The sequence below is a fragment of the Collinsella sp. TM06-3 genome, from assembly GCF_003436395.1.
In the GTDB taxonomy this organism is placed as follows: domain Bacteria; phylum Actinomycetota; class Coriobacteriia; order Coriobacteriales; family Coriobacteriaceae; genus Collinsella.
This window is the reverse complement of sequence record NZ_QSPG01000012.1, coordinates 1-57,436: the sequence shown is the minus strand read 5'-3', so window position 1 is coordinate 57,436 and position 57,436 is coordinate 1. Positions and strand designations below refer to the sequence as shown.

Below are 57,436 nucleotides of genomic sequence, written 5' to 3'. Positions count from 1 at the left end.
TTGTTCCGCGTGCGCCTGGACCTGGGCTTTAAGGTCAACCAGCGCATCAACGCCTATCTGCGTCAGATCGTTGGCGACTTGATGACATCGGGTGAGCTGCCACCGCAGCATCACACCTACTCCATCTACGAGACACGCGGCAACGTGGGCGACTTCCGTTTTTGCATGCTGCGCAAGATGCTTGCCCCCGAAACGGACATCAACCGCAACGACCACCGCGTGATGGCCATCAAGTACGCCGTCCGCCGCGCCTGCGGAAGCCCGGCACGCTGGTACGGTCTTGAGAACTCGGCGATCATCATCGAGTACGTGCCTCTCTTTGCCCGCATGCGTCCGGCGGTCAAACTCGTACGCACCCATGTGCCGCTCGAGGTCCAGATCGAAGAAGCCGAGGAAATGGAAGTCGATATCTTCTCGGACGACCTGGTCAACGGCAACGAGGCCGGTAGGGACATGAACGTCGATCCCACCGAATTGCTCGAGAGCGTCGCCGATACGCCCGAACAGCAACTGCTCGACGGCCTCGAGAGCGCCCAGCTCAACGACGCCAACTTCTAGCGACGTCGCGCATCAACGACAGCGCCCCTGCACCTCACAGGAGATGCAGGGGCGCTTTGCATTTCAGTAAAGCCCTCGGCTACGAACGACGCGGCTCGGGAACCACAAGCCTATCGGGGCTCGCGCCCTCGGCATCCATCAGGCTCACGTAGCGAATCGACGGATCCTCATACATCGCGTAGTAATAATTGCCTGTGCGCGCGCTAAAGCATCCGGTATAGATAGTCTTCTCGAACTTGCCATCGCCCATCCTGGACGCCCCCTCAATCATCACCACGCCCTCGAGTGAACGGAACATGCGGACGACGTTTTCGGTCTCGCTGTCTTTTTGCGGGTAATTGGCGTTGAGGTACGCTGCCTTTACAAAACGGCTCGGCGAATAGCAGTCGCCGGGAATGCCGCGCATGCCGGCACCGGCTCCATAGGGCTTAAGCTCGGCGCCACGCCACGTCGCCGTCTGCGGAAAATCGCTTGTGGCGGTGATATAAGTGCGTAGGTTTTCCATATGCCACGGGAAGGTGGGCTGATTGGCAAGGGTGTCGACCGGATCGTCGTATACATGCAGGCCGTCAGCCATCATCTCGACCACGATGCTACGCTGGCTGTCGCCGATAATCCAATGGAGCAGCGACACGCCCAGCCCCTCTCCGGCAGATTTGGCGACAATCACCGTGTCGCGCAGCGCGGCCTCGACCTCATCGACCGTCGAGAACGTCGCTGCCACCCACAGGGGAAACTCATAGGCCGCGATATTGGTCTTGCCGTCGACAGGGTCCTCGGCATACTCGGCATAACCCGGGAAATTGAGACCTGCCACGGCGAGGCCCGCATCGTTGCCGCAGTCGAAGAACATAGGGTAGTTCTTGTAATCGATGCACATACCGATCACCGCGTGTGCCGCTGTCGTGTCGTCGATAAACGAATACGGAATGTGAAACCCGCGCGGCATCACGCGAACCTGTTGGCCGTAGTCAAAGCTCCAGTCGAGGTTGCGGCCCAGATACATGTTGCCGGAATTATCGGTAAATCGAATGCTCGTACACATAGCGCCTCCTAGCTTTACGTTCTTGCTAAGTTCATTGTCACCAAACAAAAAGGCGCTAAACACAAAAGCCCGGACATGACAACAATGTCACGCCCGGACCAAAAACGACGAAGTGCGGTGCTGTGGTCGCCCTAGACAAGCTTGCCAAGACAGTGATCGATCATATGCTGGATCATCTGCGCCTCGAAGCCCACAAAGTCCTGCTTGCGCTCGCGCATCTTGCCATCGACGATCTGGTCAAAGGCAACCTTGCACTTGATATAGCGCGTGGACTTGGTGACCCCCTCGTGCGTCAGGCAGCTCTCCTCCATCTTGCTGGCGCCCAGGCCAAACACCAGACGGGGGTTGTAGAGCACGTGGGGCTCGCCGGCGTCGTCCAGGTAGACGCAGACCTTCTTGGTAACGCCAATCTGGTTAGCGGCAAGGCAGCCGGCATCGTCGAGCGACTTGATGGTATCGATCAGGTCCTGAGCAACCGACTCGTCCTCGACGGTCGCAACCTCGCAACGCTGGGACAGGATAGCCTCGTCGTGGCAAAGCTCTTTAATCATACGTTCCTCCATAGGGGTTGTTGTAACCGCTTAAGTATACGGTACCCACACATTTTCATGCGATAAATACCGTCCGTCTGTTACAAAGCGCCGAACATCAACATGCGAGGAACAGCAAGGTTGTAAAGACGATATAGTAAGTGAGTTCGTGTCAATCGGCCTAAACTCGGGGCCGAACAAGGAAAGGGTATGCATGGACGAACTTTTTCACGTCAGTGAGCGCAAGTCCACAATCGGGACCGAACTTCGCGCTGGACTGACAACATTCCTGGCGATGGCCTACATCATCGCCGTCAACCCCGCAGTGCTCTCGGGCGCTGGCATTGATGCGGGAGCGCTCGCCTGCGCCACCTGCCTGGGCGCCGGCATCATGACCATCTGCATGGGCATCTTCGCAAACCGCCCGCTCGCCTGCGCTTCAGGCCTGGGCATCAACGCCATGATCGCGGGCATCACCACCACCATGTGCGGCGGTGACTGGCACGTCGCCATGAGCGTTATCTTCCTCGAGGGTATCGTCATCTTGCTGCTCGTCCTTTGCGGCCTGCGCGAGGCCATCATGGACGCCATCCCCGTGGTCCTGCGCCACGCCATCTCGGTGGGTCTGGGCCTGTTTATCGCCATGATCGGCCTGTGCGACGCCGGCATCATCACCGCTGGCGCCGGTACGCTCGTCGGCCTGGGCGACATCGCCTCCCCCACCTTTATCGTCGGCATCATCTCCATCGTCGTGACGGTTGCCCTGGCTTCCCGCAACGTGCCGGGCTCGCTGCTCATCGGCATCATCGTCGCCGTTATCGCCGGAATCCCGCTGGGCGTCACCCATGCGCCCGAGGGCCTCATCGCACCGCTCGACTTCTCGACCTTCGGCGCCCCGTTTGCCAGCACTGCCGACGGCAACCTTGCCATCGTGAAGGTCCTGACCGACCCGATGCTGCTCGTCGTTGCCTTCTCGCTGCTCATGAGCGACTTCTTCGACACCATGGGCACCGCGATGGCCGTCGCCAAGCAGGGCGAGTTCTTGACCGAGGACGGCAATGTCGAGGACATCCGTCCCATCCTGGTCGTCGACTCCGTGGCCGCTGCTGCCGGTGGCTTTATGGGCGTCTCCTCCATCACCACCTTCGTCGAGTCCACCTCTGGCGCTGCCGACGGTGGCCGCACGGGCCTCACCTCCGTCACCACCGGCGTGCTGTTCATTCTCGCCGCGTTCTTCTCCCCCATCGTCACCATCGTTTCCAGCGCCGCCACCTGCGGTGCTCTGGTCTACGTCGGCTACCTCATGATGAGCGAGGCCTCCGAGATCGACTGGTCCGACGTGTCGCAGGGCTTCCCGGCGTTCATGATTGTCGCCGGCGTGCCCTTCACCTACTCCATCTCTGCCGGCATTGGTCTGGGCTTTATCGCCTACGTGGTCGTCGCGCTCTTTAAGGGCGAGGCATCCAAGATCAAGCCGCTCATGTGGATCGCAGCCCTTGCCTTCCTCGTCTACTTCTTTGTAGCGTAACGGCAAAGCTGCCAAAGCAGAACACCAAAGCGCGGAGTCGCATCGAGCGGCTCCGCGCTTTTCTTTTAAAGCCAGGCACCGCACGGACGCGCGATGTATTGCCTCCCAAGTTTTGGACATTTTGCCCTCCAAACGGCACTACCGCCGGCTACATCCTGCAGATATGCTGGGCGTAATCGCATAGGCCCTATGAGGATGGGAGTAACCATGGCCACCTTGTTCACGACCCCCAAGCGCAATGATAAAACCTCAGGAGCCCATTTTGTCGAGCCCGACGTGCACCGTCGCACGCTGCTCGCGCACGGCAGCTGGCGCCGCGTGACGCGCCGCATCGTCTGCGGCCTGGCCTGCGCGCTCACGGTAAGTTCGCTGCTCATGCCGAGCGTCTCGCTCGCGGCGGAGTGGGTGGACGTTGGCGGCGTCCGCCATGAAGCGGCCGCGGGGCCCACGGGAGACGCCGCCGGCACCTGGAGCTGGGACGGCGCCGACGATATGAAGCTCAACGGCTATGACGGCGGTGCGATCAAGGCTGCGGGCAAGCTCAACATTGCCTACGAGGGCAAGAACACCGTGAAAACCGAGCCCGATTACACCGGGGCCGCCATCAAGGCGCAGGATTGCACTAGCCAGAAAGCAGAGTTGAACATAACGAGCTCGAATAGCACGGATGAGCTCAATGTGACAGCCGAGGCCGATGCAATTAAATCAACAGGTGACCTTTCCATTTCTGGCCCAGGCACTGTGAACACCACAAGCACTAATTCCGACGGAATTGAGGCAAAGGGCGATCTCTCTATCACAGGCTCGGGCACCGTGAATGCAACGGGCGGTACCGAAGGCATCCAATCCAAGGGCAAGACCACCATCGATTCCTCTGGTACAGTGATCGCTAAAGGAGGCGAAGGTTACGGCGTCGCCGCGGGCAGTGACCTGATCATCAAAGGCGGTGGCAAGGTAGAAGCAAGCTCGATAGAAGAAGCGGCGATTTGGGCTGACGACAACATCGACATCTCGGGCGGCAGCCAGGTCAAGGCGAACTCCGAGGGAGATCTTGCCGTCAACGCTGAGGGCAGTCTCGCGGTCACGAACGCCTCCCTTGACGCAAGTGGTGTTAAATATGGCGTCTATGCTTGCAAGGGCGCTATACTCGATCACGCGACCGTAACGGTCCGCACAAGCGCGAGCGGCGGCCAGGCCATCGCCCTCATCACTGACGGGGACGACATCGTCATCAAGAATGGTTCCATCGTGGACGCGTTCGCGGAAGGCGAATTCTCGGTTGCAATCTCTACCAGAAACCACCAGCTCAACGACGCGGGCGGACACATCTACATCAGCGACTCCGTTGTTAAGGCTATAGCCCGCTATGTCGAGTCCGGTAGCGACGGCCCTGACCACTACAGCAACGACCAAAGCGGCGAGGTCATCCCTGAGCCTAGGGGTCTGAACATCGGTATCTTCGCCCAGACCAGCGAGGGCATCACGCCCGCGACTATTTCGATCGTCCGCAGCAAGGTCACTGCCGAAGGAGACACGGCGGCGATCTTCGCCCTTGCCATGAGCGCGGACGGCAAGGCAATCGGCACCATCGAAATCGAAGGCTCCACCATCCTGACGCCTGAAGGCGGCAAGGTCATTGACTATCGCAACAAAGAAGAGCTCAGCAACGGCGACATCTACGAAGCGGGTCAAACCATCGGCACGGGCGACGCTGTGATCGACTCCCCCTATAACGAAGCTGTCGCCAAGAGCACGGTCATCGTGCCTCCCGAGGAGATCAAACCCGAGGAGAAGCCAGGCGAGACCAAGCCCGAGGGTTCCAAGTCCGAGGGCACGAAGACAACCAAGACCGTTGCAGTTGCAGCCACGGGAGCCAAGACCACCGGCAAGCTCGCGGCAACCGGCGACGCCTCGAGCGTAGCCATCGTGGCAGCCGCCCTTGCGGGAACAGCCGCCATCGCCGCCGGCGCCGCGGTGAGTCGCAAGCGTGCATAGACGCCTCGATCTTTAACGCACGGGGCGGCACCCCCGAATACGCCTAGTCCGCACGCCGTTTAGCAACGCCACCGCCAAGCTCCCCTCCGGCGGTGGCGTTTCCTGTTTGCACTCGTATGGCGCACACGCGAGCGGAGTCGCAACAAGCGGCTCCGCGCTTTGTGATTAATGCCCGACAACGCGTAGGTGCGCAGCTTATTCCTCTTCCGGATTTTGGACATTTTGCCCTCCAAACGGCACTACCGCCGGCAACATCCAGCAGATACGCTGAATCTAGCCGTATAGGCCCTATGAGAACGGGAGCAACCATGGCAGCCTTGTTCACGACCCCCAAACGCAATGACACTACCGCCGGAACCCATGTTGCCGAACCCGACGTTCGCCGTCGCATAGGACTCGCGCACGGCAGCTGGCGCCGCGTGACGCGCCGCATCGTCGTAGGCGCCGTGTGCGCGCTCACGGTGAGCTCGCTGCTCATGCCGAGCGTCTCGCTCGCGGCGGAATGGGTCAAGGTCGGCGGCAACAAGTACAACACCGCGGCGAGCGACGAGGCCGGTACCTGGTCGTGGGACGGCGCCGACGACTTGAAGCTCAACAACTATAACGGCGGCGAGATCCAGGCCGCAGGCAAGCTCAACGTGAATTACTCGGGGACCAACATCGTCACTGCCGAATGGATCGAAGGCATCAACGTTTCTCATGGCACTAACGAGAACGCCGAGCTCAATATCCAAGGCGACGCGGGCAGCACGCTCAGCGTGACATCTACTGAGGACGCTATCCTCTCCACGGGTAATATCAACATCGACGGAGCCGGATCCGTCAACGCCACGAGCACTGGGTTTGACGCCATAAATGCCGGGGGTGATCTCGCTATCAAAGGTTCGGGCAACGTCAACGCCACGGGTGCATCGGATGGCATCAGGGCAAACGGTAATATCACGATTGACGACAGCGGAGCCGTCACCGCCAGGACTACCGAGGACAAGGGTATTGGAACCGACAAGAACCTCACCATCAAGGGTGGCGGGACGGTCGAGGCAAGCTCAGCTGATGGTGAGGCCCTTTGGAGCGGCGGCAATATCAACATCTCGGACGGCAGCCAGGTCAAGGCAAGCTCCGAGAAAGACGCTGCCGTCGAGGCCAAGGGCAGCCTCGCAGCCACAAACGCCTCCCTCAACGTAAACGGTGTTGAATATGGCGTCTATGCCCACAAGGGCATCACCCTCGATCATGCAAACGTGACAGTCCGCGCAAGTAAAGGCAGATACGGTAGCGCCATTGCCCTCTTCACCTACCCAGACGATATCGTCGTCAAGAACGGCTCCACCGTGGACGCGTTTGCGGAAGGCGAGGTTTCGGCTGCATTCTCCACCAGAAGCGATCGACCCAACGAGGAGGGTGGCCACATCTACATCAGCGACTCCGTTGTCAAGGCCATAGCCCGCTATGTCGAGAACGGCGACGGCCCCATCCCCTACAGCGAAAACCAAGATGGCGAGACGAGCCCCGAGCCCCAAGGCGAGAACATCGGCATCATCGCCCAGACCAGCGAGGGCGTCACACCCGCAGTCATCTCGATCATCCGCAGCAAGGTAACGGCCGAAGGAGATACAGCGGCAATCTTTGCCCGTGCCATGAGCGCTGACGGCAAGGCAATCGGCACCATCAAGATTGAGAACGCCGCCATCCAGACGCCCGAAGGCGGCAAGGTCATTGACTATCGCAAGCTCCGTGACGGCATCTACGAGGCAGGCCAAGCCATCGGCACGGGCGACGCTGTGATCGACTCCCCCTATAACGAAGCTGTCGCCAAGAGCATGGTCATCGCACCTCCCGAGGTAGCCAAGCCGGAAGACCCCAAGCCCGACGAGACCAAGCCCGCAGAAAGCAAGCCCGCGGAGTCCAAGCAGAACCCCAAGCCTGAGGGCTCAAAGCCGACCAAGGCCGTTGCGGCTTCAATCACGAAAGCCAAGACTACCGGCGTGCTCGCGGCAACCGGCGACACCTCGGGTGCGGCCATCGTGGCAACCGTCCTTGCGGGAACAGCCGCTATCGCCGCAGGCACCATGGCGAGCCGCAAGCGCTCTTAGACGCCTCTGCGCACATGGCAGCTCCCGCGAAGGCTCCGAGTCCCAGCACCGTTTAACAACGCCACCGCCGAGCTCCCCTCCGGCGGTGGCGTTTTCCATATGCGTCCGCAGGGTATGCACGAGATTGTCTTTGGTCTAGCCCAACCTGCATGAGCCGGCGTGCGACAATGGGGGCCGTCGATATCACAACGCCGAGAGAAGCCCGTCATGGAAGCGCATCAAAAGCAGATAACCGTTCATGCACAGCATGCCGAAAGCGCACCAGTCATCTATCTTCCCGTGGTCATGGGCGACGGCACGGAGGTTTATGAACGCTGCCGAGAGCTCGGCTGTCCACCGTTCACCCTTGTCGCCATTGGCGGGCTCGATTGGAATCGCGAGCTGAGTCCCTGGGAATGCGACGGGACCGTGCGCGATGCCGAGCCTTTCGGCGGCCAAGCTGCCGGTTTTCTTGATGAGTTACTGAACCGGATAATCCCAAAGGTCGAATTATCGCTCCCACAGCCACCTGCTTGGCGTGGCATTGCCGGTTATTCGCTGGCGGGTCTCTTTTCGCTTTGGGCCCTCTGGCAAACCGACGCCTTTAGCCGCGCCGCAAGCGCATCGGGGTCGTTGTGGTTTCCCGACTTTGTCGATCGCGCCAGCACGACCCCTTTTGCCGGCAACCCGCAGGCCGTCTATCTGTCACTCGGCAAAAAGGAAACCAAGACGCCCAACCGCATGATGCGGCACGTACTTGACGACACGCGCGCAATGGAAACGTTGCTCGTTGAGCGCGGCATCCTCACAACACTGGAACTCAACCCCGGCAACCACTTTGCCCAAACCGACCTGCGCATGGCGCGTGGCATCCACTGGGTTCTTGCGCACTAAAAAGCCGGCCATGCGCATCGGACGCATGGCCGGCTTTTTAACTGAGTTGGACACAGCTGCTATTCGGCAGACCCTTCGAGTTCCGAGACATCAAACTCAAAGTCATTACCCGGCAGAATCGCATTGAGCACGATACCCACCAGCGAACCCACGGCAAGACCCGAAAGCGAAATCGTCACGCCGCCCAGCTCCAACACGATGGCGCCGGCGGTGCTGTACGCGATGCCGAGCGAAAGCACGAGCACAAGAGCGGCCACCAGCACGTTGCGGTTGTTCTGGAAATCGACCTGGTTCTCAATGAGGTTGCGCACGCCTACGGCACTGATCATGCCGTAGAGTACGAGCGACACGCCGCCGATAACGCATGGCGGCATGGCGGCGATCACGGCAGCGAACTTGGGGCAGAAGGAAAGCACGATGGCGCAGCACGCGGCAATGCGAATCACGCGCGGGTCGAACACGCGCGTCAGAGCGAGCACGCCGGTGTTCTCGCCATACGTGGTGTTGGCCGGAGCGCCAAAGAGCGAAGCCAGGATCGTAGCGAGACCATCGCCGAGCAGCGTGCGATGCAGGCCGGGATCGGCAATGTAGTTACGCTCGCAGGTGGAGCCAATAGCGGAGATATCACCGATATGCTCGATCATGGTTGCAAAGGCCAACGGCATGATGGTGATGATGGCGGTCGTGGCAAGGCCGCTATCGAACTGCGGCCCAAAGAGTGCAAACACGGTGTTGTCCCACACGATGGGAAGACCGACCCACGGCGCGGCGGCAACGCCCGAAAAATCGACCTCACCCAACGCGGCGGCAACGGCATAGCTCACCACGACGCCCAGCAGGATCGGCACGATCTTAACCATGCCGCGACCCCAAATGTTGCAGATCACGATAACGGCAACGGCAATAACAGCCACAAGCCAGTTGGTCTGGCAGTTGGCAATAGCGGAGCTCGCCAGAATCAAGCCGATGGAAATGACGATGGGACCGGTCACCACCGGCGGGAAGAAGCGCATGACGCGCTTGGCGCCAAACGCGCGGAAGAGTGCCGCAAGTACCGGATAGAGTAGACCGGCGCAGGCAACGCCCAGGCAGGCGTAGGGCAAAAGCTCGGCCTCGCAGTTGGGCGCGATGGCGGCATAACCGGCAATAAAGGCAAACGATGAGCCCAAAAATGCCGGCACCTTACCGCGCGACAGGAAGTGGAACAGCAGCGTGCCCAAGCCGGCAAACAAAAGCGTTGCCGAAACCGAGAGACCGGTGAGCACGGGCACCAGCACCGTGGCACCAAACATGGCAAACAGGTGCTGTAGGCCGAGCAAAAACATGCGCGGGCGGCCGAGCGACGATGCGTCGTAGATGGCATCGGTGACGGCGGGCGTCGAAGACTGGGACATGGATGTCCTTTCGAATGGAAGGGCGATCGGGCATATCGGATAACCTGCCCGAACGATACGATCCGAACCATTGTACGCGATGCACCATGTCTCGCACGCGCCGTCACCTGCAAACGTTACCGCTATTTCCAAACGCGCTCGGCGATGCGTTTGACCAGGGCGATCTTTGCCCACTGCTCGTCCTCGGTCAGCTTGTTGCCAATCTCGCAGCTGGCAAAGCCGCACTGGGGAGACAGATACAGGTTCTCGAGCGGCACGTACTTTGCGGCTTCGCGGATGCGCTCGACGATAACATCCTCGTTCTCGAGCTCTGCGGCCTTGGTGGTCACCAAGCCCAGCACGACCTTCTTGCCCGGGGCAACGTAGCTGAGCGGCTCAAAACCGCCGGCGCGCGGCGTATCGAACTCCAGGTAGAATGCGTCGACATCCTCATGTGCAAACAGGTACGGCGCGATGGGGTCATAGCCGCCCTCGAAAGCATAGGTAGAGTGGTAGTTGCCGCGGCACACGTGCGTGTTAATGACGAGGTCGTCGGGCTTGTCCTCGATGGCGGCGTTGTTGAGCGCCACGCCCAGCTCGCTCACCCTTTGCAGGTCAACCGGGCTCATGCCAGTCTTGGACACAAAGTCGGTATCGCAGTAGATGCCCCAGGTGCAGTCATCAAACTGGATGTTGCGGCAGCCCGCGGCATACAGGTCAGCAATCACGGTGCGGTATGCTGCGGCAATGGCATCGACGAGTTCTTCGTCGGTCTTGTAGACGGCGTGCAGACTCTCCTGCTGGCCATCGCAGCGGTCGAGTGTGACTTCGGAGAACGTCTGGATCGGCGCCGGAATGGTCTGGCGCGCGACCTGGCCCTCTCCCTCGAGCGACTTGATAAATTTGAAGTGCTCGACGAACGGATGATTCTCACCGCTAATGGGACCGGTTACCACGGCGGTGTCGGCGGTAGTCTCCTCATCGTGGAACATGTAGCCCGTGCGCGAGGCGCGGCGCTCAATGCCGTTGAGGCCCCACATAAAATCGAGGTGCCAGTAGCTGCGGCGGAACTCGCCATCGGTAATCACCTGCAGGCCGGCAGCCTTCTGCTTGGCCACTAAGTCGCGGATGGCCTCGTCCTCGACGGCCTTAAGGCCGGAAGCGTCGAGTTTACCCGCGACATAGACGGCACGGGCGTCCTTTACAGCCTGCGGACGAAGAAAACTGCCGACGATATCGGCACGAAACGGCGCGTTCGGTTGAATCAAAGTGCTCATAGATATCTCCCTTTGCATTGGTTGCTTTACTGGGACAGAGTATGAGCGCTCATATGGACATCGTAAAATATGCGTTTATAACAGTTTGATATAGATGCTTCCTATATTAGTTGGGACTGCCATAAAGAGATTTGACCCGTGCAGAACGCAGCAGTCTAGATGTGCTGACGAATCGCTTCGATATAGGCCTGCCCGTAGCGCGTAAGCGTCGTGTTCTTGCGCGTGATGATGCCGATCTCCATGTACTCGTCTACATCGAGCGGAATGGAGATAATGCCGGGGCCGTTAAGTTCATGGCTGATCACGCCCGAACACACCGTGTAACCGTTAAGGCCCATAGCTAGGTTGAACAGCGTCGCACGGTCGCGCACGCGGATATTCTTGCGGCGCTCAAAGGTCGAGGTCAGCTCCTCGGAATAGTAAAACGAGTTGTAGCTGCCCTGCTCATAGGACAGGAACGGGTAGTCTTCCAAGTCCTCGAGCGTCACACTCGAGCGACCCGCCAGCGGATGGTCGGAGCACACAAAGACATGCGGCGTAGCGCAGAAGAGTCCTTCGAATACGAGCTCGTTGGCCGCCAGCATGCGCTCGATGACCTCGCGATTGTGCTCCGACAGATACAGGATGCCGAGCTCGCTTTTCATATGCGCGACGTCCTCGATAATCTCGTGGGTCTGCTCCTCGCGCAGGGTAAAGTCGTAGCGCGCGGCATCGAACTCGCGGATCACATCGACAAATGCATTAACGGCAAAGGAATAATGCTGGCAGCTCACACTAAAGTGCGGCACCTGCTCGGACGTGCCTTTGTACTTGCCCTCGAGCAGGTCGGCCTGGTCGAGCACCTGGCGCGCGTAGCCCAAGAAGGTCTCGCCTTCCTCGGACACAATGACGCCCTTGTTGGTGCGCTCAAAGATGTGTACACCCATCTCGTTTTCGAGATCGCGAATTGACGCGGTAATCGAAGGCTGCGACACAAAGAGCCGGCGCGAGGCCTCGGTGATGCTGCCGCATTCGGCAACTTTGACGACATATCTGAGCTGCTGGAGCTTCATGGCTTTCTCCCTAGACGTTCGTGACGTCGAAACCCGTCGCGTCCATCTGACGCATAAACGACGGCATCTCCCCCGTCGCGGCGCAGGCGGCAATCTGATGCAGAGCCCCGGCAACCGCATCATCTGCCGCAGCGCCGATATGCCAGCGCGCGGCAGCCGTGACGGCCTCGTTGGCATTGGCGACTGCAACGGAATTGGGAACGGCATCGATCATGGGCAAATCGTTATCGGAATCGCCGAATACGGCCACCTCGTCGGGCGTCAGGCCCAAAGCGCGCGCCAGCTCCAGCGCAGCACAGCCCTTGTCCCAGCCGGTCGGAAGAACGTCGAACAGGCGCACGCGGTTGTTGGGAAACACGAGCGAGAGCTCCGGCACCTCGGCGGCAACACGCTCGCGCAGCTCGGCGAGCTCCTCGCGCGAACGGGCACTCCAGATATTCGCCTTGTATACCGGGGCATCGTCAACGACAGGGCGACAGGGAGCCTCTTCGCCCTTGAGCCACGCGTTGCCGCCTGACTCCATGGCGCGACGCACACGCTCGGGATCGCTTGTCACGCAATAGGCGTCGTTGTCCCAAAAGTCATCACCCAGACGGTAGACCTTCAAATAGGTATCGTCGGTCTCTTGCTCCAGGTAGTCGGCCAGGCGTATAAGGGCATCGTTATCAGTTGCGCGCGAGGCAACCGCCTCGCCATCGACAAACATCACCTGGCCGTTGCAAAACGCACCGGTCGAGAAGCACTCGGAGCGATTGCGGAACATCCAGCTCATCGCGGACGGCTGGCGACCCGAAACCGGGCCAAAATGCAGGCCCGCCGCCTGCATGGCATGAATGCCCTCGATGGCGCAGTCGCTGGCGCCATCGTGTCCAGCAGGAATCAGCGTATCGTCCATATCGGTCAGAACAAGTTTGATCATAAGGTCCCCTCGGTCATTCTTTATCCCGTCTATTGTAACGACCTGCCAATAAGGGACAGGTTTATCTTGGCAGGTTTTATCTGGGAAAATGCAGCGCCCCTGTTGCCACCTGCCAAAATAAACCTGTCCCATATTGGCAGGTGCGCTAGTATAGGGAACAACAGATTCGATGCGGGAGTGCCGGCGGTGCAAACCACAAGGCTGAGAGGGCATAGGGCCCAATCCTTTGAACCTGTCAGTTAATGCTGGCGTAGGGAGCATGCCGCCTTTACAGGGGCGCTGTCTATGCACAGCGCCCCTTTTCTATGCCAAGGAGGCATGTGCAGTGATTGATTCGGAACAGCTTAAGCAACATATGGTCAAGGCCGTAGAGGAGATTCGAGCCACCAATCCGATGGCCGGCTCCATCACCAACACGGTGACGATCGACTTTGTCGCCAACGCGCAGCTCGCCGTGGGCGGTTCGGCCGCCATGGTCTATCTGCCCGACGAGGGCGAGGCGCTCGTTGCCGGCGGCGCCGCCATCTATCTCAACATGGGCACGCTCTTCCCCATCTACGAGCAGACGATTCCCCGCGCGGCCAAGGCGGCACACGACGCCGGCAAGCCCTGGGTGCTCGATCCGGTGGGTCTGGGCATCGGTAGCCTGCGCACCCAGCTGGTAAACGAGCTCAAGCAGTACAAGCCCGCCATCGTACGCGGCAACGCCTCCGAGATCATCGCACTCTCCGGCCTGTGGGGTCTTGAGGGCGAGTCGGCCGATCTGAGCCGCGTACGTGGTGTCGATACCACCGACACGGTCGACGCCGCCCGCGATGCCGCCGTGGCGCTCGCTCGCTACACCGGCGGCGCCGTTGTGGTCTCGGGCGAAGTCGACCTGATTACCGACGGCACGACCGTGGCCAAATCCCACGGCGGCAGCCCGCTCATGTCCAAGATTACCGGCTGCGGTTGCTCGCAGGGCGGCGTGCTGGCCGTGTACGCCTGCGCTGCCGATCCGTTTACGGCAGCCGTCTGCGGTACCGCCGTCTACAACGTCGCCGGCACGCGTGCCGCCGCCGTCGCCGATGCCCCGGCAAGCTTTAAGGTCGCCTTTATCGACGAGCTCTACCGCGCAACCGCCCAAGACATCGCCGATAACCAACTCGAGCTCGAGGAGGCATAAGCCATGTCCGAGCCCGCAACCAATGCCGGCATGAACACGCTCGTCGCTGTGGCCATCGCCCCGTGCGGCACCGGCGATGAACTGTCCGCCGAGGTCGCCGAGGTCGTGCGCGTCATTCGCGAGAGCGGCCTTCCCAACCGCACCACCTCGATGTTCACCGAGATCGAGGGCGACTGGGACGAGGTCATGCAGGTCGTGCGCGACGCGACCTTTGTGTTAGCGAACAAGGGCATCCGAACCGAAGTCGTGCTCAAAGCCGATATTCGACCTGGATTTACCGACACCATGACCGGCAAACTCGAGCGCATGGAAGCGCAGATCAAAAAGCAGGAGGAAGCACGATGAGCATCCGCGACAACCTTGATATCTCGGCCTATCTGGTGCTCGGCCCCGAAAACACCCTCGGACGCCCCGTGGGCGATGTGGTGGCCCAGGCGCTCGACGCCGGCTTTACCTGCATTCAGGTGCGCTCCAAGGTGGCAAGCGCCCGCGAGATCATTGCGCTGACCGGCGATGCCGCGCAGGCAATCGCACAGGCCGGCAAGACCGGTCAGGTCGCCTTGCTGATCGATGACCGCCTTGACTGCGTACTCGCCGCACGCGAGCAGGGCATTGCGGTCGACGGCGTGCACGTGGGCCAGAGCGATATTCCCGTCGAGGTCTGTCGCAAGCTGCTGGGCCCCGACGCCATCGTGGGCCTTTCGGCCCGTTGCGAGGAAATGCTCGAGTACGTCAAGACCGCCGACATGAGTCTGGTCGACTACCTGGGCATCGGCCCGCTCCACGAGACCGAGACCAAGCGCGACTGCGGACGCGCAGCCGATGGCTCCATCATCACCAAGAGCTTTGAGGACCTGGCCGCACTCCACGCGGCAAGCCCCGTGCCCATCGTGGTGGGCGGCGGCGTTAAGACGGCCGACTTGCCGCAGCTTAAGGCAACCGGCGTCGACGGCTTCTTTGTGGTGAGCGCCGTCTGCAGCGCCGACGATCCCTACGCCGCGGCCAAGGAGCTTGTCGACACCTGGCAGCAGGCATAGGCATAGGCCGAACAGCTGATTCGCAGCCTCATATCTTCAGCAATGGAAAGCGCATCCCAGTTTGGGCCTCCATTCCGGGATGCGCTTTCCGTATGCGACCCTTACCCCGCCAGATACGCTTCCAACGCCGGCAAAGTCGCCTCTGCATCGTGGCGGCCGACCTGGTAGATGCGCTCGAGCTCATCCGGTTCGCGGCACAGCGACGGCACCTTCACCGATTCGCTCGGCCGCACCACAAAGATTTCCCCGGCAGCCTCTCGACGTGCCAGGTCATCGAGCGTGGCATTGTAGACCTCATGCCGATGCTCAAGCGCTGCAACAAACTCCGGATAGTGACGGAACACGCGCCGCAGCATGGGCATCACGCTGTTGGGCTGCTTCACAAAGCCCGCCGGCTGCGTGAGTACCACGATATTGCGGTCATACCCCTGCGCAAACAGCCATGCGCTGGGAATAGAATCAGCCACGCCACCATCCAGATACTTATGCCCGTCAATAGCAACGGGACGCGTCGCCACAGGAATCGCCGACGATGCCCGGATCCACTCGATATCCCGCTCGTCGCCATAGGGCAGGTCGTGGTAGACGGCCTTGCCCGTCTCGATATCGGTGCACACGCACGTAAACCGCATGGGGCAGGCGCGATACGCCTCCAGGTCGATGGGATCGCGCTCGATGGGCACCTCGTGATAGGCAAAATCGGCATTGAACATATCGCCGGTTCGCAGCCAGCTGGTCACGCTCGCATAGCGTTTGTCGGCGCAATAGGCCTTGTTATAGCGAATGGCGCGGCCGATCTGGCGCGATTTAAAGTTGTAGCCAAATGCCGCGCCCGCCGAGACGCCCACCATATGGTCGCAGGTCAAACCGTGCTCCATCCAAACGTCGAGCACGCCCGCCGTATACATACCGCGGTAGCCGCCTCCCTCGAGCGCCAGCCCCACCGTGCGCGTCATATTTGACTGTGCCATGCGACCATCTCCGTTCCTGCGTTTTAAAACGGAACAAGTATACCCATCAACAAATATCGTCTCAGTCGCATTTTCATCGAACATCGTCGCGTTACCGTTTGGCGAATAATGGCCGCCCGCAACATGGGCGCCCCTACATAATTCCATACACTTGTTTATACTACTCAGTAGTTATCAGCCGAGAGCACGAACCGACAAATAAACCCAACGACGCAGCAAGGCGGGGGCTTGGAAACACGCAAGGCGTTGAGCAGCAACGCATGTGCACAACGAGCTCGCCCGACGCAATCCGCCCCGACCTCAGAAAGCCGCTTACAGTATGGATAACGCCAGCAATAATACCAAAACGCTCGAAAAGACCATCCGTGACCTTCTGGAGCGTCAGGACGATCTGATCAGGACCGCCTTTACCGACGAGCTCACCGGACTTGGCAACCGCGGCGGCTTTACCCGTTCCTTAGAGGAACTCTGGGAGCAGGAACTGCCCGTGACCATGGCGTTTATCGACATCGATAACCTTAAGCACTGCAACGACATCTTTGGACATGACGAGGGCAACCGCTATATCTTGCAGGTGAGCCTCTATCTCAAACTGTATATGAAGGTGGACGAGGCGGCATTTCGTCTGGGGGGCGACGAGTTCGCCATCCTATCTACGATTGCGACCGAGGACGACCTTGCCGAACGTCTGGAACACTGCCGAACGGTACTGCTCGAAAACAACGCTTCCAAGATGCCTCACTCGTTTAGCTACGGAGTGGCACACGCCGACCCCGCCCTGGGCGAAGCCCCCAATCGCTTGACGAACGATGCCGATCATCGCATGTACGACTACAAGCTACGTCATGCCGTGCACCTTGATCGACGCAATATCGCACAAGCCCACACCGACGACTTCGAAATAAGCGATCGCATTTTCGACGCCCTTTCGATGCTCAACGAAGGCCGATATTTCTTTATCGAGAACTTGGACAAACATCGAACCCTTTGGTCACAAGGCGCCTTGCGCGATCTTGGTCTTCCTTCGGAGCATATAGACAACTGCCACGATTACTGGAAAACGCGTGTCCATCCCGATGACCTTGAGGCCTATACCAACGACATCGACCAAATCTATGACGGCTCCAAACATCGTCACGTCATGCAGTACCGCGTGCGCAATGCCGCCGGCGATTACATCCTCGGCCGTGCTCGCGGGTTTCGTATCGACGGTGACGGAAATGTCCCCTCGCTCTATGTCGGCGAGCTCGTCAACCACTCGCTTGCCGAGACCGTCGACGCCGCCACGGGTCTCGGAACACAGCGCACGCTGATCAACGCTATCGATGCCTGCCGTCGCGACCGTTGCGAGACGGGGCTTATAGCAGTGCGCGTTCGCGGCACGGCAAAGCTCAACGAGCTCTACGGGGCCGAGGCCGTCGACAACATGCTCGCCGAATACGCAGGCCGCATGCTGTCGATTACTCGCGGCAGGAGTCGCGTCTTCCGTTCACGCAACGCCCAGTTCGTCGTGCTTAGCAACAATTTGGATCACGAAGCATTCGAGCAACTGATCCAACATCTCAAAGAGGCCGTTTTCGCTCCCGTTCGAATCGCGGGCGACACTATTACCCCCGTCTGTCTTGTCGTTCCGGCCTTTTACGAGCACCTGACCAATCAAACGGCCGCCGTTTTAGGCGAACTCGACCGTCGCATTCGCACGGCCGGCGGGCTTGTTCCCAACGACAGCCTCCCCATACCCGAGGTGGAGCGCAAAAGCGCCATCGCCGAACGCATCGATCCGCTCACGGGTCTCTATCGACCCAGCGAGTTTATGCGCCGCGCCAACGAATTTCTCGAGACAAGGCGCAACGGCGCCTGGTGTATCGCCACCGTCGATATGGGGCACATGCGACTGTTCAACGAATGGCACGGACAGGCCGAGGGCGACCGCGTACTCGCCGATGTGGGCACGGTTCTCAAGGACATCGAGAATGCCGCCATGGGCGTCGCAGGGTACTGGGGCCAAGACGATTTTTGCGTACTCATCCCCTTTGAACACGACACCGTCCATCAGATCTATAGCCGCATTCGCCAGGCCGTGGCCAAGCATGATGACGGCGTGGGCTTCTGGCCGTCCATGGGCGTCTACCCCATCGACTCCAACGAGGAAATCACCATCGATGCGCAGGCCAAGGCCATGTTTACCAATCGGCGCGCAAAAAACGACTTTAAGGAGCGCATTGCCATTTTCCGCCCCGAGGAATACGAACACGAAATCGCGTTCCACCGCACGCTGACCGAATTCCAGTATGCGCTCTCAAACGGCCGCATTACCTACTACTTGCAGCCCCAGGTCGACATGGAAACCGGCGAGATCGTTGGCGCCGAGGCGCTCACACGCTGGATTGACAAGGATGGCTCCCTCATTTCACCTACCACCTTTATCCCCGCTCTCGAGGAAAGCGGTTTTGTGGTGACGCTCGACAAATATGTTTGGCAGGGCGTCGCCTCGTGGCTGCGTGAGTGCATCGATCGAGGGCTGCGCGTAGTTCCGATCTCGCTCAATGTGTCGCGCGTGGATATCCTTGCCTGCGACGTCGCCGAGCATATGGGGGCGCTTGCCGCCCAATACAACCTACCGCCCGAGCTCATGCGCATTGAGATCACCGAGACGGCTTATACGGGAGAGTCCGAGGCCGTGGATAAGCTGACGGCCGACCTACACACTCGCGGTTTCTCGACCTACATGGACGATTTTGGCACCGGCCAGTCTACGCTCGCGATGCTCAAGAACGTCAACGTCGACGTCATCAAGCTTGATCGCACGTTTGTGCCCACCGACCGCGATCAAAGCCGTAGCGCGCAAATCGTTTCATCAACGCTCGAGATGGCGCAATCGCTCCATCTGCCCGTTGTAATCGAAGGCGTCGAGACAAACGAGCAGGCGAACATGCTGCTCCAAATGGGTGCCCACTACGCTCAGGGCTTCCTCTACTACCGCCCCATGCAGGCAAAGGATTTTGAGGCATTGCTCGATGGCGGTAACAAAAACTGATACGCTCGCGCGCAAAACGATACCGCCGAAGGGGCGCTTGTCCCCATTGGCTAACTTATGCCCCCAATCCAAACCGAATTGGGGATATGATGCAAACCACTGTTGTGCCCAAGGAGGTTATCCATCATGAACGAGTCGTATCGCCTGGGCGAGCAATCGATCATTGCTTATCTTCAGCGACTTGCGAACGGGGTCTCGACCGCCGAGCTCGATGTTGCCGCGCTGCCCACGGAGCTGTGCGCCATCGGCGAGCAGCTACAGAAGACATTTGCCATCCTGCAGCAAGAACGCGAGCTGCTTGAGCGCGGCGCCTATATCGATTCGCTCACCAATCTTGGCAACCGTGCTGGACTCCACCGTTATGCCGAGCTGCTTTGGCACAAAGGCACCCCCTTCACCTGCGCCTATATCGATATCGATCGCCTTAAGCATTGCAACGATACGTTTGGCCACACCGAGGGCAATCGCTACATCCTGAGCATCTGCCGTGCACTCACCGAGACAATGGAACCCAATGACCTGCTGTTCCGTATCGGTGGAGACGAATTTGTACTCGTATCCCCCACGACAGATGAAGCCGAACTCGAGCAGCGCCTGGAGCGGACGCGCACCAACCTTATCGAGGCAACATCGGGCGGCAAAGCGCCCATGATCGCTAGCTTTAGCTTTGGCTGCTCGCGCGTCGACCCACTCGCTGGCGATACGCGTCGCCAGATGACCATGGACGCCGACCGCAAAATGTATCGCTACAAGCTCATGCACCGTGTGCAGCAGCCGAAGGAAAACGACGCATCCATGCGCCCAATCGCCGATCAGCCTCCCTGCAACGACCGGGTGTTCCAAGCGATCTCCATGAGCTCCGAGACGCGCTATCCGTTTATCCTTAACCTCGATACCGGCGAATCGCAATGGTCGATTAATGCCGTGCGCGATTTTGACCTGCCCTCCCAGCATCCCTATAACTCGCTCGATATGTGGCTCGCCCGCGTTCACCCCGAGGACCGCGACAACGTGCGCAGCGAGCTCGATATGGTGGTAAACGGCGCGTGGCACTTCCATTACATGCAGTATCGCGTCATGAATACCGCTGGTAAATATGCGCTGTGCGAGTGTACGGGCTACCGCTTGGATAGCACCGAAACCGAGCCCAACATGTATGTGGGCATTATCATCAACCGAAGCTTGGCGGATACGACCGATTCCGTGACCGGCCTGGGCGATATCCACGCCCTGGTCAACGCCATTGGCGAAATGCGTCGCGTGGCGCGCAAGGCAGGCCTGGTCGCCATCAAAATCGACGACATCGCCAAGGTCAATGCCCGCTTTGGCTTTGATGCGGGCGACCGCGTTTTGGCAGAAAGTGCCGCCTGCCTCATGGACTGTTCGCGCGGCAAGGGCCGTCTGTTCCGCTCGACCGGACCGATGTTCGTGGCGCTTTTCGATGACCTTGATCCCGAAGAGACCGACGCGATCGCAGAAGAAATCGAGCGGTTCTTGGGGTCGCCCGTACTCTTTGGCTCATTTGAATATCAGCCGCCCATTCGTGTGGCCACACTTCATCTGGACGCCGTCGACCGACAGCCCGTTTCCATTTTGAACGAGCTCAAAGCGCTACTTGAAGAGGCACCACAAGTACCGGGCACCAAGCTGGACTAGCGTTATGGGGCGCATGATGGTTAATTTCCGATCTCGGGCGAACACATTGGGCAAATAGGCCGTACCCGCAGTTAGCCGAACGCCCCCCCCGCAGTCCCTAGCGGGCCCGGGGGCACCGTTTCGATACTCTTGGTTTACTTTGCCTGATGCAAATAAGTGCTCAACAAGATAGAACCTATCCCCCGCCACGGATATGCCCTCGAGTAAATCTGTTAAGCCAAGCCTATCAAATTCTATTGACAATTGGCTGCATTGGTCCATTTTGTCGTCCAGCCACTTCCGCTGGCTATCGCCTCATAAACACAAACCTAACGAGCCGCACGAACGACAAAGAGGCCAAGCTGAACAGAAGTAGAACCAAAACTTCAAAAACGCTGGTATTCCAATCGCGCACCCAGCCCTCTACCGCCCACAAGAAAAACAGCAGCCCCATCCATAACGTCACAGAAGAAATCAGCTTTGCGTAGGGGCGTATATCAATCTCGCTCTCCCTTTTTGTGACATCATATCCAGCAATTGAGCAGAGCCATCTTCCTCTTCGGTATTGGATTGAAAGGACAATCAAGGCAATCGAAGTCATCAAGCAAACAGCATCCTCTGTTTCCATAGAGTTTCCTTTGCTTTCCATCCTAGTTACGCATTCACAATCGAATCAAACCAAGTATGAATTACTCGATAGCAACCGCCTTAGTATAAACCATAGCCGCCGCAGCAGCCCGCCTTCCAAGGCCTCAAAGCTCGCCATCGAGGGCGACCCGCCCAGACCCCTTACAATCTGCTCGCACGAGGCCCCGCACTCCAACATCCTCTGGACCGTATCCCGCTCGTACCTGGTGAGCGTGCCTGTCGTGGGCCCTCGGGGCCGGCATCGCGCCCCACGCCATCTGCCCGCTCGTGCGATAATCCTCCGCAGAAGTCACCGACAGCAGAGGGAGTTTGTGATGAAGGTTCTTTTGGTCAATGGCAGCCCCAAGGCAAACGGCAACACCGACCGCGCACTCGCCGAGATTGCCGAGCAGCTCAACGCAGAGGGCATTGAGACGCAGGTGTTTCAGCTGGGCGCCAAGCCTATTCGCGATTGCATCGGGTGCGGCCAGTGCGGCAAGCTCGATTGCCGCTGCACCTTTGACGACGATATGGTCAACGAGCTGATTGCCGCTGCCGAGCAGGCAGACGGCTTTGTCTTTGGTTCGCCCGTCTACTACGCGCATCCCAGCGGACGCATCCTCTCTGCCCTCGACCGTGCATTCTATGCTGGCAGCAAGGCCTTTGCGCACAAGCCGGGCGCCGCTGTCGCCGTTGCCCGTCGCGGTGGCACGTCGACCACCTTCGATGTGCTCAACAAATACTTCACCATCAACCAGATGCCCGTGGTGGCATCCACCTACTGGAACAACGTCTTTGGCGCCATGCCGGGCGAGGCCGCCCAGGACGCCGAAGGCCTTGCCACCATGCGAAACATCGGCAAAAACATGGCCTGGCTCCTACGTTGCATCGAGGCGGGAAAGGCCGCCGGCATCGAAGCCCCCCAGGCCGATCGCGCTAGGACCAACTTCATCAGGTAGAACGGCGGAACATAGATATGAATATTCAAATTTTCGGGACTAAGAAGTCCTTCGATACCAAGAAGGCCCAGCGCTATTTTAAGGAGCGACGCATTAAGGTGCAGTTTATCGACCTTAAGGAAAGGGAGATGAGCAAGGGCGAGCTCACGAGCGTGATGCAGGCGGTCGACGGCATCGACAAGCTGCTCAACCCCAAAGCCAAGGACGAGGAGACGCTCGCACTCATCCAGCACCTCACCCCCAGCCAGCGCTTTGATAAGCTGCTCGAGAACCAGCAGGTTCTGGCCGAGCCCATCGTGCGCAACGGCAAGAAGGCCACCGTCGGTTATTGCCCCGATGTGTGGGGAGCCTGGGAGTAGCCTGTGTTATTTGCCGGCGCGTGGGTATAAGAGCAGGCGTTTGGCATAAGATTTAACTGTAAGCCATGTCTAACAAAGGAGGGCACATGCCCAACAGACCCGTGAAGATCATCATGCTTACCGGATACCTCGGTGCCGGCAAGACCACGCTGCTCAACCACATCCTCGCTAACGACGGCGGCATCCGCGCCGCCGTGATCGTCAACGATATCGGCGAGATCAACGTCGACGCCAGCCTTATCGCCGACGGCGGCCTTTCCGAGACCGACGACCTCATCCCGCTCACCAACGGCTGCATCTGCTGCACGCTTTCGGACGATCTGGCCAACCAGCTGCAGGGCATCGCCGATTCGGGCAAGTTCGACTACATCATCATCGAGGCCTCGGGTATTTGCGAGCCCATCCCCATCGCCTACACCATCTCGAGCTTCTGCGACGAGGCCAAGGTGGGCGGCGAGCCCAAGCTCGCGCTCGACAACATCGTGGCCGTGGTCGACTGCGCCCGCATGTACGACGAGTTCAACGGCGGTCGCGACCTGCTAGCCGAGGATATCGACGAGGACGACATCGAGAGCCTGCTCATCCAGCAGATCGAGTTTTGCTCCACGCTGATTCTTAATAAGACTGACACCGTCACCCCCGAGCAGATCGCAGAGCTTAAGGCCATCGTGCGCAGCCTGCAGAAGGACGCCGTGATTGTCGAGGCTCAAAACGGCGAGGTCCCCATGGAGGAGCTGCTCGACACCGGCCGCTTCGACTTTATGCGCGCCTACAACTCCGCCGCCTGGATCGAGGCCATGGAGCATCCCGAGGAGCACGACGACCCCGAGGTGCTCGAGTACGACATCGAGACCTTTGTGTACTCGCGCCGCAAGCCGTTTGACCTGCAGAAGTTCACCGATTTTGTTGAGCAAGAGTGGCCCGACGAGGTCATCCGCGTCAAGGGTCCGCTGTGGCAGACCGGCGATCCGGACATGTGCTACATGTTCGAGCAGGCCGGCCACCAGATGCGCCTGATGGAGAACGGTCTGTTTGTCGATTCGGCGCCCGAGGGCGAGAAGCAGAAGATCATCGACGAGAACCCCGAGATCATGCAGATTTGGGACGACGAGACGGGCGACCGCATGACGAGCCTGTGCATCATCGGCCGTCACATGGACAAGGACGCGCTCATCGCCTCCCTCGATGCCTGTCTGACCGACTGGCACCGCGCCTAGGCTATCGAAGCGAGCATTTTCTGCCACGTAACCGCCAAACCACCACGAAGGTGCCTGTCCCCTTCGTGGTGGTTTTTCGTTCTGAGCCAAGGAGATTCATGTTCAATATCGTGCTGTATGCGCCCGAGATTCCGGCCAATACGGGCAATATCGGCCGTACCTGCGTGGTCACCGGTACCCGCCTGCACCTGGTGGAGCCGCTGGGCTTTTCGCTCGACGACAAGACGGTGCGTCGCGCCGGCCTGGGCTACTGGCAAAACTTGGACGTGACGACCTATGCCGGCTGGGAGGATTTCCTTACGTGCAACGGCCTCTCCCCCGCCGATGAACGCCTGCATCTGCTGACCAAAAAGGCGCGCCGCACCTATGCGCAAAGCACCTACCGCGACGGTGACTATCTGGTCTTTGGCAGCGAGAGCTCGGGGATTCCCGAAGAGCTGCTCGCCGCAGAGCCTGCGCGCTGCGAGCGCATCCCCATGCTGCGCGACTGCGACTCGCTCGATAACGCCGAGGCCTGGGAAGCCCACGAGGAGGCGCTCGGGCATAGCGAGAGCGGCCACGAGGCCATCCTTCAGCAGGATATCTGCGGCAACTTTGTAGACCCGGACGACTACCGCATCAGCGCCCTCAACCTCTCCAACAGCGCCGCCATCGTCCTCTACGAGGCCCTCCGCCAGACAGGCTTCCCCGGCATGTGACAAAGGGACTGTCCCTTTGTCACATATTGCACCTACTGATTTAAATGGAATTAACCGGTTTTAAACGCTTTTAACTAGAAAAGATGCCAGTATATTACTAACTTTTACTGAGTTGCACCGTATGGGTTTCTATGCTTCTACCCCGTAAAGGACAGGAACCCCGCAGCAAATGGTCCCCACACATCAGAATTCAACTTCAAATACAAACGATTGCCGGAGTTCTCGCTTAGCTTGGCTTGTCAGGCTCGAATTCGCCCTTATGTTCAGTTTGCTGCATGCCTCGTCGATAGCCATAGCAAGTGATACAGACATGGTCATGGCCGTTTCACTTTTCAATTCGACCCGATAGCTCTTCGCCTTGTTTTTATCCTCTCCACCACATCTCGTCTCAATTAACAAGAGAACATCTGAGTCATGGGCATACCAATGGAGCTCAGGGCGCTGTGGAACCATGTCGCCCTCAAATTCCTGTGTAAACAGAATTTTCTTCTCGCTTCTCGTTGAATCGCTCAAGGAACCGTCGATTCGAACCGAGCCCTTCTTTCCCGCCTTGGCATTTCCCTTAACCTGGCGGCCTCGCCGAGTTTCCTCGTACTCCGTCACCTCCAGCTTGCAGCGCTTCGCGCCAAGCATGAACGCAATCCGTCTCAACTCGGCCATCTTGTCTTGTTGCATGGTTGCAAAATAAGAGTCAAGGTCAACAAAGCGAGACCGATCAAAAGCATCTATGTAATATGTGGAGTAAAGAGATGGTTTAGGATAGAAAGACAATTCGCTATCCCCGATTGCCTCGCGGTACAGATTGAAAATCTGCGTGCCCTTAACAGTATCCAGCCAACCAATAGCATCTCTACAGGCGTCGATGCCCCGGCGCTCATTTCCGTCAACAATTCGAATCATGTTCGGCAAATGGAATGAAGGACTCTGATAGGTCTCCTTGGTTACCGGCCTGTATCTATTAAGCTGCTGCTGGTATGCCCAATCGTTGACCGCGTCACCGATATCCGCAGCAGTACCTGCCGCACCATCGGCCGCATCAGCAATCGCTGCCAAGGCGTCATCGACCAGCGGAGTTGCAGCACGCATTGCACCATCGGCAACTTTCTGTACGGTTGCAACCGCGCCCGCCATCGCGCTTCCGGCGCCATCAACCAACCCGGCAGCGGCCTTACGGATATCAAAACTCTGCTTATGTCGCGGCGGCTCCTCCCTTTCGACAACAGCCAGATCGTCTTTATCCTCCATTGTGACCTCCTATTTCCGATAGTCGAAATCAACCGTATATTCATCGCCAAATGCCGAGTTGAAGGTAGTGTCGAGAAAGGTGGTGTAGTGCCCGATCAGAAGCGAGCCGGCCCCAGCGATCTGTTGCCGTTTATCCAACATGCTATTCACCCCTACTCAAACGCAACGTCAACATTGACGTCATCGCCGCATAAGGCTTTGACCTGTTTTTCGATAAGGGCGCAGGCTCTATCATCAGATTCTTGGAGCATATTGCTTTCCTTGACCTTCTTGGTCTGCTCTTTCTTTGCCTGTTTCAATAACGTGTTTAGATCATCCGTGCTTACTTGATTCCAGTTAAGAAAGCCATTGTCCTCAACATATTTCTTAAGCGTATTGGGGTCTGTCGAGAACGAGGTGATCTCCGAGTGAGGCAGTATAACCTTTACGCTCTTGACCTCTGAATTCTTATCGGCCATATTAGCCCGTACGATTGTAACCTTCATCTTATCGGCATCGATCCCGATGTCAGCTTTGCCGTCAATCGTTGCGACATATCGCTTAGACGTAAAGGGGTTTTCCCACCCAAGCGGATTGCCCGCCTCATCAATTGAAAGCAGCTGGGTGAAGTTGTACTCGTACGTCACGAGCTTAACGACTGGCGTGATCTCCTCGCGAATCGAATCATCGCTGATCGTTGTAGGATTACGCGTCAATGACATCCAGATACCCCAGGCAACCGCTAGAACCGTAACAACGACTAACCCGCCAAAGGCAACCTTTTGCGGTATCGTTGTAAGAATTTTTGTTTTTGCCATCCTGTTTCACCTTTCCTTTATTGCCCCGACGTTCCCATCATCTTCCAGCGCGAGCATGATGGCACGAATCATTCCGTCAACGGCTCAATGCAAAGCGCGACCGTTCAAAGAAAACGGCCGCGCTTTCTTTTCAATTCCCGCGAACTATTCCTTGACGCTGTAACCCGACACCGTCGGCGCAAGCCTCGAGGCGTCAACCTCGCTCATTACCTCAAACTTCACCTTCTCGCCAGGCGCCCAGGCAGATGTATCTGCGTAGCATTCTTCCGCCCTCACACCATCGGCATCGTAAAGGGCAACGTTTAGATAAACGTTTTCGAACGATATGTCAGAGGTATTTTCGACGATTGCGGTGTACGTATAGAGACCGTAGCCATCATCACTTTTCTCAAAATTCGCCGATGAGAGCAAACCGTTGATAACCTCATCGTTATGCGTCTTCTCCTCTACGGTCCTACCGTTCTTAATTAGCTCGTCAAACTCATCTTGATACTCGTCATCGACTGTTAAGTCATATCGATCGACCAGTTTCTTAAGCTGTGCGGATCGTGCGTCGTAGGCCTTTTCCCATTCCTCGTAGTACTTAGGATCAGATTCCGCATACTTCTTGGTAACATCAAGCTGATTGTCAAGCAGGTTGAGATAGGCGATGACATCTTCCTGCATCTTAGCGTCTTTAAAAGGCGCCTTTTTGAGTTCTTTGTCGTTATCGATCTCGGTTTTAATTATCTCTTTTCGCACTTTATTCGAGCTTAGATCAGCATCTTCTCCAAGCGATTCGATATAATCCGACCGCTTTTGATAACCTTGAGCAATCACAGCCATTGCACGGTCATCGGCATAATCAGGTTCATCATTTTTCTTCTCAGACTGCGAACAGCCGCTCAGCAGAAGCGCCCCACAAAACACCATCGCAAATAGCGCGGTCACCAGAGCCATTCCATAACGCCTTTTCATTTCGTCCTCCTTTAAATACAAAACAAAACACGATATATCGCCCTCGTCAAAAAGCAGACGAATTGGCAACGCGGTGGCACTATTTGGTTCAAGGGCGTGAACTGGATAAACATCGAGGGAAGGAGTGGGCTCTGTGCAATAAACTCCCCTCGTCAAAATGTCTAGTTAAAGAGGACGGACAGACGGCAAACGGTCATATCAGTTCGTGTCTGCCCGTCTCCAACGATCAAACGTCGATGCGCTAACGTTCAAAAGCATTGCGGCCTCTTGCCTCGTAACCTCACCTCCTTCGAATGATTTGATGACATCGCGGTAGCTATCCGGACGTTCGAGCGTCGGTCTCCCAAATCTCACACCCCGCAGACGCGCCGACGCGATACCCTCCGCCTGGCGCTGCTTTATGTTTTCGCGTTCCACCTGAGCCACGTAGCTCAAAACCTGAAGCACTAGGTCGGCAATAAAAGTCCCCGTAATTCCATTGGGTTGTTCGCGTGTATCAAGCAATGGCATATCGAGCACCACGATGGCAGCATTCCTATCCACCGTGATGCGTCGCCACTCATCGAGGACTTCACGATAATTGCGGCCCAAACGATCGATACTTTTGATCACGAGAACGTCGCCTTCGCGCAGCCTGCGAAGAAGACGCTGGTACTGGGGACGCTTAAAGTCCTTACCGCTTGCCTTGTCAGCATAAATCTGGCTCCGTTGCACGGGAAACCTTGCCAGCGCGTCTAATTGGCGGCCCAGGTTCTGGTCTGCGGAAGAGACACGCGCATACCCAAAGATTCGATTGTCCATAATTGCCCCTATCGGCTGCCTCTTGGCAGCATCAGCTCAAGCGAGAGCCCACTCACTATAGGGCGTGCAAATTTCGCGAATGGGTTGAGGCCATTTTGACCCTCACGCGAAAACTGTTCAAGCGCCATGCCGACAGATGCTGGCTTTAACGGGAATGTGACAAAGGGACAGTCCCTTTGTCACATTCGGTTAGAGGTAGCGGCCGGTGATGCTTGCGGAGCAGGCAGCGATGTCGCCCGGCGTGCCGACACAGACGATTTGTCCGCCTGCGTCGCCGCCGCCCGGGCCCATGTCGATCACGTAATCGGCATTACGGATAAGATCGAGGTCGTGTTCGATCACGATAACCGTGGCGCCCTTGGCAACGAGACCGTCGAACACGCTCAGCAGCACCTGAACATCGAGCGGGTGCAGGCCGATCGTGGGCTCGTCGAACACAAACACGGCATCATCCTGCACGCGGCCCATCTCGCTCGCGAGCTTAAGACGCTGCGCCTCGCCGCCCGAAAGCGCCGGTGTGGGCTCGCCAAGTGTGAGATAACCCAAGCCCAGGTCGTGCAAGGTCTGCAAGCGCGCCTGAACCTTCTTGAGTCCCACCGTGGCGTCGAGGGCCTCGTCCACACTCATGTCCATAAGCTGCGGCAACGTCAGCAAGCTCCCGTCCTTGCCCTCGCGATGGATATGCGAAGCCGCATCTGCATAACGTGAGCCGCGACATGCCGGGCAGACGATCTCGACGTCGGGCAAAAACTGCACGTCGAGCGATATCGAACCCGTGCCATCGCACGTAGGGCAGCGCAAAGCGCCAGTGTTGTAGCTAAATGCGCCTGCCTTGTAGCCGGCTGCCTTGGCCTCGGGCGTGCGGGCGAAGGCGCGACGCAGTTCATCATGGATGTCGGCATAAGTCGCTACCGTCGAACGCACGTTGGCACCGATGGGCGTGGCGTCTATCAGGTTGGCACGTGCAATGCCCTCGGCATCGACCCAACGCACGTGTTTTGGCAGGCGCTCGCCGGCTGCCTGCGCCTTAAGTGCCGGGATGAGTGTCTCGAGCACCAACGTCGTCTTACCCGAACCCGAAACGCCCGTCACCGCGACAAGGCGACCGCGCGGGATATCGACTTCGAGCGGTTTGACGGTATGGATGGCATCGGTCGCCATGCGGATATGGCCCCGGTCAAACATTTCGTCGTCAGGCACCTGCGGACGCAAGCGCTCAGGCTCCGAGCGCAAAAATGGGGCGATGCGGCTGCCCTGCGATTCTTCGACCTCGCCTACCGCGCCCGCGGCGATCACATTGCCGCCGCCTGCTCCGGCAACGGGGCCCATCTCGACCAGATAGTCGGCTTCCGCCAGTACGCGCGTGTCGTGGTCGACAACGACCACGGTGTTGCCGTCATCCACCAAATCGCGCATCACGCCTACCAGGCCGTCGACATTGGCAGGATGCAAGCCAATCGAGGGCTCGTCCAGCACATAGAGCACGCCCGTCGATCGGTTACGCACCACGCGGGCGAGCTGCACGCGCTGACGCTCGCCCGTGGAGAGCGTGGCACCGGCGCGGTCGAGCGAAAGGTAATCGAGGCCCAGATCGACCAGTCGACGGGCCGTGCTCAAAAACGAATCGCAGATATCCGTCGCCATGGGCTGCATCTCGGCCGGCAAGGATGCGGGCACCCCGCGCACCCACTCAATCGCCTCACCCAGCGTCATAGCCGCGGCCTGCGCCAGATTGATACCGCGCACCTGGGGATGGCGTGCGGCCTCGGAGAGACGCGTGCCGCCACAGTCACGGCATGGCCCCTCGCGCAAAAAGCGCGCCACGCGCTTGAGGCCCTTGTCGTCCTTAACCTTGGCGAGCGCATTCTCGACGGTATAGACAGCGTTGTAATAGGTAAAATCGAGCGGCGTGGCGCCCTCGCCGTTTTTGGGAACGTAGAGAATGTGCTTTTTAACCGCCGGACCGTGGAACACGATGTCGCGCTCTTGAGGCGTGAGCTGGTTAAACGGCACGTCGGTGCGCACGCCCATCTCGCCAGCCACCTGCTTCATCAGATCCCACATGAGTGTGCCCCAAGGAAGCACCGCGCCCTCGTTGATAGTCTTGGACTCGTCGGGCACCAGGCTCGCCTCGTCCACCTCGCGCATGACGCCGGTACCGCCACAGGTGGGACATGCACCGCCGCTATTGAAAGCCAAATCCTCGGCACTCGGCGCGTAGAACTCGCGGCCACATGTCGGACACGTGAGCGACAGGCCTGCAGCCACGTTAAGGCTCGGCTCCACGCGCGCCCCGCAATGTGGGCACACGTGATGGGCGCAACGGCTAAAGAGCAGACGCAGACTATTGTTGAGCTCGGTCATGGTACCAAAGGTCGAGCGCACGCCCGGCACGCTCGGACGCTGGTGCAGCGCGAGCGCCGCCGGCACGTGCAATACCTCATCCACCTGGGCGTGCTCGGCCTGTGTCAGACGACGTCGAGTATAGGTGCTGAGTGCTTCCAAGTAGCGACGCGAGCCCTCGGCATAAAGAACCCCCAGCGCCAGCGAGCTCTTGCCCGAGCCCGACACGCCGGCAATACCCACGAGCTTTCCCAGCGGAATATCGATATCGATGTCCTTAAGGTTATGGACGCGCGCACCACGCACCTCGATAGCCTGCGGGCTCATCTTCTGTTCCGTCACCTTTATCACCCTACTCATGCCATAAAATGCGATCGCGAATGTACTCGCCCAGCATGGGCACGGTAAACCGGACAAGGCCGTATCCGGCAGCCTCGACGACGCGCTCGCGAATCAGACTTGCACGATATTTACTCGCCCAGCTCTGGGTACGGTCACAGCGTTCAATGATATCCGCCGTGCGCGTCGGCTTGTCCTCGTCAACCGCCATAGCCTCGATAAAGAGGCGCTGAGGGCTGCGCAGACCGTAATACAGAGGTGCGTCAACCGCTTCGTAGAACTCGGAGACGGCATCCGCATGGCCATTCTCGACATCGCGCCTTTCGATGACCTGCGAGCCACGCCGGACAGCAGACCGCCACATGTAATAGCCCACCAGCTGAACCATATAGGGATGCCCCATGCTCTTGCGCGCCGCAAGGTCCGCCGTCTCCGCGTCAACGTAAAGACCAGCGTCTTTGACCGTCTGGATATACGAATCGCGCACTTTGGGCAAAGATATTGCCCCCAACGTACGCTGCTGGGCACGCCGCAAAAACGTCACGCTCGGCTCTTCGAGCAGATCGTCAACCATACTGGGCAAGCCGGCGAACGCCAGCGCAAGACCGCGCTGGTCGCTATCGGGCAAGCCCGTGGCATCCTGGTCTCCGAGCACCTGCTGATAGAGGACGGCAAGAGCCGCCAGTTCCTCGATAGACGCCGATTGTGCCTCGTCAATCGCAAACAAGACGCCCTTGCCCGGACCGAGCTTCTTGAGACGCTCGTTGACCAGCCCTCGCAATGTCTCGCCTTTTGCCCGCGCCGCCTCGACCGACATCCGGCCAAACGACGGCCCAAACTCCATTGACGTCACAACGGGTTTATTCGAGCGAAGCGCGTCGACCAAGCGGTCGCACAAACCAAGCGAAGCGGAATCGGAGACAACCGCCCATCCGCGCTCGCTGGCTAGACGTTGCAGCTCCCGCAGGAGAACCGTTTTGCCATAGCCGCGGTTTCCCGTAATGAGCATGAGCCTGCCCGGCGCTCCGGCGCCGTTGTCGAGCCCTTCCTCAAAATCTTCGATGACCGACTCGCGACCGATGAGTATCGGAGGCCGCTTACCAGCTGTGGGCTTAAAGGGATTTGGATTCATATCGGCCTCCTCGGATTGGCAAACCCTGGTAACAGTTATACCAACTTATACCGAGTTATACCAATAGCATGTGACAAAGGAACTGCCCCTTTGTCACATGTGGCCGAAAAACTCGGCGTCTGCTGCTCGCCAGGGGCGGAAGGTGGCGGGATCGACCTTTACGTGCGCCGCAGCGGGTGCGTCGTACCATTTGACCGTGTAGCCGGCGCCGTGGGCGCAAAAGACCGAGTCGGGCGTGTTGGGCAGATCGGCCTCGGGCTCGTAGGCGGCAGCCTCGATTACGCGCTCGCCATCATGGCAAGCCGCATAACCGGCGAACTCCAGGTACAGATGCCCGCGACCGCTCGTGTAGGCAGCCACCTCCAGCGCATAATCTTGCACCTCGGATGCCGGAACGCGACCCACAAGCTTCGCCCGGTCTCCCGCCATCGTCGGCGGCTCGTACTCGGCACTCATGCGCGTGGCATCCGAGAGCGCCCGGCCCACGCACTCCCCCGGCACCTCGAGCTCAAAGCGATACCACGGCTCCAACAACACCGCCGCGCCGGCCTCGCGCGCCTGCATCAAACCCTGGCGAATCGCGCGGTACGTGGCCTGGCGAAAATCGCCGCCCTCGGTGTGTTTGGCATGCGCGCGGCCGCCCGTGAGCGTAATGCGCACATCGGTGATGGGCGAGCCCGTCAGCACGCCCAGGTGGTCGCGCTCCATAGCGTTGGTGAGTGCCAAACGCTGCCAGTTAAGATCGAGCTCGTCGGTCGAGGTCACGGTGCCAAACTGCACACCCGAACCCGCCGGCAACGGCTCCAGGCGCAGATGCACCTCGGCATAGTGGCGCAGCGGCTCAAAGTGGCCCACGCCCTCGACCGGCCGCGAAATAGTCTCCTTATAGAGAATGCCGCCGGGCTCAAACGCAACCGAAAGGCCAAAGCGATCAGCCAACACCCGCTGCACGACCTCGAGTTGCACGGCGCCCATCAACTGCAAATGGATCTGCTCAAGATGCGTATTCCAGCTTACGCCGAGCATGGGATCTTCGTCCGCCAACTCACTCAGCGCTTTAAACACCGCATGAACGTCGTGTTCGCCCGGCAGCACCGTATAGGTGAGGACCGGAGCGATGACGGGCGCATCGCCCGCGGGCTCCGTGCCCAGGGCGTCCCCTGGGCGAACGTGCGCAAGACCCGTCACGGCGCAAATACCGCCAGCAGCAACTTCTTGGGCAAGCTCATACTTCTCGCCGTTATAGATGCGTACCTGATCGACCTTCTGTTCCCACGCCTCGGCACTGGAATGCCCGCTGATCATCTGTTTTGCGCGCAGCGTGCCGCCGGTCACTTTAACCCAAGCCAAGCGCTCGCCACGATCCCCGCGGCTGACACGATAGACGCGCGCGGCAAACTCCGGGAGCCACGCCTGTTCACGCATCAGCGCGCATATGCCATCCAGCAACTCGTCCACGCCTTGGTCCTTGAGCGCCGAGCCGGCAAAGCAGGGAAAGAGCTTGCGCTCGGCAACCATGCGCGACAGCGTTGCGACGGAAAGCTCACCCGCTTCAAGAAACTCCTCGAGTGCCGCCTCGTCCAACGCAGCAGCGTCCTCCTGAACGGCGCCGCCCGCCAGCAGTTCGCTGGCATCCAGGCAGCCTTCGGAAAGACGTTGCCCAAGTTGTGCCAGCAAAACCTCGCGGCCGGGATTCTCCAAATCGATTTTGTTGATATAGATGAACGTCGGGATGTCATAGCGCGCAAGCAGGCGCCACAGGGTTTCGGTGTGCCCTTGTACGCCGTCGTTGGCGCCCACAACCAAAATCGCGTAGTCGAGTGCGCGCAATGTGCGCTCCGCCTCGGCAGAAAAATCGACATGCCCCGGCGCATCAACGAGCATGACGTGGGTATCGCCATGGTCGAGCACGGCCTGCGACGAGAAGATCGTAATGCCGCGCTCGCGCTCGATCGCGTTAGTGTCCAGATGCGAATCGCCATCGTCCACGCGGCCGCGCTTGCGAATACGACCTGCGTTGAACAACATGGCCTCGGCCAGCGTGGTCTTGCCGGCATCGACATGCGCCAAGATTCCAACGACCGCTTGTTTCGACATGGCTCTCCTCTTATTGCAAGCCCATCGCACGCGGCAACGGGCGCTCTCGTTCCACACTGGATGATACAATTTACGGGCCGGCGGGCGAAGCGGGCCCTATCCCCCGACCGAGCTCATCGCCCCGCGTTGCCGCGCAGCGATTTTCGTAGGTTCGCGCCTTGCGAAAGCCGGCACCTCCCCTTTTTGTCTGCCCGGGTTCATCTGGAACGGCAGCGACGCGAGCCCCACAACAACGCGTTTTGCCAAAAAATGGCCCCACCCGGGGCCATTTTCATTTAGATGGAGTGTTGGTATGCGCCTGGGCGCTTATGCCTCGCGCAGCCAGTCAAACGCAACACGCGGTGTGCCGTCCGACACATACACGACGCCGGCGCGCTCGAACCCCGCCTTAACGATCGCACCCTGCATGGGAAGGTTGTCCTGATGCGTGTCGATGCGCAGGTGGTCGGCGCGCTCCTTGGCAAAGACAAACATCGCAGCCGCGATGCCGTGCACGGTGCCGTCGGATGCCACACGGTGCAGCACGGCGTATGGAGTGTCGCTACGCCATTGGCCGCCCTCAATCACGTCATAGCACTCGTCCGGACCCGGTAAAAAGGCAAACGTCGCCACCACGCGGCCGTCGACTTCGCACACGTAACTGCCACCAGCGGCAATATCGGCAGCCAGCTGCTCGGCCGAAGGCGTGCCCTCGGGCCACTGCATGGCGTTGCCATGCGCGCGCATAAAAGCGCGGGCCGCGTCATAGATAGCCATGACGGCGGGAATGTCGGTATCGAGGGTTTTTCTGATCATCACGCGGCGACCTCACGTTTATTGGTATCACTTTGATTGAGCAATGATACCAGCGTTTGAAGAGGGGCGCGAAGCAGATGGGGAGCAAAAAGCGAGCCGCCTGGTCAAAGGCAAAGAGCGAGTTTTTGGGCGCTGCCACCGGCGGCGATATGAGCGATCTGTTTGCGCGCGAAGACGAGCGCCGCGACGCCCTGGACGCCGAGCGCGATGAAGCCTGGCGCTACAAGTCGTGCGAACGCAAAAACCGTTACGACACGCGCGCCGAGGCCGAGGCAGTTATGGCCGACTGCGAAAACCGCGGGCGGCGCGGCCTTGCCTGCTACAAATGCGAATACTGCGGCGGATGGCATCTGACGTCGCACCCCTGGAAATAGGCCCCGCATCGGCACGGCGCTGGCGAAGCGCCGGCCATCGCACGCAAGCTACGGGCGCGGCGGCACCAAAACGTCGTAGCGAACGGCCTTGCCCGCGAGCTGATAGCTCGGCTTAACGCCGGCAAGCAGCGGCCCCTTCACCGGCCGTTTGATAACGACTTTGCGCGGATACACCGCAAGCGCTGCCTGGACCAGCGTCTCCTCGTCGGCGCACGGCTGCTCCAGATGATGCAAAAGCTGAAACTTCTTTTTAACCGCCGCACTCTTGGCGCGCTCGGGAAACATAGGGTCCAGATACACCACGTCGGGAGCGGCGAGCTCACCCTGCTCGATCAGCTCGGCCGTATGGCGAAGGCCGGCAATGCTGTCCTCGCCGGCATGTAAGCGCATTCGTGCCACGGCTGTCGCAAGCGCCGGATCATCTGTCGCGCGATCCAAGGCATCCTTGAGAAGCGCCGCGATCACGCAATCCTGTTCATACAGATCGACGGTAAAGCCCGCGGCCGCCAGCAGCAGCGAGTCCTCGCCAAAGCCTGCTGTGGCATCAATCGCCCATGGTTGTTCGATGCCTTTTGTGCGCGCAGCCTTTACCAACAGCTCTTGCTGCAGACGACCCTGCTTGAGCCGTGGGCGCATGCGGGCAAAATCGGCACGCAGCTCCATCGTGCCATCGGTGAGCGTGAGGCCCTCGAACGTCCGCACGAGCTCTAGCCCTGCGGCCCGAGCAACAGAAAAGGGATCGACGACGCCCATGGACACTCCTTAGCAAACAAAACGAATACATGGGCGCCATTCATGTCGGCACCCAACCGTCCGTTATTGTCCCACATGCGACATGGTCCACAGCATCCCAATGCAAAGCACAGCCATCAATACCGTGCACACGGCAGCGATCACAGAATCACTCATGCGCCTTCCCAGCGACCGCGGCTCATCCACTTGCTTGACTCCGTACATCATGGCTCCTCCTTCGGTCCAGCTCTTACCATGGCCTCATCATCGCAGCGCCGCGCATGCGCTGCCATCGATTTGACTTACGTCCAGCTTTCCTTTTTGAAAGGTTGAACCGTGCAGGCAAGAGACGCTTTCAGGCGCATGCATCGCCGCGTTGAACTACAATGTGCTTCACCATATGTGCAGCACATAGGGTGCGCCAGGTTGGCGTACTCGTATCGAAAGGACCAGCCATGAGCTTCACTCGCAAGACTCTCAAAATCCTTGCCCTGATTTATTTTGTTCTGGGCATCGCCAGTCTCGTCATTGGAATCGCCGGCATCGCGACCGGCAAGTTCGAGTCCACCTACGGATCGAACGCCATGCTCGCCGCGGCCGTGATTATCGCCAAGGGCCTCATCGATCTTGCCGCGGGCGTTGCGGGCATCAAGGGCGCCAACAAGCCTTCGCAGGTGGATGGTGCGTTTAAGCTCGGCATCGTCGCCGCAATCGCCACGATTGCGCAGGCCGTGCTCACGCTTCCCGCGTTTGGCGGCGACGCCATCAACTTTGGCGCCTTTGTCATCGTGGTGTACGACCTGTTCTTTATTCAGCAGGCACACGACATTAAGGCCGAGAACAAGGACCGCCTGTAGACTCCCTCCTTCCACTGCCCCCTACATCCAAGCAACCAACAAGGACCGATCGCGCAGCAACGCGGTCGGCCCTTTGCATTTGCCCAGATAAAACCTGCCAAAATAAACCTGTCCCTTTTTGGTAGGTTAGTGGCGGTACTCGGCGATGATGAAGTCGATGTCGGTCTGAAGGGTGTCCAGATTTGCCAGGCGCTCTTTGTCGGCAGGGCGCGTGCGGTAGTAGTACGGCGTCATCTGGAACACCGCCTCGATGTCGGCCTGCGTCTGGAGCGTAATGTTCGCAGACACCCGCCGCGTCCCGACCAACTCGAGCTCGGTAGTCTTCGGCAGTTTCTCGTCGTTGAGATATGGCGTGTCGTAGAGCACCTCCTTGAGCCCAAGCAGATGCCGAGCACCCGGCACCACGGTATAGAGCGAGCCCTCTGGCGCCAGCACGCGGGCAAACTCACGCTCGTTAAAGGGAGCGAAGAGCTCGGTCACCATATCGAAGGCGCCATCGGCCACGGGGATGTCCTTCATATTGGCCACAAAGTAGGTCGCATCGCCGCGCTTGGCGGCCAGGCGCACCATCTCTTTGCCCAAGTCGAACCCGTAAGCGTCCACGCCCGGCACCGCACCCATGGCGCTGGTGTAGTAGCCCTCGCCGCAGCAAATATCGAGCAAGGTCATGGGGGTGCCCGTAGACACCGCACGCCCAGACACCCGCTCGCGTACCAGCTCAACCATCGCGTCGCGCAACGGCGCATAGTATCCGCGGTTCAGAAAGTCACGACGGCTGCGCGCCTGCGACTTGGGATCGCCCATGGAGTCGCCGCTCTTGGACGAGCGCAGCAGATACAGATAGCCCTCGCGCGCACGGTCAAACCGGTGTCCGCCCGCACATGCAGCACCGCGCTCGTCGTCCACCAAAGGCTCATGGCAAACAGGACACAACAACATGGCAACTCCTTAGCGCGAACAACACAACGCCCACCATTGTCGCACGCCTCCCCCACCTAGTCATTGGGGACGTTTTGGCCGATTGCCTGCCGGGATAGCTAAAACAGCCCCGTCCCAAAAAGACTACCCGCGCTTAGGAGTATCATCGTCTGCGCAAATAAGCACGAATGAGCATGTTAGAGATTGAGAGCGTATGGCAGACACCGCATCTAAGCACATCGACATGACCACCGGCTCGCTGTGGCGCAATATTCCCCTGTTCGCCTTTCCCGTCGCCGCCACGAGCATCCTTGAGCAGCTGTCGAACCTCATCGCCACGGTCATCATCGGTAACTTCTCGGGCGACCAGGGAACCCTCGCCATGGCGGCGGTCGGCTCCAATGTTCCCCTTACCAGCCTTATGATCAACCTGTTTATTGGCCTGTCGCTTGGCTCCAACGTGGTCATCGCCAACGCCATCGGCCGCAACGATCAGAACATGGTCAAGCGCGCCGTCCATACCTCGATTCTGATGGCACTCGTGGGCTTTGTCGTCATCGCGCTGGGCGAGATCTTTGCCGAACCCATGCTCGCCGCGCTCAACGTCCCTGACGAAACCATGCCGCTCGCATCGCTCTACCTGCGCGTCTTTTTGCTCAGCATGCCCTCAATCTTGCTCTACAACTTTGAGGCCGCAATCTTCCGCTCCGTCGGCATCACCCGCATGCCGCTGCAGGCGCTTGCCGTGTCCACCGTCCTCAACATTGGCCTGGACCTCATCTTTGTCCCCGTGCTCCACTGGGGCGTCGCGGGTGTCGCCATCGCCACCGCCATCGCCTATACCGTCAGCGCAGTCACGCTCTTTATCCGTCTGCTCAAGACCGATTCCGTCGTCCGCGTCACCCTGCGCGATCTGGCTATCGACCCCGTCGCCCTCAAGCGCATCGTCAAGATCGGCCTGCCCGCCGGCATCCAAAGCGCCGTCTTTGCCGTCGCCAACATCATCATCCAGTCCGCCATCAACAGCCTGGGCACCGAGGTCATGGCGGCATCCAGCGCTGCCATGAGCCTGGAGTACGTGTGCTACAACCTGCTCAACAGCTTTAGCCAGGCCTGCACCACCTTTGTGGGGCAAAACCACGGCGCTCACCAGATCGACCGCTGCACCAAGACGCTCAAGGTCTGCCTGGTCGAAGGCGGCATCGTCGCACTCACCACCATCGTCATCATCGTCGGTCTGGGGCGCGAGATCCTGGCGCTGTTCAACAGCGACCCCAACATCGTCTCGATCGGCTATATCCGTGTGTGCTCGATCTTCCCGGCATACGCCTTTAGCATGTTCTACGAGAATATGTCCGGCTACCTGCGCGGCTTTGGCATCTCGCTCATGCCCGCCCTCATCACCATGATCTGTGTCTGCGGCATCCGCTTCTACTGGGTATTCTGCGTGTTCCCGCACTTCCGCACCTTTGCGAACATCATGATGGTCTACCCCATCAGCCTGGGCACCACGGCGTTCTTTATGGTCGTGGGGGTATTGCTCTGCCATCCGGCACACACCTACCGTCTGACGCAAGCCAAAGCGACAGCCCGCTAATCACCACACTCAACGCCACGCCAGTCATTAATTGACAATATGCGAGCTCATATAGTCGATAAAGCGCCTCGTGGCGATAGGCATGGTGTCCCAGCTGCGCCAAGCCGCCACGACGTCGCGCGAGGGAGCATGCACGATGGGGCGCACACAAATATCGGCCCGCATGCCCTCGACGGTACGGCGGTAGAGCATGCTCACACCGAGGCCCTCCTCCACCATCGCCATAATGGTGTAGTCATCGGTGACCTCACTCGTCACATGCGGCGATAGCCCGTGCGCGGCAAACGCATCGAGCACCAGACTCTGTTCGCCCTCATCCAGCAGCACAAAAGGTTCGGACGCCAGGTCGGCAAGCGTCACCTTTTCCTTTGCCGCCAGTGGATGGACGGCTGGCAACAGCGCCACCAGCTCGTCGTGATAGACCACGCGTTTCTCGAGCCCCTCGGTAAATCCACGCGCTGTAAAGCAAAAGTCGACCACGCCATCGTGCACCCACTGGGCATTGCGCGTGTAATCGCCCTGCTTGAGGGCAAAGCGCACGCCCGGATGCAGGGCCCCAAAGTCGCGGATCACACGCGGCAACACAGTACGACTCACGTTGGTAAACGTCGCAATGCGAATGTCGGTCGACGAAAGCCCCAGCAACTCCTGGCGCTTGCCCTCAAGCTCGGCCTCGGCAGTTACGATTTGGCGCAGATACGGCAGATACTGTTTGCCGTCGCGCGTAAGCGAGACGCCCTGCTTGCCACGCTCGATAATCGTGGTGCCCAGCTCGCGCTCGAGCGCCTTGACGGCCTGGCTCACCGCGCTTTGCGTATAGCCCAGCTCGTCGGCGGCACGTTTCAGGCTGCCGCAATCGACCACCATACATACAATCTGATACCGCGATGCCATCGTGCCTCCACATCGATGTAGCCGTAAAACGTTTTGCCAGGGCTTTTTCTTCCAACATTAGTACTTCTTAATCATACTGAAGATACATTCGCTTTACTACATCCATATCTGGGAGCAGAATCCTTTTTGCGAAACCGTTCTGTAACAAAAGGAGTCCCATGGATCGCAAAAAAGCAATCGCGCTCTCATTTTCCGTTCCCGTCGCATGGGGCTTTTCGTACCCCCTCATGAAGATCGGCATGGACAGCATGAATGCCACGAGCATCGTTGCGTTGCGCTGCATCATCGCCTTTGCGGCCTGCCTGCTGCTCTTCCACAAGCACGCGGTGCGCATCAACCGTGACCTGATGGTCCGCGCCGCCATCATCGGCGCCATCATGGCAACCGAGATCACCTGCATGTGCCTGGGCTCCAGCCTCACTTCTGCCTCCACCGCCGGCTTTTTGCAGAGCCTGACGGTCGTGATCGTGCCGTTTGCCAACGCGGCCCTGCTGCGTCGCGCCCCCGAGCGCAAGGTGCTCATCGGCACCGCCATCGTCACCTGCGGCATGTTGCTGCTCTCGGGCGCCGACTTTACCAGCCTGAATCCCGGCGCGATCATCATGCTGCTCTCGGCCTTTATCTATGCCGGCCACATTATCGTAGCCAAGCGCTTTGTCGAGGAAGTCGATCCGCTGGCTCTGGGCGTTTGGCAGCTGGGCTTCGGTGGCTTGTTCTCGGGCATCGCCGCATGTACCTTTGGCGGCTTCACGCTTCCCAGCACGCCGAACGAGATCGTCGTTGTCGTTGCGCTTGCACTCATCTGCTCTGCCTACGGCTTTATCACCCAGACGCTCGTGCAGCCCCACGTACCTGCCGAGACCACCGGCTTCGCCTTCTCGCTCGAGCCGGTCTGCTCCGCCGTCTTCTCGTTCTTCCTGGTCGGCGAGGTCCTGAGCCCCATCGCCTTCTTTGGCGCCGCCCTCATCCTCACCGGCGTCATGGTGGCAACCGTCGAGCTTCCGCGCCTTCGCGCACATGGGCACGCTCGTATGGCAGGAGCGCCCGAGCACGTCTCGTAGGCCCACTCCTCATGCAGCCGTGGCATAAAGGTCTCTGGACGCCTTTACAATAGATGCCAACATAGCATCTGCCCTAAAGGAGTTCTATGGACGCTGTAACTCGCGACCGCAACATAGCAACTTGGTTGGGCGATGCGCCGCAGCCGGTACGTGACACTACGAACCAGCTGCTCGAGCGCATCGCCCTCCTGCGTGCCGAGCAGACCATCTACCCGGCACAAGACGACATCCTCAATGCCCTCGCCTACACCCCGGCCGACCTGGTCAAGGTAGTCATCTTGGGTCAAGACCCCTATCACGGACCCAACCAGGCCATGGGTCTGTCTTTCTCGGTGCCTGCGACGCAAACCAAGTTGCCGCCGAGCCTGCGCAACATCTATAAGGAACTCAACGCCGATCTGGGCTGCCCCATTCCCGCCACGGGAGACCTAACCCCCTGGGCACAACAGGGCGTCCTGCTTCTCAACACGACGCTCACCGTGCGCGAACATGCCGCGAACTCGCACGCCAAGCTGGGCTGGAGCACGCTCACCGACTACGTTATTCAGCGCTGCTGCCAGCTGCCCCAGCCGGTCGTCTTTTTGGCATGGGGCCGCTTTGCCCAGCAGATGGTCGAGGGCAAGCTCGCCGCGACCGGCGCGGACAGGGAAAGCAGCAAGTTCTGCCTGGCCTCCACACACCCTTCGCCGCTTTCGGCAAACCGCGCCACGGCAGAACTCCCCGCTTTTATGGGATCGCGCCCCTTCTCAGCAGCCAATCGGCTACTCGAACAGTACGGCTCGACCCCCGTCAACTGGACTTGCCTCGGCTAAAAATCGATACATCAAAAACGCGCCCGACAGCGATCTTGCCATCGGGCGCGTTTCCTATTCGGGCCAAATAAACTGTGTGCGGCCGGCCTCGCCGCCATCGATCAGCAGGCTCTGCCCGGTCATAAACCGGTTGGTCACGCCCACAAAGTAGATCCACTCGGCGATCTCTTGGGCGGTGGCCCAGCGCTTAAGCGGCGTGAGCTCCATAATCTGGTTCCACAGGCGCTCGTCTTCCATCACGCAACGGTTGAGCGGCGTGATAACGCCGCCCGGGTCCACACTGTTGGCGATGGCCTGCGGCGCCAGGCGGTTTGCAAGGTTTTTGGTGTAGGCGATAACGCCGCCCTTGCTGGCAGCATAGACAGGAAACTCCGATCCCGTATGTCCGCTCGCCGACCCCACATTGACCACGGATTTGATAGCCGGCGCCGGCTTGGCGGCAAGCCCCTCCCCCACAAAGGCATAGCACTCGGTCACGTTGATGGTGCCACGCAGGTTGGCAGCGATGTCGTCGGCCGAATCCTGCGTGCCGGCAACGTTTACGATTACCTGTGGTTCAAGGTCGTCTGGAAACGAGTCCGGTTCGCGGACATCAACAATCAGATGCCGGTAGCGCTCGTGTTCGATCGCCGCCGGCAGCAGGTCAAAGCCCACGACCTCGTGGCCCTCGTCCAAAAAGCGCTGCACGCACGCGGCTCCGATACCGCCCGAAGCGCCCGTGATCAAAACCCGCATACTTGCTCCTTAGGCGGTTGCGTGGCGCTCGAGGTACTCGGAGCCCACATTCTCGCGCTCCCAGCCGCGCACGACCTTATAGCCCACGGGGCTCAGAAAGACCTCGCACAGCAGCTCGGCAACAGCACCGGTCAGCGAGCACATAAGGACCTGCACCCAGGTCCAACCAAAGAACGTGTGGCTCACCACAATGGCAAAGACCAAGTTGTCGATAAACTGGCCAACACCCGTGGACACATAAGAGCGGAAGGCAAAGCTCGCAAAGTTATTCTTTTTGAGCATACGGCCGAGCGACTGGTTGAGCGTGGAATTAACCACGGCAGAAACGAGCATTGCCAGCGAAGAGCCCAGCACCACGTACCAGGTGCCGCCAATGGTGGCGTTAAGGGCAGTGTTGACCTCGATCATGCCCGTGTCGTAGTAAGCGCCCCACATGCCGGGCGTGAGCGAGCACGCCCAAAAGCACAGGCTCACGGCCAGGTTGACCAGCAGCGCGAGGACAGAGATTTTGATGGATGCCTTGGCGCCAAAGCGCTTGCAGATCATGTCCTGGCACAAAAACGAAACCCAGCTCACCACAAAGCCGCAATCGAGTGCCAGATACGGCAGGCTGATAAGCTCTTTGTTGGCCAGCAGGTTCATCATGATGACACTCACGAAAAACAGCGAAACCGTTGCCGCGGGAATGCTCCGCAACAGGACCTTGTAGTCCTCCATGACCTTCTTGATCATTATGTACTCCTTTGGTTTTAGGTTTAACGAGCAGGATATCGGACCCGAACTGCTCGGACGTCACGGGCTTGAGACGACGATGGGTATAATAGCCGCTCACACGGCATCAGGCAAGCAAACGGCGCGGCAGCCCCACAGGGCCACCGCGCCGATGCATTAAAAGGCTACGTTGCCAAACTCCGACAGGATAAGATCGGGGTTGTGATCGGTTGCCCAATCCACGTTCCACGGGCTCGTGAACAGCAGCAGCTTACCGCCGCGCATGTCCTCGACGCGCAGCGTGTCACGCGTGAGCGAAAGGCCCGGGATATCAATGGTATCGGGGTCGTTCTGAATCCAGCGGATGTCCGTATAGGGCAGCGGCTGGCGACGGACCTCAACACGATACTCGGCCTTGAGGCGGCGCTCGAGTACCTCAAACTGCAGCACACCGACCACGCCCACGATGACGCTCTCCATGCCGGCACCCAGCTCGCGGAAGATCTGGATGGCACCCTCCTGGGCAAGCTCCTCCATACCCTTGACGAACTGCTTGCGCTTGAGCGTGTCGACCTGCGTAATGCGGGCGAACATCTCGGGGGCAAACGTCGGGATCTGCGGATACTGCACGTGGCGCTTGCCGGAGCACACGGTGTCGCCGATGCTAAAGATACCCGGGTCGAACAGGCCCACGATATCGCCCGCGTACGCCTCGTCCACGATGGCGCGGTCATCGGCCATCATCGACGTGCCCGTAGCAAGCTTAAGCTTGCGGTTGCCCTGCACGTGGAAGGCGTCCATGCCACGCTCGAACTTGCCCGAGCAAATGCGCACAAAGGCGATGCGGTCGCGGTGGTTCTTGTCCATATTGGCCTGGATCTTAAACACAAAGCCGCTAAAGTCATCGCGGCAGGGATCGACCGGTTCGCTGGTGAGCGTATCGGTATAGGCGCGCGGCGTCGGGGCCAGACGCAGGAACTCCTTGAGGAAGGGCTCCACGCCAAAGTTGGTGAGCGCCGAGCCAAAGAACGCCGGGCTCAGCTTGCCGCAGGCCACGGCATCCAAGTCGAGCTCGTCGCCGGCGCCATCGAGCAGCTCGATGTCGTCCATCAGGTTCTTATGGTTCTCTTCGCCAATAAGCTCGTCCATGGAAGGATCGCCCAGCTCGGCCTCGACCTCGGCGACCTTCTTGGTGGCGTTGGCGTGGCCGTCGCCCTCAAAGGCGATAACGCGACGGGTCTGACGGTCGAACACGCCGCGGAAGTTGCGGCCGCTGCCGATCGGCCAGTTCATGGGATACGTATTGATTCCCAGGACGTTCTCGATCTCTTCCATGAGCTCAAACGGATCGCGAGCCTCGTGGTCGAGCTTATTCACAAAGGTGAAGATGGGAATATGGCGCAGCGTACAGACCTTAAAGAGCTTTTTGGTCTGGGCCTCGACGCCCTTAGCGCCGTCGATGACCATGACTGCGGCGTCGGCGGCCATAAGGGTACGGTAGGTATCCTCCGAGAAGTCCTGGTGGCCGGGGGTATCGAGGATGTTGACGCAGGCGCCATTATAGGTGAACTGCAGCACCGAGGAGGTAACGGAAATGCCGCGCTCCTTCTCGATGTCCATCCAGTCCGAGACGGCGTGCTTGGCCGAGCTCTTGCCCTTGACCGAACCGGCAGTCTGGATGCTGCCGGTATAGAGCAGCAGCTTCTCGGTAAGCGTGGTCTTACCGGCGTCCGGGTGGCTGATGATCGCGAATGTGCGGCGCGACGAGATTTCATCCGACAGGCTTGCCATGCGGATCCTTTCTTGCATTGAGTGCATTACGTCGATGTAACCGCACTATTGTAGCCGCGAAATCCCGCTCTAGGGCGCCTATCAGGACAAATTCATCAGTTGGGGCCTGGGTAGCCGGCCCAATCCGAATTTGTCTCTTGCGTAACTGTACATAGTGTATATATACTGTGCTTACCGGTTATATACACGTGTAGCCCAACAGCTAAGGAGCCGCTGTGGACATCATCCTATCCAATTCGAGCGACAAGCCCATCTACGAGCAAATAGCCTCGCAAGTCAAAGCTCAGATCCTTTCGGGCGCGCTCGCTGCGGGAGCCAAACTCCCCAGCATCCGTGCACTCGCGAGCGATCTTGGCGTGAGTGTCATCACCACCAAGCGCGCCTACGCCGACCTGGAGCAACTCGGCTTTATCTGCACCGTGCAGGGCAAGGGCTGTTTTGTCGCCGAGGGCAACCAAGAACTCTTGCGCGAAAACCAGCTCTGCCATATCGAAGAGCTGCTTGCGAAAGCGGCGAGCCAAGCCGAAGCCTTGGGCGTCACGCGCGACAAGCTGCACGAGATGCTCGACCTCGTAGCCCCCGAAACCATGCAGTAGCCATCTGCAAGAAAGGCTATACCATGCAAAAGTTGCTAGAACTCAAAGGTGTATCGCGCCGCGTGAGCGACCGCTTTTCACTGCGCGACGTCACGCTTGCCGTGGAGCCCGGCCAGATCGTTGGCTTTGTGGGCGCAAATGGCGCCGGCAAGACGACGACCATTCGCGCCGCGCTTGGGCTTATAAAGCCCGATGCCGGCGAGGTGCATCTGCTTGGACAGCGCTGCGACGCCAACGCGCCCGACGAGACGCAGCGCCACCTGCGCTCCCGCATCGGGCTTGTCCTGGACACGTGTCCCTTCCCCTCCACGCTCAAGGTGGGCCAGGTCGAGAAGCTCGTAGGCCCGGCATACCCCACGTGGAGCTGCGAAACGTTCGCCGGATTCATCGACCGATTTGGCCTCGATCCCAAGACGAAGGTCAAGGACCTCTCCCGCGGCATGGGCATGAAGCTGCAGCTCGCCTGTGCGCTCAGCCACAATGCCAAGCTGCTCGTTTTGGACGAAGCCACCGCGGGTCTCGATCCCATGGCGCGCGAGGAACTGCTCGACGAGTTGCTTACCTTTGTCGCCGACGGCCAGCACAGCGTGCTGCTCTCGAGCCACATTACATCCGACCTCGATCGCACTGCCGACCGCGTCATCTGCATCGATAACGGCTCGATTGTGTTTGACCTGCCGCGCGAGGACATTACCGACCGAGCCGGCATCGCCCACTGCACCCAAGCACAGGCCACAGAGCTTATGGCTTGCGTCGAAGGCGCCCGTGCCGCCCACCACGCCTATAGCGTGGACGTGCTCGTACCCAACCGTCGCGAGGCGCTCGAGGCCTTCCCCGAGATTCCCTGCGACCGGGCAACCATTGATGACTATCTTCGCCTCATACTGAAAGGGGCTTCGAAATGAAACGCGCCTTTATGTCTGAGCTCGCCATCGTCCGCACGCTTGTCCCGAGCATCGCGGGCGTCGGCCTGTTCATCTTCGTCGTACTGACCCTCGCCAACGCATCGGATGGCGATGCCAGTATGAGCGCCGGCGCCTGCGCGGTCAGTGCCATGTCGCCCATCGTGGTCATGAACTCGCTGGCCGGCTACGACAATCAAAACGGATGGGAGCGCTATCGGGCAACGCTGCCCCTCTCGCGCAAAGACATCATCTGCGCACGTTACCTCTGCATTGTTGCCTTCTCGGCCATCATGGCGTGCGCGACCGTGCTTTTGAGCACCATCACTCTTCCGTTCTTCGATCACACGGGCATGCCCTCGACGGGACAGATCGTCTTTGAGACCACAATAGCCTCCGCCGCATCGATGCTCATCTCCCTCATGATGGTGTTTCTGGCACAGCCGCTGTTCTTTCGATTTGGACACATGGAGGCGCTGCGCCTTTCCGTCGGCCTGTTTGCCCTGCTCGGATGCCTTGCCATGGCCACGCTGAGCTCCTCCAACCCCATCAGCAACTGGCTCATGTCGATTGCTGGGGCGAATCCCGATCCTGCCGTCCTCGGCTGCCTGTGCGCAGGAATTGCCGTGCTGGCCCTCGTGCTCTTTGCACTGAGTTGCGCCATCAGTACCAAGGTCTATCGAGCACGCGACCTGTAGGCAAGCGCGGTATCATCGGGCATGCGCCGCAGATCTGGCGCGGTCTTTTATGAGGAGGCGCTCAACCCGTGTCGTGGGTTACAGCAGCATTTGCATCAGCTTTCTTTGCCGGCATCACATCCATTTTGGCCAAATGCGGCATCAGGCACACCGACTCCGACGTTGCAACCGCCATCCGTACTTGCGTGGTGCTCGTATTTGCCTGGGCAATGGCGGGCATTTCTGGATCCATCGGAGCAATCGGCGCCATTCCCGCCAAAGCCTGGCTATTCCTCACCCTCTCGGGACTCGCCACCGGCGCCTCGTGGATCTGTTACTTTAAGGCGCTCAGCATCGGAGACGTCAACAAGGTTGTACCCGTCGACAAGATGAGCACCGTGCTCGCCGTGCTGATCGCCATAGTGCTTTTTGGTGAGACAGGCAACCTGGCGGTCAAGCTCGTGGGAACCGCAGTTATCACGCTCGGCACGTTTTTGATGATCGAGAAAAAGCAGTCCGTCGGCGCAGAGCAAAAGCAAGACCGAGCCTGGCTCGCTTACGCCCTCGGCGCCGCCGTGTTCGCGGCACTCACCTCCGTCCTCGCCAAGATCGGCATCGAAGGTGTCGAGTCAAACCTGGCCACGGCAATCCGCACCTGTGTGGTACTTGTTATGGCATGGGCAATCGTGGCTGCCAAGGGAAAGCTGGAGCAGGTCGCGCGCATTGACCCGCGCGAACTCGCATTTCTTGCGGCATCGGGCATTGCGACCGGCGCGTCGTGGCTGCTGTACTACTACGCCATCGCTGCAGGCCAGGTGAGCGTCGTCGTGCAAATCGACAAACTATCGATTGTCGTATCGGTGCTGTTCGCACGACTGGCCTTCAACGAAAAGCTGTCGCATCGAAGCGCCATCGGCCTTTTCCTCATCGTGCTGGGCACCGCCGCGCTCGCGATTTGGAAGTAGCGTCGGTGCCAGGCGAGATTCAGTCCACCCGCAAATCCGTGACACAGCGCCCACACCGGGCTTGAGATGTTTGTATTGCCCGCGCGCCACCGTGCTACTTGCGCAGCGGCTTGGGCAGCGGAATGCCTGCCGCGATGACGGCGGCGATGATCATGCAGACGATGCCCTTGAGTGGGAAGCACATGAGCAGCAAGCCCACGACCATGACGGGCTGACGCATAACGGCGCCCATCGTCGAGGCCGTGCAGACGGCGACGCAAAAGACCGGATCGGCGCCGGTAAGGATGGCAAGGCCATAGCCCAGGCTTACGCCCGAGAAGATAACCGGGAAGAAGTGGCCGCCACGCCAACCAAGGTTGATGAGGGCGGGCGTCAGCATAGCCTTGACCAGACCGGTCGCGATAAGCACGCCGGCGGGGATGGTCAGATAGGTTTCCATGAGCACATCGGCCTGCGTCTCGCCGGCAAACATGGTGTAGGGCAGGACCGTGCCGCAGATGGCGAGCGCCAAACCGGCCAGCATGGCCTTGACGACGGGGCGCTCCCCTATGGCGTGGGCCAATGCCTCGCTCGCGTGCTCCGAAACAAAGTACAGCCAGCCACAGGCCGTGCCGACGAGCGCCAGGGGAATAAGCCAGGCAAGCTCGAGGTTGCCCACTTGGGCGGCCTCGAACCTCGGCATGCCCATACCGCCGCCCATAAGCTGGCCGAGCAGCAGATAGGTGCCCAGGCCGCCGGCAATCGCGATGCCGTAGACCACGGTCTTTTGCGCCTTGGGCAGCTTGATCGTGATCTCATCGGACGCGGACTCATCGTCATTAGCGCCCTGGCCGTCGGCGCTACCGGCAAGCGGCGCCACAAAGCCAAACACGGGCGCGGTGAAGAGCGCCGTCAGCGCTGCCTGGGTACCCAGCAGCGTGAGCTGCCTGAACTCGGCGCCAAAGCGACGCATGCGGTCGCCGACCCAGCTGCACAGGCCCGCGATAACGCCGGTCAGGCCGGCCTCCGGTCCAATACTTCCGCCAAACAGCAGGGGCAGCAACGCCGCGAGCGAAAGCTTGCCGAGGTTGTCGTACGGGTAGCGTCCGTCTTGCTTAACCTTAGCCATCACCTGGTTGAGGTCATCGGTCTTGGTACCTGTCATCTTTTCGTACAGACCGATCAGCAGGCCGCCCAGGAGGCAGACGAAAAACGGGTACGGCAGAAAGCCAAACGGGCCGTTTGCGAGCTCGGGCGAAGCGACGCCCAGCATATGCGGGATCTCGGTCCATAGATAGTCGATACCGCGCTCCATCGCAAAGAAGAACAGCCAGACCGCGGCGCCCGCAAACGCACCGGTCGCAGCCACGCTCACTAAGAACAGCGCACGGTTTTTGGGTTTTGCAAGGGTATCCATCGGGACCTCCCGTGGTCAAATCGACAAAGATACGTTTTATTGTAGGACGAGCAGGCCTCGGGCGGGCTAACCATCTACGCCGCGAACGGTGCCGTTGGGTGCCGCACGAGCGATGAGCCTAAGGCTTAGGCGCCGATAATCGATGCGATTTGACGCAGGTCGTCGGCAAAGTAGATGCCGGTCTGGCGCTGCGGGCTCGATAGGCCCTTGTCGATCATGCGCCCGAGCAGCGACTTAAGGTCGTTGTAGTACCCATCCAGGTTGTACAGAATGCACGGCGCACTCAAGTGCCCCAACGACACGGCGGACATGACCTCGGCAATCTCCTCGAGCGTGCCCGTACCGCCCGGGAAGGCGATGAACGCGTCGCCGAGCTCGATCATCTTGGCCTTACGCTCGGCCATGTCACTCGTCACGATGAGGTCGTCAATACCGTCGTGTTGAAACTCTGCCTCGATAAAAAAGCTTGGCTCCACGCCGGTCACGTGTCCACCGGCATCGAGCACGCTATCGGCAAGCGCGCCCATCAGCCCCGACTTGGACCCGCCGTATACCAGCGCGTGGCCGTTGGAGCCAATCCATGTGCCGAGCTGCCGCACCGCAGGCAGAAACGCCGGGTCGTTACCGACGCTGGCGCCCAGGTATACCGTAATATTCATATTTTTGTCCCCCTCATCGTGACGCGCGGCGCCCGCCCTAGCGTTGGCGTCGGCGATATTCGCGCACGCGGCGCGACAGGTCGGCGAGCTCATCGCGGTCGAGCTCTTCCAAATGCTCCAGATCGTCCATAAAGCGCGCCATGGTGTCCTTTTGGCGCATCTTGATGAGCGTATTGCAGTAGTTCACTGCCACGCCCGTGAGCATGGCGATGTAGAAGATGCTGATGACGCTCAGGACGACGGTGATAGCGCGGGCAACCGGCGTCTCGGCCGGGATATCACCAAAGCCGATCGTCGAGACCGTCTCAAAGCTAAACCAGAGGCCATCGCCAAACGTAAGGGTCGCAGGGTCGGACAGCCAGACGGCCGTCGAGCACAGCAGATAGAAGACGAGAAACAGGCCCGTGATGCGCGCAAAGCCAGCCTGGCGCAACACGTCGGCAAGCGTCCTCAACTTGTTCATCGCGACCCCTTTTCCCAGACGCCCAATCACATTCGCTCGGTATTGTCCCACGCCTCCCCCGCAAACGGAACCAGTCATTGGGGACGTTCTTGTTTGACTAGTCATTTAAGAACGTCCCCAATGACTACCCAACCGGCAGTTAGGAACTGTCCCAACTGCCGGGCGGGACCGTTTAGCGGCTCAGCTGCCGACTAAGCATGCTGAGCTGGTATCCTTATGCGAAACTGTCTCAACTCGATAGGATTTCATGTGAAACCTTCCGCCGTCCTTCGCTTAGCCCTACGCCGCACCCTGGCTGTCGCGCTTGCCGCACTCACCGTGCTGAGCGCCGTCATGCCTGCCCCCGCCTTTGCCGCCGACTCCGACCAGCAGGTCAAGACGGTCCGCGTTGGCTGGCTCGTCAACAACAAAGGCTTCCAGGAAGGCACGCCGGGCGAGCGCCTCTCGGGATGGGGCTACGAGTACCTCCAGACCCTCTCGTATTACACAAAGGGCTGGCAATACGAATACGTTAGCGGCACCTTCTCCGAGCTTATGGACATGCTCGAGGCAGGCGAAATCGACCTCATGCCCAACATCTCGTATTCGGCAGAACGCGAGCAGAAGCTGCTCTTTTCCTCGAACCCCGAGGGCACCGAGCGCTACTACATCTACGCCAGGCCCGACCGCGACGACCTGGCCAAGGGTGACCCCCAGGCGCTCCAAGGCCTCACCATCGGCTGCAACTCTGGCGTTATGCAAACTATCGTCGGCCAGCAGTGGCTCGCCGACGAAGGCGTTACCTGCACCTATAAAGAAATCGACACCGGCAGTGCCCTCTTTGAGGCGCTTGCAGACGGCGAGGTCGACGCCGTCATCATGAACGACACCATTTCGTCGCCCGATGCGTCACCCATGTTCTACGTAGGCTCGAGCGACTACTATTTTGCCGTTCCCAAAAGCCGCCCTGATCTGATGAACGACATCAACGCCGCCATGACGACCATCGCCCGCGATAACCCGCGCTATAACGAGGAAGTCAAATCGAGTTACTCGACCCAAAACAGTGGCTCGTCATCGCTCACCGGCCCCGAGACCACCTGGCTCAAAGAAAACGGCAATACCATCACGATCGGCTATCTTAAAAACCAACTTCCCTACTGTACGCAAAATGACGACGGCGAGATGGAAGGGTCGCTCGCCTCGCTTGCAACGACGTTGCACGACAAGTTTGGCATTACGGTCAAAACAATCGCACTCTCGAGCAACAAACAAATGATCAAAGCCCTTTCCAACGGGACCATCGATGTCGCCCTGCCGTTGTTTCGCGACTACTGGCTCGCCGAGCAGACAGGGGTCATCCAGTCAAACTCGATGGGAACGGTTTCGCTGACCGCCATTCACAGTGGCAAAAACCTGAACAGCGACCTTAAGAACATCGCTTGTACAAAGAGCACAATCGTTAACCGTTTTGAGCTCGAAAGTCTCTTTCCGAACGCAACGGTAACCGAGTATTCGAATGACGGCGAGGTGCTCAAAGCCCTCGATGAGGGGAAGGCACGTTGCATCATTGTCCCCAGCACGCGCCTGGAAACTCTCCGCGACATCTACGACATCGAGGATTTCGAAACACAGGAACTCACCAACACGGCACAACTATCGTGTTTAATTTCGCGCGGCAAGCCCGAGCTGCTGGGAATCATCAATAAGGGCATCGTCAATGCAGGTGAATCGCTCTCTGCAAACAGCTATTTCCCCACATCGTACTCGGCGCAAGAATCGGATGCGTTCCGACTTCTCTACCGCAACCGCATCGTCATTGCGGCAGTCGTCATTTGCATTTTGCTCACCGGCATCGTCATCCTTGTCTGGTCGCTTTACCGCGCACAGGAGGAACGGCAGAAAGCCGATGCCGCCAACGCCGCCAAAACCGCTTTCCTCACGCGCATGAGCCACGACATCCGCACGCCGCTCAACGGCATCCTGGGCCTTATCGAAATTGAGGAATTGAGAGAAGGCGACATGCAGGTCGCCCGCGAAAGCCGCGCCAAGGCGCGCGTTGCCGCCAATCACCTGCTGTCACTGATTAACGACATCCTCGAGATGGGCAGGATCGAGGAGCGCAAAGTGACGCTCGAGCACGAATCATTCAACCTTAAAGAGCTGTGCGACAATGCGCTCGTACTGTGCAAGCTCCGCGCATCGGACCGCGGCATAACCATGCTCGACACCAGCGAGCCCTACGCTGTCGACCAATATATGATCGGCAGCCCCACCCATATTCGGCAGATCCTTGTCAACCTGCTCGACAACAGCATCAAGTACAACAAGCACGGAGGCACCGTCACGTTCTCATCGACCATCAAACCGGTCGACGACGAGCACGCCGTGTTTTGCTTTAGCGTCTCGGATACCGGCATTGGTATGACATCCGAGTTTTTGGCACACATTTACGAGCCGTTTGCCCAGGAAGGCGACGATGCGCGCAGCAAGTTCCAAGGAACCGGCATTGGCATGTCTATCGTCAAATCGCTCATCGATATGATGGGCGGCACGATTGAGATTTCGAGTGAGGTTGGCGTGGGGAGTACGTTTGACGTCCGGATTCCGCTCGATATCGACAAGAACCCTCAGATAAAAGAACGTGCAGACGCGCAGGTAAGCAGCTGCTCACTCGCCGGCATGAACGTCCTTTTGGCAGAAGATAACGAACTCAATGCCGAGATTGCCCAAGCTCTGCTCGAAAGCGAAGGCATCGTCGTGACTCGCGCCGCCGACGGCAACGAAACGGTCGATCTATATGTTGGTCGTCCCGCCGGCAGCTTCGATGCAATCCTGATGGACATCATGATGCCGGGCATGGACGGCTACGAGGCAACCCGGGCGATCCGCCTGAGCGAAAAGGCCGATGCGGCCGACATCCCCATCATCGCGCTCACCGCCAACGCCTTTGCCGAAGACGCCAAGGCGGCACACGACGCCGGCATGAACGCCCATCTGCCCAAACCGCTCGACTTTAGCAAGCTCAAAAACATACTCGCCTGTATCAAGAAAAATGGGGCTGTTTCGCTATAGTTTGTGCTCAACCACCATGCACAGCCAGAAAGGAAGCCAACGATGTTTAGGCCCTTACGTCGAAAGAAACGCGCCATCACTGACGAGGAAGCGCGCGAGTTGCTCGCCACCTGTAAGCGCGGCGTCTTTGCCGTCAACGGCGATGATGGCTACCCCTATGCCATTCCCGTCAACTACTTCTTTGACGCCGAGCACGACAAGATTTATTTCCATGGCGCCAAGGCCGGCCACAAGGTCGATTCGCTCAGGCGTGACGATAAAGTCTGCTTTACCGTTTACGGCAACGAGTGGTACAAGGACGGCGACTGGGCTCCTTACGTCATGAGCACCGTGGTCTTTGGCCGTTGCCGCCTGGTAGATGAAGCGCCTGCGTTTATCGAGGACAAAGTCCGCCAGCTCGCGCTTAAGTACTACCCTTCTGCCGAAGAAGTCGAGGAAGAAATCGCCAAAGACATCAAGGGCGTCCAACTCTACGAGATTTCAATTGAGCATCTTTGCGGCAAGCAGATTCAGGAAAAGTAGCGAATGCGAAAAACGCGCTCGCTACCCTCTGCGCCCCATGCGCCCACGCATTTTGACGGCGTGGGCACATGGGGCAGCACTCGAATCGAGCGCCCCCTATACCCCAAAAACGTAGCGGTCCAGGCGGTCGCACGCCTCCCTTACGCGCGAAAGCGGCAGCGCCAGATTCACGCGAATGTGGCAGGGCCCGTGGAACGGGCGGCCGTCCTGATACCCCACGCCCACGCGCGCCCCCTCGTCGAGCAGCCACTGAATATCGCGGCCATGCTCGCGGCACCACTCGGTGCAGTCCAGAAACACCATGTAGGTGCCCTGCGGACGCGAATAGGACACGCCCGCAAAATGCTTGTCCACGTAATTGCAGAAGTAGTCGACGTTGCCCTCGATGACCTCATTGAGCTCATCGAGCCACTCGTAGCCCTGCTGCTGGTAGGCACCGATAAGCGCATGCATGGAGATGACGTTCATCTCGTTGTAGTGGGTCTTGTCGGACACGGCGCACACGCGGTCGCGCAGCGTCTCGTTATAGATGATGTGGTAGCTGCCGACCAGGCCCGCCAGGTTAAACGTCTTGCTGGGCGCGTAGAGGGCAACCGTGCGCATGTGGGCGTCCTCGCTCACCGACTGCGTCGGGATATGCTTGTGGCCCGGCAGGATGATATCGGACCAAATCTCATCCGAGATCACCACGCAATCGTGCTGACGATAGATGTCCATGGCACGTTCGATCTCGTCGCGCTCCCATACGCGGCCGCAGGGATTGTGCGGCGAGCAGAACACGGCGGCATGGATATGGTTTTGTGCGAGCTTGCGCTCCATGTCCTCAAAATCCATGCGCCACACGCCCTGATCGTCGAGCTTAAGCGGGCTGTGGACAATGCGATAGCCCACGGCCTCGATGGACTTGGTAAAGCCGATGTAGGTGGGACTGTGGACCAGCACCGCATCGCCCGGCTGGACATATGCGCGCAACGTCGACACGACACCGCCCAGTACGCCGTTTTCGTAGCCGATATGCTCAGGGAGCAGGCCTTCGACGCCATTACGGCGGGTCTGCCATTCGATGATGCGGTCGAAGTACTCGTCGCGCGGATTGAAATAGCCAAACATGGGATGCTGGGCGCGCTGAATGATGTACTCCTGGACCGTGGGCACCGTGGCAAAGTTCATGTCCGCTACCCACATGGGGATGCGGTCGAAGCCCTCGTCGGGTGCGTTCGGAGCCATGCCGGGAATTTCTCCCCAGGAGTCAACGGCGATGGCGTCCATGCCGTGGCGGTCGATAAGCGAGGTAAAGTCGTATTTCATGCTGAGCTCCCGTGCAAAGTGATTGTTTCGGTAGGCGTTATTGTCCACCAGCATGGGCGGTTTTGGCATGGGGTTTGGCGTTGAATTTGGCGGGTGCGGACGAGTAGCTGGTTAGTCTCGCGCGTCGTTGATGGCGGTTATCGTCAACCTGGTTCCGTCGACCGTAAACGATATGTCAAGCCCAGCGTAAGCCAAATGGTAAACGCGGTTTGGCTCGTGTTTGCTACCCGCACGGCGCGGATCTTGGCGAAGCACCTCGATCAAGCCGGGGAGCTTTGTGTCCGGGACCATGTCCCGCAGCGCTTGCGGGAGCTCGACATCGAGCTCTTGCCATGGCGCGTCCTCAATCCAGCCGCCCGTCGCATCCGGGTGACAGTCCGCAAACGGAATGTAAGGCTTAATGTCGTAGATGGGCGTACCGTCGCGCAGGTCGGCCCCCAGCACATGGATGATGGGACCATCGTCGGTGAGCTCGACACGATCAAGCTTGACGCAGGTGAGCCCGATGGGATTAGGGCGAAACGGACTGCGCGTGGCAAACACGCCCACGCGTTCGGCTCCACCCAGACGCGGTGGGCGCACGGTTTTCGACCATTTTGCGTTGGTGCCGGACCTGTCCTGCGTTTTGGCATCGGCGGCTATGTCCTTAGCCGTGCCGCCGGGCGTTCCGTTTTCGAAGCACCATAGCAGCCATAGGTGAGAGAAGGAGTCCAGACCCTCAACTGCAGCGTTGGAGGCAAATTCCGGCTCAAAGACGATGCGTCCCTGCAGATGGGGCGCCAAAAAGCTGTTGCGTGGGATGCCGAACTTCTGCGGCAGGTCGGTATGTATGTGTGCAATAGGTTCCATGCCGGTCATTGTACGGCATGGAGGCGTGGGGTGTTGCGCGCAATTCTTCGCCGCGGTCCCCGTCGTGCAACCCTTGATTATCGACTTTATCCGAACACCTCCCACATTC

The 57,436-nt window shown here is 59.3% G+C and carries 53 protein-coding genes and 1 riboswitch (1 of these 54 cut by a window edge); of the genes, 25 read left to right on the top strand and 28 right to left on the bottom strand.

Annotated elements, in window-relative coordinates:
• Positions 1–558: the 3' end of a KUP/HAK/KT family potassium transporter gene (locus DXD56_RS06405; RefSeq protein ID WP_117640613.1), read on the top strand. The gene continues 1,692 nt to the left of window position 1, outside the view; the window shows 558 of its 2,250 coding nt (coding positions 1,693–2,250); its start codon lies beyond the left edge, outside the window; the stop codon is at positions 556–558.
• 79 nt (positions 559–637) lie between these two features.
• On the opposite strand, the gene bsh is transcribed toward DXD56_RS06405, so the two are convergent.
• Positions 638–1,603, bottom strand: coding sequence for a choloylglycine hydrolase (bsh, locus tag DXD56_RS06400; RefSeq protein ID WP_117640612.1), 966 nt, complete (start codon positions 1,601–1,603; stop codon positions 638–640).
• Positions 1,604–1,734: 131 nt separating this feature from the next.
• Positions 1,735–2,154, bottom strand: coding sequence for a peptide deformylase (locus tag DXD56_RS06395; RefSeq protein ID WP_117640611.1), 420 nt, complete (start codon positions 2,152–2,154; stop codon positions 1,735–1,737).
• Between the two features lie 193 nt (positions 2,155–2,347).
• Here DXD56_RS06395 and DXD56_RS06390 point away from each other — a divergent pair, with 193 nt between their 5' ends.
• The 4 genes from DXD56_RS06390 (at position 2,348) to DXD56_RS06375 (ending at position 8,622) form a co-directional block, all read left to right on the top strand.
• Positions 2,348–3,661 (top strand): NCS2 family permease, encoded by a 1,314-nt coding sequence (locus tag DXD56_RS06390; protein ID WP_117640610.1) that lies wholly within the window; start codon positions 2,348–2,350, stop codon positions 3,659–3,661.
• Between the two features lie 207 nt (positions 3,662–3,868).
• The gene (locus DXD56_RS06385) at positions 3,869–5,656 is read left to right on the top strand and encodes a hypothetical protein (protein ID WP_117640609.1); all 1,788 of its coding nucleotides are present in this window, start codon (positions 3,869–3,871) and stop codon (positions 5,654–5,656) included.
• 308 nt (positions 5,657–5,964) lie between these two features.
• Positions 5,965–7,749 carry a carbohydrate-binding domain-containing protein gene (locus tag DXD56_RS06380; protein ID WP_158549367.1) on the top strand — a complete coding sequence of 595 codons (1,785 nt, stop codon included), beginning with the start codon at positions 5,965–5,967 and terminating at the stop codon, positions 7,747–7,749.
• A 207-nt stretch (positions 7,750–7,956) separates the two neighbouring features.
• Positions 7,957–8,622 carry an alpha/beta hydrolase gene (locus DXD56_RS06375; protein ID WP_117640607.1) on the top strand — a complete coding sequence of 222 codons (666 nt, stop codon included), beginning with the start codon at positions 7,957–7,959 and terminating at the stop codon, positions 8,620–8,622.
• A gap of 59 nt (positions 8,623–8,681) precedes the next feature.
• Here DXD56_RS06375 and DXD56_RS06370 read toward each other — a convergent pair whose 3' ends face one another.
• The 4 genes from DXD56_RS06370 to DXD56_RS06355 all read right to left on the bottom strand — a co-directional run bounded on the left by DXD56_RS06370 (position 8,682) and on the right by DXD56_RS06355 (position 13,243).
• A complete protein-coding gene (locus tag DXD56_RS06370) occupies positions 8,682–10,016 on the bottom strand; it encodes a uracil-xanthine permease family protein (RefSeq protein ID WP_117640606.1) in 1,335 nt (444 codons plus the stop codon).
• A gap of 122 nt (positions 10,017–10,138) precedes the next feature.
• Complete coding sequence (locus DXD56_RS06365; protein ID WP_117640605.1) at positions 10,139–11,272, bottom strand: 5-methyltetrahydropteroyltriglutamate--homocysteine S-methyltransferase; 1,134 nt, start codon at positions 11,270–11,272, stop codon at positions 10,139–10,141.
• A 155-nt stretch (positions 11,273–11,427) separates the two neighbouring features.
• Positions 11,428–12,324 (bottom strand): LysR family transcriptional regulator, encoded by an 897-nt coding sequence (locus DXD56_RS06360; protein WP_117563541.1) that lies wholly within the window; start codon positions 12,322–12,324, stop codon positions 11,428–11,430.
• Positions 12,325–12,334: 10 nt separating this feature from the next.
• On the bottom strand, positions 12,335–13,243 hold the full coding sequence (locus tag DXD56_RS06355) for an HAD-IIB family hydrolase (RefSeq protein ID WP_158549365.1): 909 nt from the start codon (positions 13,241–13,243) through the stop codon (positions 12,335–12,337).
• Positions 13,244–13,406: 163 nt separating this feature from the next.
• Positions 13,407–13,517: riboswitch (TPP riboswitch) on the top strand.
• Between the two features lie 51 nt (positions 13,518–13,568).
• Here DXD56_RS06355 and thiM point away from each other — a divergent pair.
• The 3 genes from thiM to DXD56_RS06340 are packed head-to-tail and all read left to right on the top strand — an operon-like array spanning position 13,569 to position 15,445.
• Positions 13,569–14,408, top strand: coding sequence for a hydroxyethylthiazole kinase (gene thiM, locus DXD56_RS06350; protein WP_233502662.1), 840 nt, complete (start codon positions 13,569–13,571; stop codon positions 14,406–14,408).
• Between the two features lie 3 nt (positions 14,409–14,411).
• Positions 14,412–14,753, top strand: a complete 342-nt coding sequence (locus DXD56_RS06345; RefSeq protein WP_233502661.1) for a thiamine-binding protein — start codon at positions 14,412–14,414, stop codon at positions 14,751–14,753.
• Positions 14,750–15,445, top strand: a complete 696-nt coding sequence (locus DXD56_RS06340) for a thiamine phosphate synthase (protein WP_006234517.1) — start codon at positions 14,750–14,752, stop codon at positions 15,443–15,445. The genes DXD56_RS06345 and DXD56_RS06340 overlap by 4 nt, the downstream gene beginning before the upstream one ends.
• A 101-nt stretch (positions 15,446–15,546) precedes the next feature.
• On the opposite strand, the gene DXD56_RS06335 is transcribed toward DXD56_RS06340, so the two are convergent.
• The gene (locus DXD56_RS06335) at positions 15,547–16,416 is read right to left on the bottom strand and encodes a patatin family protein (protein ID WP_187365011.1); all 870 of its coding nucleotides are present in this window, start codon (positions 16,414–16,416) and stop codon (positions 15,547–15,549) included.
• A gap of 319 nt (positions 16,417–16,735) precedes the next feature.
• Here DXD56_RS06335 and DXD56_RS06330 point away from each other — a divergent pair, with 319 nt between their 5' ends.
• Together DXD56_RS06330 and DXD56_RS06325 are read left to right on the top strand one after the other, a co-directional pair.
• Complete coding sequence (locus DXD56_RS06330) at positions 16,736–19,453, top strand: EAL domain-containing protein (RefSeq protein ID WP_117640603.1); 2,718 nt, start codon at positions 16,736–16,738, stop codon at positions 19,451–19,453.
• Between the two features lie 126 nt (positions 19,454–19,579).
• A complete protein-coding gene (locus DXD56_RS06325) occupies positions 19,580–21,109 on the top strand; it encodes a diguanylate cyclase domain-containing protein (protein WP_117640602.1) in 1,530 nt (509 codons plus the stop codon).
• 286 nt (positions 21,110–21,395) lie between these two features.
• Here DXD56_RS06325 and DXD56_RS06320 read toward each other — a convergent pair whose 3' ends face one another.
• A complete protein-coding gene (locus DXD56_RS06320) occupies positions 21,396–21,716 on the bottom strand; it encodes a DUF3784 domain-containing protein (protein ID WP_117635527.1) in 321 nt (106 codons plus the stop codon).
• 334 nt (positions 21,717–22,050) lie between these two features.
• Between DXD56_RS06320 and DXD56_RS06315 the strand changes: the two genes are divergently transcribed.
• From DXD56_RS06315 to DXD56_RS06300, 4 genes are all read left to right on the top strand, one after another.
• On the top strand, positions 22,051–22,674 hold the full coding sequence (locus tag DXD56_RS06315; protein WP_117640601.1) for a flavodoxin family protein: 624 nt from the start codon (positions 22,051–22,053) through the stop codon (positions 22,672–22,674).
• Between the two features lie 17 nt (positions 22,675–22,691).
• Positions 22,692–23,033, top strand: coding sequence for an arsenate reductase family protein (locus DXD56_RS06310; protein WP_117640600.1), 342 nt, complete (start codon positions 22,692–22,694; stop codon positions 23,031–23,033).
• A gap of 86 nt (positions 23,034–23,119) precedes the next feature.
• Complete coding sequence (locus DXD56_RS06305) at positions 23,120–24,250, top strand: GTP-binding protein (protein WP_117640599.1); 1,131 nt, start codon at positions 23,120–23,122, stop codon at positions 24,248–24,250.
• Positions 24,251–24,348: 98 nt separating this feature from the next.
• Entirely contained in the window at positions 24,349–24,948 is a 600-nt protein-coding gene (locus tag DXD56_RS06300) for a tRNA (cytidine(34)-2'-O)-methyltransferase (protein ID WP_117640598.1), read from the top strand.
• Between the two features lie 183 nt (positions 24,949–25,131).
• Here DXD56_RS06300 and DXD56_RS06295 read toward each other — a convergent pair whose 3' ends face one another.
• From DXD56_RS06295 to DXD56_RS06260, 9 genes are all read right to left on the bottom strand, one after another.
• Positions 25,132–26,193 carry a hypothetical protein gene (locus tag DXD56_RS06295; RefSeq protein WP_117582856.1) on the bottom strand — a complete coding sequence of 354 codons (1,062 nt, stop codon included), beginning with the start codon at positions 26,191–26,193 and terminating at the stop codon, positions 25,132–25,134.
• A gap of 9 nt (positions 26,194–26,202) precedes the next feature.
• A complete protein-coding gene (locus tag DXD56_RS10250) occupies positions 26,203–26,334 on the bottom strand; it encodes a hypothetical protein (RefSeq protein WP_255413187.1) in 132 nt (43 codons plus the stop codon).
• Positions 26,335–26,345: 11 nt separating this feature from the next.
• Positions 26,346–26,990 carry a DUF4230 domain-containing protein gene (locus tag DXD56_RS06290; protein ID WP_117640597.1) on the bottom strand — a complete coding sequence of 215 codons (645 nt, stop codon included), beginning with the start codon at positions 26,988–26,990 and terminating at the stop codon, positions 26,346–26,348.
• A gap of 144 nt (positions 26,991–27,134) precedes the next feature.
• Entirely contained in the window at positions 27,135–27,947 is an 813-nt protein-coding gene (locus DXD56_RS06285; protein WP_117582854.1) for an FxLYD domain-containing protein, read from the bottom strand.
• Positions 27,948–28,145: 198 nt separating this feature from the next.
• Positions 28,146–28,748: a recombinase family protein gene (locus DXD56_RS06280; RefSeq protein WP_117640595.1), complete on the bottom strand. Its 603-nt coding sequence runs from the start codon at positions 28,746–28,748 to the stop codon at positions 28,146–28,148.
• Between the two features lie 189 nt (positions 28,749–28,937).
• Positions 28,938–31,451 carry an excinuclease ABC subunit UvrA gene (locus DXD56_RS06275; protein WP_199411556.1) on the bottom strand — a complete coding sequence of 838 codons (2,514 nt, stop codon included), beginning with the start codon at positions 31,449–31,451 and terminating at the stop codon, positions 28,938–28,940.
• Complete coding sequence (locus DXD56_RS06270; RefSeq protein WP_117640593.1) at positions 31,444–32,562, bottom strand: AAA family ATPase; 1,119 nt, start codon at positions 32,560–32,562, stop codon at positions 31,444–31,446. The genes DXD56_RS06275 and DXD56_RS06270 overlap by 8 nt, the downstream gene beginning before the upstream one ends.
• 93 nt (positions 32,563–32,655) lie before the next feature.
• Positions 32,656–34,659, bottom strand: coding sequence for a translation factor GTPase family protein (locus DXD56_RS06265; protein WP_117640592.1), 2,004 nt, complete (start codon positions 34,657–34,659; stop codon positions 32,656–32,658).
• Positions 34,660–34,965: 306 nt separating this feature from the next.
• The gene (locus DXD56_RS06260) at positions 34,966–35,454 is read right to left on the bottom strand and encodes an N-acetyltransferase (protein WP_117640591.1); all 489 of its coding nucleotides are present in this window, start codon (positions 35,452–35,454) and stop codon (positions 34,966–34,968) included.
• A 77-nt stretch (positions 35,455–35,531) separates the two neighbouring features.
• Here DXD56_RS06260 and DXD56_RS06255 point away from each other — a divergent pair, with 77 nt between their 5' ends.
• Positions 35,532–35,828 carry a hypothetical protein gene (locus tag DXD56_RS06255; protein WP_055310006.1) on the top strand — a complete coding sequence of 99 codons (297 nt, stop codon included), beginning with the start codon at positions 35,532–35,534 and terminating at the stop codon, positions 35,826–35,828.
• A 48-nt stretch (positions 35,829–35,876) separates the two neighbouring features.
• On the opposite strand, the gene DXD56_RS06250 is transcribed toward DXD56_RS06255, so the two are convergent.
• Positions 35,877–36,581, bottom strand: a complete 705-nt coding sequence (locus tag DXD56_RS06250) for a class I SAM-dependent methyltransferase (RefSeq protein WP_117640590.1) — start codon at positions 36,579–36,581, stop codon at positions 35,877–35,879.
• Positions 36,582–37,015: 434 nt separating this feature from the next.
• Here DXD56_RS06250 and DXD56_RS06245 point away from each other — a divergent pair, with 434 nt between their 5' ends.
• Positions 37,016–37,417 (top strand): hypothetical protein, encoded by a 402-nt coding sequence (locus DXD56_RS06245; RefSeq protein ID WP_117640589.1) that lies wholly within the window; start codon positions 37,016–37,018, stop codon positions 37,415–37,417.
• A gap of 126 nt (positions 37,418–37,543) precedes the next feature.
• Here DXD56_RS06245 and DXD56_RS06240 read toward each other — a convergent pair whose 3' ends face one another.
• Positions 37,544–38,356 carry a putative RNA methyltransferase gene (locus tag DXD56_RS06240; RefSeq protein ID WP_117640588.1) on the bottom strand — a complete coding sequence of 271 codons (813 nt, stop codon included), beginning with the start codon at positions 38,354–38,356 and terminating at the stop codon, positions 37,544–37,546.
• Positions 38,357–38,549: 193 nt separating this feature from the next.
• Here DXD56_RS06240 and DXD56_RS06235 point away from each other — a divergent pair, with 193 nt between their 5' ends.
• Positions 38,550–39,932 carry an MATE family efflux transporter gene (locus DXD56_RS06235; protein WP_117640587.1) on the top strand — a complete coding sequence of 461 codons (1,383 nt, stop codon included), beginning with the start codon at positions 38,550–38,552 and terminating at the stop codon, positions 39,930–39,932.
• A 27-nt stretch (positions 39,933–39,959) separates the two neighbouring features.
• Here DXD56_RS06235 and DXD56_RS06230 read toward each other — a convergent pair whose 3' ends face one another.
• Positions 39,960–40,826 (bottom strand): LysR family transcriptional regulator, encoded by an 867-nt coding sequence (locus tag DXD56_RS06230; protein WP_117640586.1) that lies wholly within the window; start codon positions 40,824–40,826, stop codon positions 39,960–39,962.
• 158 nt (positions 40,827–40,984) lie between these two features.
• Between DXD56_RS06230 and DXD56_RS06225 the strand changes: the two genes are divergently transcribed.
• Positions 40,985–41,887 (top strand): DMT family transporter, encoded by a 903-nt coding sequence (locus DXD56_RS06225; RefSeq protein WP_117640585.1) that lies wholly within the window; start codon positions 40,985–40,987, stop codon positions 41,885–41,887.
• An 86-nt stretch (positions 41,888–41,973) separates the two neighbouring features.
• Complete coding sequence (locus DXD56_RS06220; RefSeq protein WP_117640584.1) at positions 41,974–42,699, top strand: uracil-DNA glycosylase; 726 nt, start codon at positions 41,974–41,976, stop codon at positions 42,697–42,699.
• A 54-nt stretch (positions 42,700–42,753) separates the two neighbouring features.
• On the opposite strand, the gene DXD56_RS06215 is transcribed toward DXD56_RS06220, so the two are convergent.
• From DXD56_RS06215 to DXD56_RS06205, 3 genes are all read right to left on the bottom strand, one after another.
• A complete protein-coding gene (locus DXD56_RS06215; RefSeq protein ID WP_117640583.1) occupies positions 42,754–43,434 on the bottom strand; it encodes an SDR family NAD(P)-dependent oxidoreductase in 681 nt (226 codons plus the stop codon).
• A gap of 9 nt (positions 43,435–43,443) precedes the next feature.
• Positions 43,444–44,166 (bottom strand): VUT family protein, encoded by a 723-nt coding sequence (locus DXD56_RS06210; RefSeq protein ID WP_233524951.1) that lies wholly within the window; start codon positions 44,164–44,166, stop codon positions 43,444–43,446.
• Between the two features lie 156 nt (positions 44,167–44,322).
• On the bottom strand, positions 44,323–45,936 hold the full coding sequence (locus tag DXD56_RS06205; RefSeq protein WP_055286676.1) for a peptide chain release factor 3: 1,614 nt from the start codon (positions 45,934–45,936) through the stop codon (positions 44,323–44,325).
• 215 nt (positions 45,937–46,151) lie between these two features.
• On the opposite strand from DXD56_RS06205, the gene DXD56_RS06200 reads away from it, so the two are divergent.
• The 4 genes from DXD56_RS06200 to DXD56_RS06185 all read left to right on the top strand — a co-directional run bounded on the left by DXD56_RS06200 (position 46,152) and on the right by DXD56_RS06185 (position 49,076).
• Positions 46,152–46,532 (top strand): GntR family transcriptional regulator, encoded by a 381-nt coding sequence (locus tag DXD56_RS06200; protein ID WP_117640582.1) that lies wholly within the window; start codon positions 46,152–46,154, stop codon positions 46,530–46,532.
• 23 nt (positions 46,533–46,555) lie between these two features.
• Positions 46,556–47,437 carry an ABC transporter ATP-binding protein gene (locus DXD56_RS06195; RefSeq protein ID WP_117640581.1) on the top strand — a complete coding sequence of 294 codons (882 nt, stop codon included), beginning with the start codon at positions 46,556–46,558 and terminating at the stop codon, positions 47,435–47,437.
• Positions 47,434–48,132 carry an ABC-2 transporter permease gene (locus DXD56_RS06190; RefSeq protein ID WP_117640580.1) on the top strand — a complete coding sequence of 233 codons (699 nt, stop codon included), beginning with the start codon at positions 47,434–47,436 and terminating at the stop codon, positions 48,130–48,132. Before DXD56_RS06195 ends, DXD56_RS06190 begins: the two co-directional genes overlap by 4 nt.
• 68 nt (positions 48,133–48,200) lie before the next feature.
• Entirely contained in the window at positions 48,201–49,076 is an 876-nt protein-coding gene (locus DXD56_RS06185; RefSeq protein ID WP_117640579.1) for an EamA family transporter, read from the top strand.
• 94 nt (positions 49,077–49,170) lie between these two features.
• On the opposite strand, the gene DXD56_RS06180 is transcribed toward DXD56_RS06185, so the two are convergent.
• From DXD56_RS06180 to DXD56_RS06170, 3 genes are all read right to left on the bottom strand, one after another.
• Positions 49,171–50,472: a chloride channel protein gene (locus DXD56_RS06180; RefSeq protein WP_117640578.1), complete on the bottom strand. Its 1,302-nt coding sequence runs from the start codon at positions 50,470–50,472 to the stop codon at positions 49,171–49,173.
• 125 nt (positions 50,473–50,597) lie between these two features.
• The gene (locus DXD56_RS06175) at positions 50,598–51,131 is read right to left on the bottom strand and encodes a TIGR00730 family Rossman fold protein (RefSeq protein WP_117640577.1); all 534 of its coding nucleotides are present in this window, start codon (positions 51,129–51,131) and stop codon (positions 50,598–50,600) included.
• 37 nt (positions 51,132–51,168) lie between these two features.
• Positions 51,169–51,594: a potassium channel family protein gene (locus DXD56_RS06170; protein WP_158549363.1), complete on the bottom strand. Its 426-nt coding sequence runs from the start codon at positions 51,592–51,594 to the stop codon at positions 51,169–51,171.
• A 249-nt stretch (positions 51,595–51,843) separates the two neighbouring features.
• Here DXD56_RS06170 and DXD56_RS06165 point away from each other — a divergent pair, with 249 nt between their 5' ends.
• Complete coding sequence (locus tag DXD56_RS06165; protein WP_158549361.1) at positions 51,844–54,648, top strand: transporter substrate-binding domain-containing protein; 2,805 nt, start codon at positions 51,844–51,846, stop codon at positions 54,646–54,648.
• Positions 54,649–54,690: 42 nt separating this feature from the next.
• Complete coding sequence (locus tag DXD56_RS06160; protein WP_117630053.1) at positions 54,691–55,170, top strand: pyridoxamine 5'-phosphate oxidase family protein; 480 nt, start codon at positions 54,691–54,693, stop codon at positions 55,168–55,170.
• A 96-nt stretch (positions 55,171–55,266) separates the two neighbouring features.
• Here DXD56_RS06160 and DXD56_RS06155 read toward each other — a convergent pair whose 3' ends face one another.
• Complete coding sequence (locus tag DXD56_RS06155) at positions 55,267–56,478, bottom strand: MalY/PatB family protein (protein WP_117640574.1); 1,212 nt, start codon at positions 56,476–56,478, stop codon at positions 55,267–55,269.
• Between the two features lie 111 nt (positions 56,479–56,589).
• Positions 56,590–57,327, bottom strand: coding sequence for a tRNA (N6-threonylcarbamoyladenosine(37)-N6)-methyltransferase TrmO (locus DXD56_RS06150; protein ID WP_233524950.1), 738 nt, complete (start codon positions 57,325–57,327; stop codon positions 56,590–56,592).
• Positions 57,328–57,436 lie beyond the last annotated feature (109 nt).

Bases quoted from the DNA above. Each gene is read 5' to 3' on its own strand.
- DXD56_RS06195 (WP_117640581.1), top strand. From the start codon at position 46,556: ATGCAAAAGTTGCTAGAACTCAAAGGTGTATCGCGCCGCGTGAGCGAC.
- DXD56_RS06355 (WP_158549365.1), bottom strand. From the start codon at position 13,243: ATGATCAAACTTGTTCTGACCGATATGGACGATACGCTGATTCCTGCT.
- DXD56_RS06390 (WP_117640610.1), top strand. From the start codon at position 2,348: ATGGACGAACTTTTTCACGTCAGTGAGCGCAAGTCCACAATCGGGACC.
- DXD56_RS06375 (WP_117640607.1), top strand. From the start codon at position 7,957: ATGGAAGCGCATCAAAAGCAGATAACCGTTCATGCACAGCATGCCGAA.
- DXD56_RS06210 (WP_233524951.1), bottom strand. From the start codon at position 44,166: ATGATCAAGAAGGTCATGGAGGACTACAAGGTCCTGTTGCGGAGCATT.
- DXD56_RS06380 (WP_158549367.1), top strand. From the start codon at position 5,965: ATGGCAGCCTTGTTCACGACCCCCAAACGCAATGACACTACCGCCGGA.
- DXD56_RS06155 (WP_117640574.1), bottom strand. From the start codon at position 56,478: ATGAAATACGACTTTACCTCGCTTATCGACCGCCACGGCATGGACGCC.
- DXD56_RS06335 (WP_187365011.1), bottom strand. From the start codon at position 16,416: ATGGCACAGTCAAATATGACGCGCACGGTGGGGCTGGCGCTCGAGGGA.
- DXD56_RS06370 (WP_117640606.1), bottom strand. From the start codon at position 10,016: ATGTCCCAGTCTTCGACGCCCGCCGTCACCGATGCCATCTACGACGCA.
- DXD56_RS06290 (WP_117640597.1), bottom strand. From the start codon at position 26,990: ATGGCAAAAACAAAAATTCTTACAACGATACCGCAAAAGGTTGCCTTT.
- DXD56_RS06230 (WP_117640586.1), bottom strand. From the start codon at position 40,826: ATGGCATCGCGGTATCAGATTGTATGTATGGTGGTCGATTGCGGCAGC.
- bsh (WP_117640612.1), bottom strand. From the start codon at position 1,603: ATGTGTACGAGCATTCGATTTACCGATAATTCCGGCAACATGTATCTG.
- DXD56_RS06225 (WP_117640585.1), top strand. From the start codon at position 40,985: ATGGATCGCAAAAAAGCAATCGCGCTCTCATTTTCCGTTCCCGTCGCA.
- DXD56_RS06345 (WP_233502661.1), top strand. From the start codon at position 14,412: ATGTCCGAGCCCGCAACCAATGCCGGCATGAACACGCTCGTCGCTGTG.
- DXD56_RS06395 (WP_117640611.1), bottom strand. From the start codon at position 2,154: ATGATTAAAGAGCTTTGCCACGACGAGGCTATCCTGTCCCAGCGTTGC.
- DXD56_RS06330 (WP_117640603.1), top strand. From the start codon at position 16,736: ATGGATAACGCCAGCAATAATACCAAAACGCTCGAAAAGACCATCCGT.
- DXD56_RS06270 (WP_117640593.1), bottom strand. From the start codon at position 32,562: ATGAATCCAAATCCCTTTAAGCCCACAGCTGGTAAGCGGCCTCCGATA.
- DXD56_RS06220 (WP_117640584.1), top strand. From the start codon at position 41,974: ATGGACGCTGTAACTCGCGACCGCAACATAGCAACTTGGTTGGGCGAT.
- DXD56_RS06255 (WP_055310006.1), top strand. From the start codon at position 35,532: ATGGGGAGCAAAAAGCGAGCCGCCTGGTCAAAGGCAAAGAGCGAGTTT.
- DXD56_RS06250 (WP_117640590.1), bottom strand. From the start codon at position 36,581: ATGGGCGTCGTCGATCCCTTTTCTGTTGCTCGGGCCGCAGGGCTAGAG.
- DXD56_RS06235 (WP_117640587.1), top strand. From the start codon at position 38,550: ATGGCAGACACCGCATCTAAGCACATCGACATGACCACCGGCTCGCTG.
- DXD56_RS06275 (WP_199411556.1), bottom strand. From the start codon at position 31,451: ATGAGTAGGGTGATAAAGGTGACGGAACAGAAGATGAGCCCGCAGGCT.
- DXD56_RS06360 (WP_117563541.1), bottom strand. From the start codon at position 12,324: ATGAAGCTCCAGCAGCTCAGATATGTCGTCAAAGTTGCCGAATGCGGC.
- DXD56_RS06150 (WP_233524950.1), bottom strand. From the start codon at position 57,327: ATGGAACCTATTGCACACATACATACCGACCTGCCGCAGAAGTTCGGC.
- DXD56_RS06325 (WP_117640602.1), top strand. From the start codon at position 19,580: ATGAACGAGTCGTATCGCCTGGGCGAGCAATCGATCATTGCTTATCTT.
- DXD56_RS06260 (WP_117640591.1), bottom strand. From the start codon at position 35,454: ATGATCAGAAAAACCCTCGATACCGACATTCCCGCCGTCATGGCTATC.
- DXD56_RS06320 (WP_117635527.1), bottom strand. From the start codon at position 21,716: ATGGAAACAGAGGATGCTGTTTGCTTGATGACTTCGATTGCCTTGATT.
- DXD56_RS06385 (WP_117640609.1), top strand. From the start codon at position 3,869: ATGGCCACCTTGTTCACGACCCCCAAGCGCAATGATAAAACCTCAGGA.
- DXD56_RS06295 (WP_117582856.1), bottom strand. From the start codon at position 26,193: ATGGAGGATAAAGACGATCTGGCTGTTGTCGAAAGGGAGGAGCCGCCG.
- DXD56_RS06280 (WP_117640595.1), bottom strand. From the start codon at position 28,748: ATGGACAATCGAATCTTTGGGTATGCGCGTGTCTCTTCCGCAGACCAG.
- DXD56_RS06205 (WP_055286676.1), bottom strand. From the start codon at position 45,936: ATGGCAAGCCTGTCGGATGAAATCTCGTCGCGCCGCACATTCGCGATC.
- DXD56_RS06190 (WP_117640580.1), top strand. From the start codon at position 47,434: ATGAAACGCGCCTTTATGTCTGAGCTCGCCATCGTCCGCACGCTTGTC.
- DXD56_RS06180 (WP_117640578.1), bottom strand. From the start codon at position 50,472: ATGGATACCCTTGCAAAACCCAAAAACCGTGCGCTGTTCTTAGTGAGC.
- DXD56_RS06245 (WP_117640589.1), top strand. From the start codon at position 37,016: ATGAGCTTCACTCGCAAGACTCTCAAAATCCTTGCCCTGATTTATTTT.
- DXD56_RS06215 (WP_117640583.1), bottom strand. From the start codon at position 43,434: ATGCGGGTTTTGATCACGGGCGCTTCGGGCGGTATCGGAGCCGCGTGC.
- DXD56_RS06365 (WP_117640605.1), bottom strand. From the start codon at position 11,272: ATGAGCACTTTGATTCAACCGAACGCGCCGTTTCGTGCCGATATCGTC.
- DXD56_RS06305 (WP_117640599.1), top strand. From the start codon at position 23,120: ATGCCCAACAGACCCGTGAAGATCATCATGCTTACCGGATACCTCGGT.
- DXD56_RS06265 (WP_117640592.1), bottom strand. From the start codon at position 34,659: ATGTCGAAACAAGCGGTCGTTGGAATCTTGGCGCATGTCGATGCCGGC.
- DXD56_RS06310 (WP_117640600.1), top strand. From the start codon at position 22,692: ATGAATATTCAAATTTTCGGGACTAAGAAGTCCTTCGATACCAAGAAG.
- DXD56_RS06170 (WP_158549363.1), bottom strand. From the start codon at position 51,594: ATGAACAAGTTGAGGACGCTTGCCGACGTGTTGCGCCAGGCTGGCTTT.
- DXD56_RS06160 (WP_117630053.1), top strand. From the start codon at position 54,691: ATGTTTAGGCCCTTACGTCGAAAGAAACGCGCCATCACTGACGAGGAA.
- DXD56_RS06285 (WP_117582854.1), bottom strand. From the start codon at position 27,947: ATGAAAAGGCGTTATGGAATGGCTCTGGTGACCGCGCTATTTGCGATG.
- DXD56_RS06315 (WP_117640601.1), top strand. From the start codon at position 22,051: ATGAAGGTTCTTTTGGTCAATGGCAGCCCCAAGGCAAACGGCAACACC.
- DXD56_RS06240 (WP_117640588.1), bottom strand. From the start codon at position 38,356: ATGTTGTTGTGTCCTGTTTGCCATGAGCCTTTGGTGGACGACGAGCGC.
- DXD56_RS10250 (WP_255413187.1), bottom strand. From the start codon at position 26,334: ATGTTGGATAAACGGCAACAGATCGCTGGGGCCGGCTCGCTTCTGATC.
- DXD56_RS06300 (WP_117640598.1), top strand. From the start codon at position 24,349: ATGTTCAATATCGTGCTGTATGCGCCCGAGATTCCGGCCAATACGGGC.
- DXD56_RS06175 (WP_117640577.1), bottom strand. From the start codon at position 51,131: ATGAATATTACGGTATACCTGGGCGCCAGCGTCGGTAACGACCCGGCG.
- DXD56_RS06340 (WP_006234517.1), top strand. From the start codon at position 14,750: ATGAGCATCCGCGACAACCTTGATATCTCGGCCTATCTGGTGCTCGGC.